The sequence below is a fragment of the Belliella alkalica genome, assembly GCF_022549785.1.
Taxonomy (GTDB): Bacteria; Bacteroidota; Bacteroidia; order Cytophagales; family Cyclobacteriaceae; genus Belliella; species Belliella alkalica.
The window spans coordinates 1-57,671 of record NZ_JAKZGO010000019.1 but is presented as its reverse complement, the minus strand read 5'-3'; the positions used below and the strand labels follow the sequence as shown (position 1 = coordinate 57,671).

At 39.3% G+C, this 57,671-nt stretch carries 57 protein-coding genes and 3 pseudogenes (1 of these 60 running past the window's edge); 45 read left to right on the top strand and 15 right to left on the bottom strand.

Annotation, left to right across the window (positions count from 1 at the left end; genetic code table 11):
• A protein-coding gene (locus MM213_RS17450) for a SusC/RagA family TonB-linked outer membrane protein (RefSeq protein ID WP_241414180.1) crosses the window boundary here: on the top strand, positions 1-494 show its 3' end. It extends 2,686 nt beyond the left edge of the window; the window shows 494 of its 3,180 coding nt (coding positions 2,687-3,180); its start codon lies off the left edge, out of view; the stop codon is at positions 492-494.
• A gap of 17 nt (positions 495-511) precedes the next feature.
• A complete protein-coding gene (locus MM213_RS17445; RefSeq protein WP_241414179.1) occupies positions 512-1,861 on the top strand; it encodes a RagB/SusD family nutrient uptake outer membrane protein in 1,350 nt (449 codons plus the stop codon).
• 34 nt (positions 1,862-1,895) lie between these two features.
• Here the strand turns inward: MM213_RS17445 and MM213_RS17440 are convergent, their stop codons facing one another.
• Entirely contained in the window at positions 1,896-2,165 is a 270-nt protein-coding gene (locus tag MM213_RS17440; RefSeq protein WP_241414178.1) for a hypothetical protein, read from the bottom strand.
• A gap of 577 nt (positions 2,166-2,742) precedes the next feature.
• Positions 2,743-3,186, bottom strand: a complete 444-nt coding sequence (locus MM213_RS17435; protein WP_241414177.1) for a MauE/DoxX family redox-associated membrane protein — start codon at positions 3,184-3,186, stop codon at positions 2,743-2,745.
• Positions 3,187-3,342: 156 nt separating this feature from the next.
• Here MM213_RS17435 and MM213_RS17430 point away from each other — a divergent pair, with 156 nt between their 5' ends.
• The 17 genes from MM213_RS17430 to MM213_RS17350 all read left to right on the top strand — a co-directional run bounded on the left by MM213_RS17430 (position 3,343) and on the right by MM213_RS17350 (position 17,705).
• On the top strand, positions 3,343-3,963 hold the full coding sequence (locus MM213_RS17430; protein WP_241414176.1) for a cyclic nucleotide-binding domain-containing protein: 621 nt from the start codon (positions 3,343-3,345) through the stop codon (positions 3,961-3,963).
• A 275-nt stretch (positions 3,964-4,238) separates the two neighbouring features.
• On the top strand, positions 4,239-4,661 hold the full coding sequence (locus MM213_RS17425) for a cyclic nucleotide-binding domain-containing protein (protein ID WP_241414175.1): 423 nt from the start codon (positions 4,239-4,241) through the stop codon (positions 4,659-4,661).
• Positions 4,652-5,827 carry a terpene synthase family protein gene (locus MM213_RS17420; protein ID WP_241414174.1) on the top strand — a complete coding sequence of 392 codons (1,176 nt, stop codon included), beginning with the start codon at positions 4,652-4,654 and terminating at the stop codon, positions 5,825-5,827. Before MM213_RS17425 ends, MM213_RS17420 begins: the two co-directional genes overlap by 10 nt.
• Before the next feature lie 83 nt (positions 5,828-5,910).
• Positions 5,911-6,750, top strand: coding sequence for an RteC domain-containing protein (locus tag MM213_RS17415; RefSeq protein WP_241414173.1), 840 nt, complete (start codon positions 5,911-5,913; stop codon positions 6,748-6,750).
• Positions 6,751-7,181: 431 nt separating this feature from the next.
• Positions 7,182-7,532, top strand: coding sequence for a hypothetical protein (locus MM213_RS17410; protein ID WP_241414172.1), 351 nt, complete (start codon positions 7,182-7,184; stop codon positions 7,530-7,532).
• Positions 7,529-7,831, top strand: coding sequence for a DUF4134 domain-containing protein (locus MM213_RS17405; RefSeq protein WP_439647568.1), 303 nt, complete (start codon positions 7,529-7,531; stop codon positions 7,829-7,831). Before MM213_RS17410 ends, MM213_RS17405 begins: the two co-directional genes overlap by 4 nt.
• 3 nt (positions 7,832-7,834) lie before the next feature.
• Complete coding sequence (locus MM213_RS17400) at positions 7,835-8,170, top strand: DUF4133 domain-containing protein (protein ID WP_241414171.1); 336 nt, start codon at positions 7,835-7,837, stop codon at positions 8,168-8,170.
• Positions 8,163-10,625 carry a TraG family conjugative transposon ATPase gene (locus MM213_RS17395; protein WP_241414170.1) on the top strand — a complete coding sequence of 821 codons (2,463 nt, stop codon included), beginning with the start codon at positions 8,163-8,165 and terminating at the stop codon, positions 10,623-10,625. The genes MM213_RS17400 and MM213_RS17395 overlap by 8 nt, the downstream gene beginning before the upstream one ends.
• A 33-nt stretch (positions 10,626-10,658) precedes the next feature.
• Complete coding sequence (locus tag MM213_RS17390) at positions 10,659-11,363, top strand: conjugal transfer protein TraI (protein ID WP_241414169.1); 705 nt, start codon at positions 10,659-10,661, stop codon at positions 11,361-11,363.
• Between the two features lie 92 nt (positions 11,364-11,455).
• Positions 11,456-12,097 (top strand): hypothetical protein, encoded by a 642-nt coding sequence (locus tag MM213_RS17385; protein WP_241414168.1) that lies wholly within the window; start codon positions 11,456-11,458, stop codon positions 12,095-12,097.
• Positions 12,094-12,729 (top strand): TerB family tellurite resistance protein, encoded by a 636-nt coding sequence (locus MM213_RS17380; protein WP_241414167.1) that lies wholly within the window; start codon positions 12,094-12,096, stop codon positions 12,727-12,729. The genes MM213_RS17385 and MM213_RS17380 overlap by 4 nt, the downstream gene beginning before the upstream one ends.
• Before the next feature lie 77 nt (positions 12,730-12,806).
• Entirely contained in the window at positions 12,807-13,835 is a 1,029-nt protein-coding gene (gene traJ / locus MM213_RS17375) for a conjugative transposon protein TraJ (RefSeq protein WP_241414166.1), read from the top strand.
• A 4-nt stretch (positions 13,836-13,839) separates the two neighbouring features.
• On the top strand, positions 13,840-14,466 hold the full coding sequence (traK, locus tag MM213_RS17370; RefSeq protein WP_241414165.1) for a conjugative transposon protein TraK: 627 nt from the start codon (positions 13,840-13,842) through the stop codon (positions 14,464-14,466).
• Positions 14,467-14,470: 4 nt separating this feature from the next.
• Positions 14,471-14,833, top strand: a complete 363-nt coding sequence (locus MM213_RS17365; protein WP_241414164.1) for a hypothetical protein — start codon at positions 14,471-14,473, stop codon at positions 14,831-14,833.
• A gap of 11 nt (positions 14,834-14,844) precedes the next feature.
• Positions 14,845-16,050 carry a conjugative transposon protein TraM gene (gene traM / locus MM213_RS17360; protein WP_241414163.1) on the top strand — a complete coding sequence of 402 codons (1,206 nt, stop codon included), beginning with the start codon at positions 14,845-14,847 and terminating at the stop codon, positions 16,048-16,050.
• Between the two features lie 5 nt (positions 16,051-16,055).
• Positions 16,056-16,892: a DUF4138 domain-containing protein gene (locus MM213_RS17355; RefSeq protein WP_241414162.1), complete on the top strand. Its 837-nt coding sequence runs from the start codon at positions 16,056-16,058 to the stop codon at positions 16,890-16,892.
• 12 nt (positions 16,893-16,904) lie between these two features.
• Positions 16,905-17,705, top strand: a complete 801-nt coding sequence (locus MM213_RS17350) for a hypothetical protein (protein ID WP_241414161.1) — start codon at positions 16,905-16,907, stop codon at positions 17,703-17,705.
• Positions 17,706-17,800: 95 nt separating this feature from the next.
• Here MM213_RS17350 and MM213_RS17345 read toward each other — a convergent pair whose 3' ends face one another.
• The 4 genes from MM213_RS17345 to MM213_RS17330 form a co-directional block, all read right to left on the bottom strand.
• Positions 17,801-19,150 carry a purple acid phosphatase family protein gene (locus MM213_RS17345; RefSeq protein WP_241414160.1) on the bottom strand — a complete coding sequence of 450 codons (1,350 nt, stop codon included), beginning with the start codon at positions 19,148-19,150 and terminating at the stop codon, positions 17,801-17,803.
• 77 nt (positions 19,151-19,227) lie between these two features.
• Positions 19,228-19,761, bottom strand: coding sequence for an RNA polymerase sigma factor (locus MM213_RS17340; RefSeq protein ID WP_241414159.1), 534 nt, complete (start codon positions 19,759-19,761; stop codon positions 19,228-19,230).
• A 456-nt stretch (positions 19,762-20,217) separates the two neighbouring features.
• Positions 20,218-22,458, bottom strand: coding sequence for a hypothetical protein (locus MM213_RS17335; protein WP_241414158.1), 2,241 nt, complete (start codon positions 22,456-22,458; stop codon positions 20,218-20,220).
• Between the two features lie 6 nt (positions 22,459-22,464).
• Complete coding sequence (locus MM213_RS17330; RefSeq protein ID WP_241414157.1) at positions 22,465-23,538, bottom strand: polysaccharide deacetylase family protein; 1,074 nt, start codon at positions 23,536-23,538, stop codon at positions 22,465-22,467.
• A 541-nt stretch (positions 23,539-24,079) separates the two neighbouring features.
• On the opposite strand from MM213_RS17330, the gene MM213_RS17325 reads away from it, so the two are divergent.
• The gene (locus tag MM213_RS17325; protein ID WP_241414156.1) at positions 24,080-25,273 is read left to right on the top strand and encodes a DNA-binding transcriptional regulator; all 1,194 of its coding nucleotides are present in this window, start codon (positions 24,080-24,082) and stop codon (positions 25,271-25,273) included.
• A 260-nt stretch (positions 25,274-25,533) separates the two neighbouring features.
• Here the strand turns inward: MM213_RS17325 and MM213_RS17320 are convergent, their stop codons facing one another.
• Complete coding sequence (locus MM213_RS17320) at positions 25,534-27,207, bottom strand: purple acid phosphatase family protein (RefSeq protein ID WP_241414155.1); 1,674 nt, start codon at positions 27,205-27,207, stop codon at positions 25,534-25,536.
• On the opposite strand from MM213_RS17320, the gene MM213_RS17315 reads away from it, so the two are divergent.
• The 4 genes from MM213_RS17315 to MM213_RS17300 all read left to right on the top strand — a co-directional run bounded on the left by MM213_RS17315 (position 27,206) and on the right by MM213_RS17300 (position 32,768).
• Complete coding sequence (locus tag MM213_RS17315) at positions 27,206-27,373, top strand: hypothetical protein (protein ID WP_241414154.1); 168 nt, start codon at positions 27,206-27,208, stop codon at positions 27,371-27,373. The two genes, MM213_RS17320 and MM213_RS17315, sit on opposite strands and share 2 nt — an antisense overlap.
• Before the next feature lie 68 nt (positions 27,374-27,441).
• On the top strand, positions 27,442-27,633 hold the full coding sequence (locus MM213_RS17310) for a hypothetical protein (protein WP_241414153.1): 192 nt from the start codon (positions 27,442-27,444) through the stop codon (positions 27,631-27,633).
• Between the two features lie 38 nt (positions 27,634-27,671).
• Positions 27,672-31,055: a SusC/RagA family TonB-linked outer membrane protein gene (locus MM213_RS17305; RefSeq protein ID WP_241414152.1), complete on the top strand. Its 3,384-nt coding sequence runs from the start codon at positions 27,672-27,674 to the stop codon at positions 31,053-31,055.
• Positions 31,056-31,076: 21 nt separating this feature from the next.
• Entirely contained in the window at positions 31,077-32,768 is a 1,692-nt protein-coding gene (locus MM213_RS17300; RefSeq protein ID WP_241414151.1) for a SusD/RagB family nutrient-binding outer membrane lipoprotein, read from the top strand.
• A 509-nt stretch (positions 32,769-33,277) separates the two neighbouring features.
• On the opposite strand, the gene MM213_RS17295 is transcribed toward MM213_RS17300, so the two are convergent.
• Positions 33,278-33,427: a hypothetical protein gene (locus MM213_RS17295; protein ID WP_241414150.1), complete on the bottom strand. Its 150-nt coding sequence runs from the start codon at positions 33,425-33,427 to the stop codon at positions 33,278-33,280.
• A 544-nt stretch (positions 33,428-33,971) separates the two neighbouring features.
• Here MM213_RS17295 and MM213_RS17290 point away from each other — a divergent pair.
• The 7 genes from MM213_RS17290 to MM213_RS17260 all read left to right on the top strand — a co-directional run bounded on the left by MM213_RS17290 (position 33,972) and on the right by MM213_RS17260 (position 37,483).
• On the top strand, positions 33,972-34,463 hold the full coding sequence (locus MM213_RS17290) for a sigma-70 family RNA polymerase sigma factor (RefSeq protein WP_241414149.1): 492 nt from the start codon (positions 33,972-33,974) through the stop codon (positions 34,461-34,463).
• 2 nt (positions 34,464-34,465) lie between these two features.
• Complete coding sequence (locus MM213_RS17285; RefSeq protein ID WP_241414148.1) at positions 34,466-35,059, top strand: hypothetical protein; 594 nt, start codon at positions 34,466-34,468, stop codon at positions 35,057-35,059.
• 124 nt (positions 35,060-35,183) lie between these two features.
• A complete protein-coding gene (locus MM213_RS17280; RefSeq protein ID WP_241414147.1) occupies positions 35,184-35,459 on the top strand; it encodes a hypothetical protein in 276 nt (91 codons plus the stop codon).
• On the top strand, positions 35,449-35,814 hold the full coding sequence (locus tag MM213_RS17275; RefSeq protein WP_241414146.1) for a cupin domain-containing protein: 366 nt from the start codon (positions 35,449-35,451) through the stop codon (positions 35,812-35,814). The genes MM213_RS17280 and MM213_RS17275 overlap by 11 nt, the downstream gene beginning before the upstream one ends.
• Before the next feature lie 241 nt (positions 35,815-36,055).
• On the top strand, positions 36,056-36,454 hold the full coding sequence (locus MM213_RS17270; RefSeq protein WP_241414145.1) for a hypothetical protein: 399 nt from the start codon (positions 36,056-36,058) through the stop codon (positions 36,452-36,454).
• Positions 36,455-36,703: 249 nt separating this feature from the next.
• A complete protein-coding gene (locus MM213_RS17265) occupies positions 36,704-36,877 on the top strand; it encodes a hypothetical protein (protein WP_175606683.1) in 174 nt (57 codons plus the stop codon).
• A gap of 69 nt (positions 36,878-36,946) precedes the next feature.
• Positions 36,947-37,483 (top strand): hypothetical protein, encoded by a 537-nt coding sequence (locus MM213_RS17260; RefSeq protein ID WP_241414144.1) that lies wholly within the window; start codon positions 36,947-36,949, stop codon positions 37,481-37,483.
• A 381-nt stretch (positions 37,484-37,864) separates the two neighbouring features.
• On the opposite strand, the gene MM213_RS17255 is transcribed toward MM213_RS17260, so the two are convergent.
• On the bottom strand, positions 37,865-38,773 hold the full coding sequence (locus MM213_RS17255; RefSeq protein WP_241414143.1) for an ArdC family protein: 909 nt from the start codon (positions 38,771-38,773) through the stop codon (positions 37,865-37,867).
• Between the two features lie 667 nt (positions 38,774-39,440).
• Between MM213_RS17255 and MM213_RS17250 the strand changes: the two genes are divergently transcribed.
• Positions 39,441-40,307, top strand: coding sequence for a type IV toxin-antitoxin system AbiEi family antitoxin domain-containing protein (locus MM213_RS17250; protein WP_241414142.1), 867 nt, complete (start codon positions 39,441-39,443; stop codon positions 40,305-40,307).
• Here MM213_RS17250 and MM213_RS17245 read toward each other — a convergent pair.
• A pseudogene (locus tag MM213_RS17245) lies at positions 40,294-41,028 on the bottom strand (nucleotidyl transferase AbiEii/AbiGii toxin family protein); the annotation flags it as partial. The gene MM213_RS17250 and the pseudogene MM213_RS17245 sit on opposite strands and share 14 nt — an antisense overlap.
• An 824-nt stretch (positions 41,029-41,852) precedes the next feature.
• Here MM213_RS17245 and MM213_RS17240 point away from each other — a divergent pair.
• Positions 41,853-42,152 carry a helix-turn-helix domain-containing protein gene (locus tag MM213_RS17240; protein ID WP_241414141.1) on the top strand — a complete coding sequence of 100 codons (300 nt, stop codon included), beginning with the start codon at positions 41,853-41,855 and terminating at the stop codon, positions 42,150-42,152.
• 93 nt (positions 42,153-42,245) lie between these two features.
• Positions 42,246-42,539: an STAS-like domain-containing protein gene (locus MM213_RS17235; RefSeq protein ID WP_241414140.1), complete on the top strand. Its 294-nt coding sequence runs from the start codon at positions 42,246-42,248 to the stop codon at positions 42,537-42,539.
• 147 nt (positions 42,540-42,686) lie between these two features.
• On the opposite strand, the pseudogene MM213_RS17230 reads toward MM213_RS17235, so the two are convergent.
• Both MM213_RS17230 and MM213_RS17225 read right to left on the bottom strand, forming a co-directional pair.
• A pseudogene (locus MM213_RS17230) lies at positions 42,687-42,869 on the bottom strand (Fic family protein); the annotation flags it as partial.
• A gap of 265 nt (positions 42,870-43,134) precedes the next feature.
• On the bottom strand, positions 43,135-44,034 hold the full coding sequence (locus tag MM213_RS17225; RefSeq protein ID WP_241414138.1) for a helix-turn-helix transcriptional regulator: 900 nt from the start codon (positions 44,032-44,034) through the stop codon (positions 43,135-43,137).
• A 111-nt stretch (positions 44,035-44,145) separates the two neighbouring features.
• Between MM213_RS17225 and MM213_RS17220 the strand changes: the two genes are divergently transcribed.
• On the top strand, positions 44,146-45,057 hold the full coding sequence (locus MM213_RS17220) for a metallophosphoesterase (protein WP_241414137.1): 912 nt from the start codon (positions 44,146-44,148) through the stop codon (positions 45,055-45,057).
• 51 nt (positions 45,058-45,108) lie between these two features.
• The gene (locus tag MM213_RS17215) at positions 45,109-46,200 is read left to right on the top strand and encodes an ADP-ribosylglycohydrolase family protein (RefSeq protein WP_241414136.1); all 1,092 of its coding nucleotides are present in this window, start codon (positions 45,109-45,111) and stop codon (positions 46,198-46,200) included.
• 17 nt (positions 46,201-46,217) lie between these two features.
• On the opposite strand, the gene MM213_RS17210 is transcribed toward MM213_RS17215, so the two are convergent.
• The 3 genes from MM213_RS17210 to MM213_RS17200 are packed head-to-tail and all read right to left on the bottom strand — an operon-like array spanning position 46,218 to position 47,692.
• Positions 46,218-47,162 carry a HipA domain-containing protein gene (locus MM213_RS17210; RefSeq protein WP_241414135.1) on the bottom strand — a complete coding sequence of 315 codons (945 nt, stop codon included), beginning with the start codon at positions 47,160-47,162 and terminating at the stop codon, positions 46,218-46,220.
• Positions 47,152-47,490 (bottom strand): HipA N-terminal domain-containing protein, encoded by a 339-nt coding sequence (locus tag MM213_RS17205; RefSeq protein ID WP_369413956.1) that lies wholly within the window; start codon positions 47,488-47,490, stop codon positions 47,152-47,154. The genes MM213_RS17210 and MM213_RS17205 overlap by 11 nt, the downstream gene beginning before the upstream one ends.
• A complete protein-coding gene (locus MM213_RS17200; protein WP_241276435.1) occupies positions 47,462-47,692 on the bottom strand; it encodes a type II toxin-antitoxin system Y4mF family antitoxin in 231 nt (76 codons plus the stop codon). Before MM213_RS17200 ends, MM213_RS17205 begins: the two co-directional genes overlap by 29 nt.
• Before the next feature lie 347 nt (positions 47,693-48,039).
• Between MM213_RS17200 and MM213_RS17195 the strand changes: the two genes are divergently transcribed.
• From MM213_RS17195 to MM213_RS17155, 9 genes and pseudogenes are all read left to right on the top strand, one after another.
• Complete coding sequence (locus tag MM213_RS17195) at positions 48,040-48,300, top strand: helix-turn-helix domain-containing protein (protein ID WP_241414134.1); 261 nt, start codon at positions 48,040-48,042, stop codon at positions 48,298-48,300.
• 6 nt (positions 48,301-48,306) lie between these two features.
• A complete protein-coding gene (locus MM213_RS17190) occupies positions 48,307-48,606 on the top strand; it encodes a hypothetical protein (protein ID WP_241414133.1) in 300 nt (99 codons plus the stop codon).
• Positions 48,607-48,853: 247 nt separating this feature from the next.
• On the top strand, positions 48,854-49,489 hold the full coding sequence (locus MM213_RS17185; protein ID WP_241414132.1) for an RNA polymerase sigma factor: 636 nt from the start codon (positions 48,854-48,856) through the stop codon (positions 49,487-49,489).
• A 185-nt stretch (positions 49,490-49,674) separates the two neighbouring features.
• Positions 49,675-50,769: a FecR family protein gene (locus tag MM213_RS17180; protein ID WP_241414131.1), complete on the top strand. Its 1,095-nt coding sequence runs from the start codon at positions 49,675-49,677 to the stop codon at positions 50,767-50,769.
• 106 nt (positions 50,770-50,875) lie between these two features.
• Positions 50,876-54,277 (top strand): TonB-dependent receptor, encoded by a 3,402-nt coding sequence (locus MM213_RS17175; protein ID WP_241414130.1) that lies wholly within the window; start codon positions 50,876-50,878, stop codon positions 54,275-54,277.
• Positions 54,278-54,290: 13 nt separating this feature from the next.
• On the top strand, positions 54,291-55,697 hold the full coding sequence (locus MM213_RS17170) for a RagB/SusD family nutrient uptake outer membrane protein (protein WP_241414129.1): 1,407 nt from the start codon (positions 54,291-54,293) through the stop codon (positions 55,695-55,697).
• A gap of 20 nt (positions 55,698-55,717) precedes the next feature.
• Positions 55,718-56,185, top strand: coding sequence for a DUF4843 domain-containing protein (locus tag MM213_RS17165; RefSeq protein ID WP_241414128.1), 468 nt, complete (start codon positions 55,718-55,720; stop codon positions 56,183-56,185).
• A gap of 51 nt (positions 56,186-56,236) precedes the next feature.
• Positions 56,237-57,298, top strand: a complete 1,062-nt coding sequence (locus tag MM213_RS17160) for a serine hydrolase domain-containing protein (protein WP_241414127.1) — start codon at positions 56,237-56,239, stop codon at positions 57,296-57,298.
• A 7-nt stretch (positions 57,299-57,305) separates the two neighbouring features.
• Positions 57,306-57,671, top strand: a pseudogene (locus tag MM213_RS17155) (hypothetical protein); the annotation flags it as partial.

The following is a 57,671-nucleotide window of genomic DNA, read 5'->3' as shown; positions in this document are numbered from 1 at the left end:
AGTCTATCATTTTCAATGGGTCGGCTCGACCTACTTCTGTGGGAACTGTTTCAAATAATTTTTCCTATAAAGGTTTTAGCCTTTCCGCTAATATCACTTACAGATTTGGCCATGTATTCAGAAGGAGTTCAATCCTTTACAACAGCCTATTCAATGGAGACCTAGGTCATGAAGATTTTGGGAACAGATGGAGAAATCCAGGGGATGAATTGAGCACCCAAGTACCTTCCATGCCCTTAGGACTTAATGCAAATCGGGATAATATGTACCGTTATTCAGAAATACTGGTGGAAAGGGGAGATCATATCAGGTTACAAGATGTAAGGGTCTCGTACCTCTTCGATGAAATAAAAGGTTTCAATAGGCTAGAGCTTTATGCCTTTGTAAACAATCTAGGACTGTTATGGAAGCATACAGATTTGCCGATTGACCCAGATTTTAGGACTATGAGGCCACTGAAAAGTTTTGCTTTTGGAGTAAGAATAGATTTATAATTTAAAATGAATTTGAAATGAAAAAGTTAACATATATAACTATAGTCGTCATATTGAGCAGTTGTGCTGATTTTCTTGATGAAAGACCGAACAAAAACATTGTGATCCCTGAAACATTGGATGAACTTCAAGCATTACTTGATGCCTCACCAAGAGGAATGAACGAATCCCCAGGAGTTCATCAAATATCCTCTGATGATTTTGTGACAACAGACAATGGATTTACCGGGTTTAGAAACATCATTGAACAAAATGCCTACATTTGGAGTGAAGAGATTTTTGAAAATTTAGGATTAGATTGGTCAACCCCATACCTTCAGATATTTTATGCAAACATAGTCTTAGAGGGATTGAACAATTACAATTCGATCAATCAAGATGAAGAAGAAAGAAAAAAGGTAATCGAAGGAAGGGCATTATTTTACAGAGCTTTTGCCTACTATAACTTAGCTATTTGTTTTACTGATCATCCTGACAATAATCTTAACAATACCACAAAACTTGGTCTTCCACTCAAACTGTCCCCTGATATAAATGAACCTATTGCTAGAGCTGAACTTAGTGAAACATTTGAGAGAATTATTGAGGATTTAGAAGGAGCAGTACTTTATTTACCAGAAAACTATGACTTCATGACACGGCCTTCAAAAAGAGCTGCTTATGCCATGCTTTCTAGAGTTCATTTATATTTAAAGAACTATCAAAGGTCTTTGGAATTTGCTGATTTGGCACTGGGTATCGATGATGAACTTTTGGATTATAACAATGTTCAAACCTCATCTTTGTTTTCCTTCAATCTTGAAAACCCTGAAATAATTTTTTTCAATCAAATGTTAGCTTACTCTTGGAACTCAAGCACACTTTCATTTGTGAATCCCGAAATCTATGAAATGTATGCTGATGGGGATTTAAGAAAGGAAGTTTTTTTCAGAAATAGAGGATTTGGAATCAATTTCTTGGGGAACTATACAGGTGGTATCTTTTTTTTTACTGGCTTGGCTAATAATGAAGTTATGCTTAATAGAGCAGAATGTTTGGTTAGATTAGGAGAAGAAATTCAAGGAATTGAACAGTTGAACACCTTATTGGCAAAAAGATATAGAGTTGGTTCATTTGATGGAATAGAAAATCAACAAGGAGAATCTTTATTACAACTTGTATTAAAAGAAAGAAGAAAGGAATTATTATTCAGAGGAATTAGATGGGCAGATTTGAAAAGATTAAATACTGAACCTGGACTAGAGCAAACACTTAGGAGAGTGGTTTTTGGAACTGAGTATGTATTGGAGCCAAATTCTCCAAGATATGTATTCCCAATTCCACCTCAAGAGATTAATCAAAGCGGCATTCAACAAAATCAAAGATAAACAAAATGGGCAGGTTTTTGACCTGCCCAAAATTTTACAAAAGCTCAAACTCTCCAAAGCTTACGGCATCAGAATTGAGATCCTCTTCTTCATACAAACAAGGTATGGTTTCTGGATTGCAGACATAGTCAACACCTATCTGAAGTGTGGATGCATCAATCCATCCAACTACTCTGGAAGGATCTTCATCGTCAAAGATAGGAGCATAGCCCATTTGAGTTGTTGGCTGCGTAAATGCAAAAGCAAATACGGCAGCAAGTGTAAATATGCCTCCACGTAGAAGGCTAGATACTGAAAGTTTCATAATTTTGTAAATTAATTGTTAGTAATTAATGCCGGTCGTTTTGGCTTGCTTCCCTGCCGGGGGAAGTAGGTTAGCCTTTTGAGAGGGGCGGCCGGTTTTTTACCCCCCCCTGCTTTTGTCTGGCAACTACCTGGTAGCTTCACAGACCGATTATCTTCTTCTTTTCTTATTTAGTTTAACAGCTTACCCATATTTGATAGCTTTGTCCTTACTGCCCATAGGGTACATGATGAAACCGAATTACCCAACCTGACTACTGAATTTATTATCATTTAACTTTGATTCAATTGTTGCTTTTGTTGTCTATTAATTTAATTTCTCAACATCCTTCCTAAATGTTGATAGCCTTGATGCTTCTGGGAATTTGGTTTATTTTTTTCCTTTTCCTCGTTTGCATGGTGCTAATTTCCAAATCTTCATTTATATGGGAAAGTCCAAATGACCCTTTCGGTTTTTCTGAAAAACATAGGGTCATTTGACCCTTGCAAATAGTTAGGTGAGTTGGTTTTATGGGGGTATGGATCGAATTTATCGAACCTCCCCTGTGATTTGGGGTTCATCAAGGGTCGGTGTTTAATCAACCACTTTGTTTTCCAATCAGGTGATGGGTATGGTAGCCCAAGAGCGCAATACCCAAGAAAAGCAGGTTGAAAAATAAGTGCTCTGTCCACCCCAATTGGTTGAGGACCCCACCACAGGAACATGGAATCCTTCCAAAAATATTGGTCAAAACCAAGCTTATATAAATTGTAAAAGCAAGCATCAATAAGATGCTGATTACCAAGCCCTGTCTTCTTGTCCTTGGAAGGATCAACAGGATTACTGTTAGGAGTTCCAAGAATGGGATGAGATAAAGGATGATTTCCGATAGCCAAATTGGGAAGACCTGATTGTACAGTGAAGCCCGGGTATGCTCCCAATCGATAAGCTTATTGATGGCTGTATAACCAAAAAGAATGATCAGAAGCCAGGAATAGCCTTCATTGATGATTTCGAGAAATTTGATTGTGGATTTTCGCATCGCCAAAAATATGCGGATGCTTCAATTGTGGAAAGTCCATTTGACCCTATATTCAATGTCCTTAATTTAAGTCCATTTGACCCTAAATGACTTCTTGGATTTGATTTTAAAAAGAATGCCACTAATTTTTGGCACGAATGAAACATAAACATTCATATGGAGAATGAATTCTTAAATGAAATCATTAAATGCTGTACAAAGATCAATAATTATTTTTCCAAGGATGGGATCATGCTTGACAACCTCAATTTCGATGGTTTGTTAAGTCACTTGACAGACCAATTTTATTTGGCTGGACAGGAGATAAAAGCACCTAGATTCGTAGAAACGAAAAGCAGACTGTTGTTACAAGGCTTGGTGGTAGCCTATCAATTGGTTGGGGAAAAAAGCTGGAAAATGTATAGGGTTTATGAACAAGGTGATATTGTCGTTGACTTGGATTCCCTCAGGTCAGGGAAACCTTCTGCCATTAGGTTTCAGGCTTATACCAAGGTGAGGTTAGCTGAACTTAATCGAAAAAACGAGAAAAAACTACTTAGGAATTTCTCTGAGTTCAACAAACTATCATCGCTCATCAATCAATTTATGTTCAGTAGGGAAGCTGCATTTGCGAGGATGCTCAGCATGGAAAACAACAAACGCTATGATACATTTTTGGACAAATACAGGGTTGCTGGAATTACACTCAAGGTCAAGGAGATTGCTGAATTGCTCAATTTCAGCGATTCAACAATCAAACGCATCAGACAACAAAAAAGATTGAAAGATGAAAAATAAACAATTGATTTGTAAGTAAGTAGTTCTTGATGTTTTTAAACATATCTTGATTAAAATTTATAAATAATTGCATTTTATCATGTTTATTAGGGGGTTGATGTCTTTTATTTGATTTTTTTAAAGAAAAAACACTAGGAATACTTGACTTTTTCAAAATTCGGAATCTAAATTTATAGTAGGCCTTTTCTTTTCTCGTCTTTTTAGGGTGGAGTGGGTTTGGTTCACTTTAAAAAGGTGGTAATGTATTGTTATCCAAAAACTTAAAGTCGAAAATTATGGAGAAAGAAAAACTAATGCTTGATTTGAAGTCAAAGCTTGATGGTTTGGCTGTCGTGCCTTTTGGTGCCTACCAAAAGTTGATGGAATTCATGGAGTTTAAAACCTTCAGGAAAGGGGATCTTATCAGAAGTTCAGGGGAGAAAGAACAATATTCCTACTATCTGTTTAGCGGGATCTTGGCCTTTGAAAAAGAAGGCATGTTGGAAAGGTTGTTTTTTGAGGATCAAGTTGCATTCGACAGCCATGCCTATCAGTCCGGGTTTCCAAGCCAATACAATTTGATAGCACTCAAAGATGGTTTGATGTCCCAGCTGTCCCACAATGACGAACTGAAGGTATTGAACAAACTCCCCGAATTCAACAGACTATCGCTTGCCCTCCAGCAAAAAGCAAAAGATACCGAAGACCTTTGGTATTGATATCCCAAAAACATTACAAAGATGCCTATGCCCTGCTCAACAGGTATTTCAATGGATTCTTTAGGATCTTAAACCCAGATCAGTTGGCACAACTTTTCAAAGTTGACAAGAGGACTATTAGCAGGCATAACAAGTATCTACACCAGATTAAAGAGTCGCCTGTTGCCAAAGTCAAAATGGGGGAAATCCTAAACTATGACTTTTTCTCCTCCCTGCACCTTGAAGCAGGTTTGATCACAAACAAGGTTGTGGCTTGGCTGAAAAGCCATCAGCTCTTGGAAAGCCCCAGACAAATCAGAAACTTTAGGGAAAACAAAATGACCTATCTGGCAGCAAGGCTATACCCCGAAGCTTCCCTTCAAAAAAGTATCTGGATTGGGAAACTCTATGCTTGGCTCTTTTTGATGGACGATTATGCCGATAGGTTGCCAAAGGGTCAAAAACTTAAGTTTTGGGCTGTCATGGAAGAGTCAGTTGGCAACATCATGGATCCATTTTACCAAGCTTACTTGGTGAATGAAAACATATTTATCCGGGGGTTTGAAATTCTATGGAAGGATTTTGCCATGCTGAAATCAGAATGGTATAGAGATACCCTCAAAAGTGAAATTGAACAATACATGGTTGCAAACCTTTGGGAAGCCAAAAACAGGGATTTTGATAAGATTCCCCCATTGGAAGAGTACCTGAACAAAAGACCCTACTTTTCAGGAGGTAGGTTGGCACTTGAACTTATACCCCTTTGTATCCATGGAAAACCAGAGGAGATCCAATACGCATGGGGTATGCTGGAAGCTCCCAGGAAACTTGCCGCAGAGTTGATATTTATCAGCAATGACATCCTTTCCTACCAAAAAGAGGCTGAAATCAGTGATTTTCATAATTGGGTAGCCTTGTTGATGGAAAATCAAAAGATGGATAAAGATGGCGCCATGCAGACTCTTTTACTCAGGCATGACAAAGTACTTCGGACCTTTGAATCCAAAATCAGACTTTATACAGCCAATTACAAGCCTGAAGATTCCCTAAACCTCTCTATGATCAAAAACTTGAAATTTCAGGTAAGTGGTGCGGTCACCTGGTCTGTGGAGGATACCAAAAGATACCTACCAAAGGAAAAGCTCGCCAATACCATTGCGCGAATTGAGAAATCCTTTAAGTATTGAGAACTTCCAGGAGCCCATTTTATCATGGGATTAATTTGAATTTTTGACGAAACCGAAAAACTAATTAACTTAAATCTACAGCTATGTTAAGGGATTATACAGAAGACCTGATCAAGAATCTTGAAAAGGAATTGAACATGCTTTCTCTTGAGGACGGCAACAAACTCCAACAACTCGAACAAGCCTTCCACCATACAGAGGAGGCTGTGCTGAAACTCAGAAACTACCTCGACAAATATACCTTTGAAAGCGAACAGGAGGAGATTGCCTTTTTTAAACATACCAACCCCAAACTGCTCAAAGAGGCTTTTTTCTATGCAGAATACTTCAACATAGAATCCAAAAAGCCCGTGGGAAGAAAAAAAATAATCAAAAGCCACTACAACAAAGCCATCCAACGCCTGTCCTTGGCGCTGGAACAAAAGAAGGATATATACCACTATGCACTGCTCAATGAGGAAAGCATGGATAGGCTCTATTTTCTGCGCAACACCGACAATACCATGTTTCGACCCGATAGGGATATCCTGCTAGTCAACCCCAAATATGATACCCTCCACAGTTACCTGCTGGCAAAAGCCTATTCATGGGTTCAGCTGATAGACTTGCTCAAGGACGAAATCAAACAACTTGAAAACAAAGAGGTACTCAGTGGGGAAGCAAGAAGAAAGCTCCGCTGGACTGCCCCAAAAGTTCAACTGATAGAGTTGATCTATGCACTCAAGGCTGCTGGGGTATTCAACAACGGTACTGCCGATATCAAAGAGATAGCCAATACCATGGGGTTGCTGTTTGACAAAAAACTGACAGACTATTACCGCACCTTCCAGGAAATCAGGGTTCGCAAAAAAAGCAGGACAGTATTCCTTGATACCATGCAGGAAAGACTCCTGCAATGGATGGAAGAAAGTGAAGGGCTTTGATCCTTATTAGATTTATTGCCACAGGATTTTAGATGGTATTTCCTATTTTTTTACTCCTTTCCAACAATCCCAACCAAAAAGGTTGGGATTGTTTTTGTGTTTGGTTTTGCTTTGATGGAATCCCATGCATTGGTGAAATTGTTTCAGTTTTTGGGTTAATCAATTTCTTTTTCTTTAAGTTTTAGCGTGTAGATTAGATTGTTTTTATTCATTTTATAGATGTGGTTGATTGTTTTGCTAGTGGGTATTTTGTACTGAAGCCTATCTTCCTATTTTCTTAAGTACCCCATTTTGAGCAAGGTTTTTTTGTCTCTCCCTTCTCGTTTCTCGCTTCTTTTTTTTTCACCTCCCTTGGGTCAAAGTGGTGAATAGCAGATCGTTATCCTTCCAATCTTTGATTCAATGATATTCAAAAGAAAATAATGATTGCCATGGATGATTTCCTACCATTCTATAACCCATACCTGCTGCTGATCCTGATCACGGTGATCTACTACCTGATCCTGATACCGGTATGCTTCAAAACTGAATTTCTGGGGTTGTTTTCTTTCAAAGCTTCACCTGTACAGATGGAAGCTGTGTTCCGGGAATACAGGGAATGGCTGGAATTGGTCGATAAGCTTAGGCCTGACCAAAAAGCAAAGGCAGTCTATGCCATCGACAATTCCAAATGGCTTAAAAAACTACCCTATAGAGAAGCAATGGACTTAGACCGGGTATGGAAGGATAAGATCCATAGGGAACAACTTTCAAACATCAAAAACCAAACTAAAATATCATGAAGACAAAAAACAAGATTGGCTATTTGGCCATGGGATGCCTGCTGATTTCATTTTCTGTTTTGGCACAGGATGGCAATTCAGGAATCAATGCAGCGACACAACAGGTGAGGAGCTATTTCCAGTCAGGGGTCAACCTGATGTATGCCATTGGTGCAATCGTTGGACTGATCGGCGCTGTCAAAGTATTCAACAAATGGAATTCTGGGGAACCTGATACAGGCAAGGTGGCGGCAGCATGGTTTGGCAGCTGCGTGTTTCTGGTGATCGTGGCAACGGTATTGACCAGCTTCTTCGGCTAAACCATGGACAAGTCATTTCAAATCAACAAGGGCGTCAACAAACCAATGGAATTCAAGGGCTTCCAAGCACAGTATATTGTATATCTGGGCATTGGAATGCTCTTGGACCTGGCCCTTTTTACCTGCCTTTACTTTGTCGGAATTCCCATACTGATCAATGCAGGGAGTTGTCTGATGATTTTTTTTGGGCTCTACCAAAAAGTATTCAACCTCAACAAAACCTACGGCCAACATGGAATGATGAAAAAACTTGCATCAAAACAAATCCCAAGGGCCATCAAGATACGGGACAGAAACTACATCAAATCCCTGAAAAGTAAATCCATAAGCAATGATTAGCCAAAAACAAGACCGGGAAATGGAAAACCTATTTCCACTCTTGGCAGTGGAAAATGACCTAATCATCTCCAAACAGGCAGATGTTACCGCATGCTTTGAACTTGGCTTGCCGGAAGTATTCACTTGCTCCAAAAGCCAACTGGAAGCATTGCACGAGGCTTTTGTCAAAGCCATCAAAATACTGCCTGATGGATACATCTTCCACAAACAGGATTGGTTTATCAAATGGGACTACCATGCCGACCTAGAAAAGCCAAACAACTTTCTGGATAGATCCAGTGAACTGTTTTTCCATGAAAGACCCGGACTCAAACACAGAAGCCTGTTGATGCTCACCAAAAGAAACCCTGAAACCAAACTGCTCGATTCCTCCCTTTCCAACCTGCTTAGAAACAACCTGGTGCCAAAGCAGATTCTCCAGCCTAATTTCATATCAGATATGGAGACAGCCTTGGGACAGTTTACACAGCTGCTGAGGGATGCAGGGATTGAAGTCAGACGGATCTGTGGGGATCAACTCGTAGGGGAGCAAAACCCCATAGAATTGCAACTTAACCTTGGTCAAGAGAAAGAAGCTGCCTTGATCTCTGATATTCAGTTTTATCCGGAATGGAATATTGCAGGTAAACATCCGCTCATGTTTTCAATTGCAGACACTCAGGAACTGCCAAATCAGATCAGCAGCAGCGCTCCATTTGAAGCATATAGCAGTGACAAAAGCCAGTTTATGGTCGGCTATACAGCCCCAATCGGTTGCCTATTGCCCTATGACCATTGTTATAACCAATACATCTTTGTCCAAGACAGGATGGAAATGATGAAGACACTCGAAGCAAAAAGGTTGCGTTTGTTTTCCCTTTCCGCCTACAGCAGGGAAAATGCCCTTGCTGCCGACGGTATCCAAGAGTACCTAAACCAGGCAATCAGGGAAGGAAGCACACCTGTTTCGGCACATTTCAACCTGCTCTGTTGGACAGCTGACAAAAATAAGCTTGCCAATATGAGAAACTTTGCTTCAGCAGCACTTTCAAAGATGGATGTTTTGCCAAAACTGGAGACTATAGGTGCACCACAGCTTTATTGGGCAGGGATTCCAGGCAACGAAGCGGCATTTCCCATGAATGAATCCTTTGTTTCATTTGCGGAACCGGCAAGCTGCCTGCTTATTTCAGAAACCCAATACAAATCCCCGGTTGGCAGGTTTGGAGTCAGGCTGGGAGACAGGATCAGTGGCTATCCCATACAGGTGGACCTATCGGACGAGCCCATCAAAAAGGGTTGGATAACCAACAGAAACAAGTTTGTGCTCGGACCCTCTGGATCTGGAAAAAGCTTTTTTACCAACCATATGGTCAGAAGCTATTATGAACAGGGAACGCATGTAGTGCTCGTAGATGTAGGGCATTCCTACAAAGGGCTCTGTGATTTGGTAGGTGGATATTACTTTACCTATCAGGAAGATAAACCCATCAAATTCAATCCTTTTTTCCTTTCGGGACAAAGGCTTGATACAGAGAAAAAGGAAAGCCTGAAAACACTTTTGCTGGCACTCTGGAAAAAAGACGACGAAAAATTTACCCGTAGTGAATATGTAGCCATCTCCAACGCCCTGAAATCCTACTATGATTTTCTGGATGGTAATTCTGAGGTGTTTCCGTGTTTTGATACCTTCTACCGCTTTCTGGAGACAGACTTTGCCCTGCAACTGGAAGTCGAAAAGGTAAATCCCAAGGATTTTGACCTTGCCAATTTCCTGTATGTTCTCAGGCCCTACCATAAAGGTGGCGAGTTTGATTACCTGCTCAATGCCAAGGAAAACCTCGATCTGCTGTCACAACGCTTCATCGTCTTTGAACTCGATAACATCAAAGACCATCCCATCCTGTTTCCCGTAGTGACGCTCATTATCATGGAAATTTTCATTTCCAAAATGAGAAAGCTCAAGGGCATCCGAAAAATGATCCTGATCGAAGAAGCTTGGAAGGCCATTGCCAAGGAAGGGATGGCCGAATACATCAAATACCTCTTTAAGACCGTGCGGAAGTTCTTTGGTGAAGCCATCGTAGTCACGCAGGAAGTCGATGACATCATCAGCTCACCTGTTGTCAAAGATGCCATCATCAACAACTCGGACTGTAAAATCCTGCTGGATCAGGCCAAGTACCAAAACAAGTTCCACCAGATCCAAGAGCTGCTCGGGCTGACAGAAAAGGAAAAGATGCAGATCCTCTCCATCAACAAGGCAAACGAACCGGGAAGGAAATACAAGGAGGTGTTTATCGGTCTTGGCCCCGTGGGCAAGGTTTACAGAACCGAGGTGAGCCTGGAGGAATACCTGACCTATAGTACAGAGGAAAGCGAAAAGTTTAGGCTCGATACCCTTGCGGCAAAACTTGGAGATCGGAAAAAAGCCATCAGACAGATGGCCGAAGAGATAAGGTCTGAAGGAAAATAGATAGAAAAAGCGCATAACCCCAAAGTTTAAATCATGAAAAAGCATCGCAGTAAAGTAAGGTTTGTCATTTCAAAAGCCTTGTGCCTGATGTTGATGGGCATGATGGTGTGCTCAGAACCCAAAGAGGCGGAAGCTGTAGCCATCCCTGTGGCTGAGATCATCAAACAGGGAGTTACACGGGTAATCGTGGCGGTTGACCTCAGGATCCAACGCCTCCAGAACGAAAGCATTTGGCTGCAGAATGCCCAAAAAACCATCGAAAATGCACTTTCCAAACTGCGGCTCTCTGAAATCTCTGACTGGACTTCAAGGCAGAAAGAACTCTACCAAGACTACTACCAAGGCCTTTGGAAGGTGAAATCAATGATCTCGCAATACCAAAGGCTCAAAGATATTGCGCTCATACAGAAATCCCTGATTGAGGAGTACCAAAAGACCTGGTCCCTATTGCAGCGCAGCGGAAACTTCTCACCAGCGGAACTCCAACGCAAACAGAATATCTATGCGGGGATCCTTTCCCACTCAATAAAACATCTCGACCAGTTTGCATTCCTGATGAGAGACCAGCTGACAAATATGGGCGATGCAGCAAGGCTGGATGCCATCCATGATCTGGGAATGCAGATCCAAACCAACTATGATGAACTCAGAAGGTACAACCGGCACAACATGCTGATTTCCCAATACAGGAACAACCTCAAAAATGAAAACAACACCCTTAAGTCCATACAGCAATAAACCGTAGCACTCCGAAGGTTTGGGCTCCAGTTTGGATTGGAGTAAAGTGGGGATATGGTGGAGGGTAAATCCAAATACAAATGAATATACAAATGAAAACAGTCTTGATTATGATTGCCTTGGGCTTGGGTATTTCAATAGTTCCCGTGCAAGCACAGAACTTGGATGAATGGTTCAGGCAAAAAAGGACACAGAGAAGGTATCTGGCTACACAGATTGCAGCCCTTCAAATCTATGGAAATGCCCTACAGGATGGATACAGGGTATTTCAGGCGGGCAGTGGACTGATCAGGGACATCAAGTCGGGAGAATTCGAACTGCATAACCAGCACCTGCAAACAATGATGGGCTTAAGCCCACGCCTACAACCACTATCCAATACAATCGCTTTTGGAAATCATTTTATGGGGCTTTCCAACGAAATCAGAAAGTCAAGGCAAAGACTCAATGGCATGGAGTTGAAAACAGAAGAGCGGCTGATGCTCGGAAAGGTATATGCAGGAATGCTTCAAAAAGCAATCTATGCAGCTTCGCAAATGGAAATGCTGCTCAGGAATGGGGAGCTCCAGCTAACCGAAGCAGAAAGGATTCAGCTTGCCTCACAGATCGATGCAGAATTGGGGACAATCAAAGAGGATTTGATTGCACTCAACAGCATGCTTGATTTTTATACAGCATATGGCACCTCCATCCAAAAAGACAATCGGGTAATCCAAAACATCCTTCAACCATGAAAAAGAAAACCATTATTCTCTATTGTTTCTGCTTTCTTGGCCTTTTCGGAATGACTGAAAAAGTACAGGCACAGGATGCGGAAGTGGTGCAGCTCCTGCTCAATGTGGAGAAATTAGAACAGTTAAGGGGCATCTACAGCAACATGCTCAATGGATACCAAATCCTTACCCAAGGCTATAACAGCATCAGGGACCTGAGTCAGGGAAACTTTACACTTCATAAGGTATTTATGGATGGATTGGCCCAAGTCAACCCAAATGTAAGAAACTACAACAGGGTAGGGGAAATCGTCAGGTTACAGGGTCTGATCATGCAAAACTATAGAAGGACTTTCAGGCAGTTTACCGAATCTGGGGTTTATAGCATGCAGGAGCTCGACTACCTGTCTGCTGTGTACCAAAACCTTTTTAAGCTATCGCTGCGAAACCTCGATGAAGTGATCCTATTGATCACCTCGGGAAGCCTTACCATGTCGGATAAGGAAAGGATCCAATCTATTGACCGCATACATTCGGAAACCGATTCCATGTTTCGCTTTCTGCTCACCTTCAACAAGGACGTTAAACTTCTTGGGCACAGAAGGGTGAAGCAAAAGGCAGAGGTTGCAACCTTAAACCAGATCAACCGATGAGTATTTTCAATAGACAGGTGTTCGTCTTTTGGGGATATGGGTCAAATAAACATTGCTTTATAATCCTTGCCCTTTCAATGATCTCGCTCTTGCTCCTTCCTTTGCAGGCTTCTGCACAGGGTAGTGGAGCAGAAATGGGAGGATTTCATCAGGTTTTGGACAACCTCTACCTTGAGATGATCCCCCTAAGCAGCCAACTCATCGGGGTGGCTAGGGGCATAGCGGGTTTTGCGGCTATCTTTTACATAGGATCAAGGGTGTGGAAACACATTGCGCAGGCAGAGCCTGTGGATTTTTACCCCCTGTTAAGACCTTTTGCCATGGGCATGTTGATCCTGATGTTCCCTGCTGTGCTCGCGCTTATAAATGGGCTCCTGAACCCAATTGTCAGGGTAACCGAAAACATGGTAAGTGGCACAAACATCACTGTGGCATCACTGCTTGAAGAGAAAAAAAGGATACAGGATGAAGCCTTTTATGGTGAGCTCTACGGTACATCCAACCAAATCGATGAAACTGAACTTTGGTATAAATATGCCAATCCTGAGGAGGAGACGGGAAGTGAGGGTTTTTGGGACTCCATCAGTTCAGGCTTTAGGATGAGCATGGAAAGGGCAGCCTATGAATTCCAGTCATCGATCAAACGGTGGATGAGTGAAGTCCTGCAGGTACTCTTTATGGCAGCAGCCCTTGCCATCAACACCATCAGGACTTTTTACTTGATCGTCCTTTCCATACTTGGCCCACTGGTTTTTGGACTTTCCGTGTTTGATGGCTTTCAGCAGACCCTCAACAATTGGATAGCAAGGTACATCAATGTGTTTATGTGGCTTCCCGTGGCAAATATATTCGGAGCCATCATCGCCAAGATACAGGAAAACATGCTTAGGATCGACCTGTCCCAAATAGGCAATGAAGGCAAAACCTTCTTCTCTCAGGCAGATACGGCATACCTGATCTTTCTGGTCATTGCCATCATAGGATATTTTACGGTACCATCGGTGGCAAACTATATCATCAATCCAGGGGGAAGGGATTCGCTCTTGCATAAGTCCACTGCAATGGTAGTGGGAGCGCCAATCTTGGCAAGTAAACTAATCAAATAAAACCATGGACAGACCCATCAAACAACTCAGCAATATCAATACAGCCTTTAAGATGGTAAGGGGTTTTGCCTTGCTCGTTTGCATAGCAGCATTTCTGATGGTTGCCATCATCTTTGCCTACCACAGATATGAAATCAGGGAAAACAACGAGCAGATCTACCTGCTTGCCCACGACCAGGTCCTGCAGGCGGTTTCCAGCAACAGGCAGTCACAACTGTCGGTAGAGGCAAAAAACCATGTAAGGATGTTCCACCATTACTTTTTCAGCCTTGCACCCGATGAGGAACTGATCAACAGACAGATCCAACAGGCCCTCTACCTGGCAGACCAATCGGCCAAAAAAGCCTATGACAACCTTCATGAAAAAGGTTTTTACAACCAACTGCTCGCAGGCAATGTCTCCCAGGATATAGAGATGGATTCTCTGAGCCTAAACATGGCAAGCCACCCCTATAGCTTTACCTACTATGGTAAACAAAAAATAGTCAGGACTACCTCTGAGGTGATCCGGGTACTGGTCACGCGTGGAAGGCTTCGGGAAGTCAGGCGCTCAGAACACAATCCCCATGGATTTCTAATTGAACAATGGGAAACCATTCAGAACAATGATATCAAAGTCACCAAAAGATAAAGCCATGGAAAAAACCGACAAAGAAGTACTCCAAACAAAAGTTTCCCTATCCGAAGTATTTGGCTTTTATCAAACACAGATGTCAGACAGGCTAGTGCACTGCCTGAAAAACATGGAGAGCAGGTTGACCGAAATGGAACGTAAAATAGTCTGCGTCCTCATTTTCGCAGGCTTTGCCACCTTGTTAGCTGTCTCTGTTTTTGAACAAAATAGGAGCGGGGAAGCAATTCCGGCAAGAAAGGAGGGAAGAGTTCAGACGCTTGCCGTACCTCCCCAAGGCAACCTTCCCAGTCCAGTGGTGGACTCACTTCAGCTAAAAATTTATTCACAACCAAAAACAAAACAATCATGGAAAAACAAAAAGTAAACCCACAGAAAATGATGCTCCTATTCATGCCCGTAGTGGTCATTCCCCTATTGCTTTTGGGGATGACTTTCTTCAAGGGACAGCAATTGGAGGCTGAACAGGAATACCTTGGAATCAACAGCAACCTGCCAGATGTGATGCTTGATCAAACAGCACTCAACAAATGGAAAACCTACGAGCTTGAACAGCTCAAAGAGCGAAAGGAGAGGGAGGCAAAAAGGCTTGACCCATATACCAAAGCCATCACCTCGGAGGAAAATTTACCTGTAACCCTGATGCTAGATGGGGAAAATGAGCTTAAAGCCCAAGAGGAGCAGTTGCAGGAAAAATTGCAAAACATCATGGAATTGACACAAAGACAACCTTCCGTTGCTTTGCCACCTGAAAATGATAGGCAAATAATTCAGGCAGTACAAAACCCCGACCCTTATCTGCGAAGCGAGCAAAGCTATGGATTGGAAAGAGCTTCCGTCAATGAAGAAATAGACAGGCTCGAATACCTGATGCAACGCATGCAGGAAAGGCATGGACAACCCGATCCAGAACTGATGCAGTTGGAAGGTTTGATGGATAAAGTCCTGGCACTACAATATCCGGATCGATACATACCCAACCTTGAAAAAACCAGAGAGGAAGTGCGTTCCGCCTTTTCAGTAAAGCAAAATTCGGAAGATTTCAACAATGGTCAATTTAATGGGGCGGAAGAGGAAAGAAATGGTTTTTATGGCCTTTCCAGCGCAGTAGGGATGGAAGTGCCCATTCCTGAATCCTTTCCTGCTGTCGTGGGGGAAGACAAACAGGTGGTTTCGGGAAACAGCCTGATGCTCAAACTAACCAAGCCAATTGAAATCAACGGTATCCAATTCGGCCAAGGGGCAGAAATCCATGGCGTCTGCCAATTGGATGGGGAAAGGCTCAGGATCCAAATTGCACATATCAGGCATGACAACCACCTGCTGCCTGTAAAGATGGAAGTCTATGGGATGGATGCCTTGCCAGGTATAGCCATCCCAGGGGCAATCGGACGGGACGCCTCCAAAGAAGGCATGGCCCAGGGACTTCAGGGGTACAATCCCGTACAAGCAGGTTTTACGCTTCAGGCCCAGCTTGCCGCAACAGGCGTGGAAACGGCAAGGGGATTTCTTGGTAAGAAAACCAGACTCAAAAAGGTGAATGTCAAACACGGCCATCCCATCCTTTTGGTAGATAAAGCCTGATAGTTATGAAAAGAAGAAAATATCTATCCGGTTTATTCACCTTCGTTTGTCTTCTTTTGGCAAACATGGTTTGTGCACAAGGTACGGAAATCCATGGCCCATATCAGCTTGAGGTGACCTGGGATAAAACTACGGTACTGGTGTTTCCCGGAAACGTGCTCTCTATTGACAGGGGACACAAGGCACTGCTCGCACAAAAAGACGATGTGGCAGGAAACATCTTGAAAATTAAGGGGGGTGAAAGGCATTTTCCAGCCACAAACCTTCATGTGGTAACCGACAGGGGGGTATTGTACCAATTTGAGGTGCGCTATTCCGACTACCCATATAAGACTACCCACTATATCGAATCTGCCGATCAGCATACGCTGCAATTTGATTTTCCGCACAGCAAGGCAGATTTTATCAATTGTGTGAACCAGATTATGGGAAGGAAGGCCAAATCAAAAAAGACGGCCAACAAATACAAGATGGGCTTATCCCTCTTGGGGATATTCCAGAAAGATGGGGTGCTCTATTTTCAGTTGGGCGTCGAAAACCATTCCCAGATCCCCTTTGAAATAAAAGAACTTAAGGCAGTGGTGAAAGACAGCAAACAGGTGAAAAGGACAAGCAGCAGGGAGGAAGCAATGGAGTACCGTTTCAGCTATTTTGAAAATGGTACCGACTTAAATTTTGGATCCCCCAAAGTGATTGTACTCGCTTTCCCCCAATTCACCATTGCCGACAAGAAACATTTGCACCTGTTATTGTCTGAAAAACAGGGTGACAGGGTCATATCAATTAAATTAAAGGGCAAGCATCTGCTCAAAGCGGATAGCTTGTCCCATGTTCAATTATAAACAATAAGGAAAATGGATCAGGAAAATTTGGATTATCTAAAAGAGCGTTTGAAGTACTCAGGATTTGAGGACAAACTCAACGCAGATTTGGAAAAGCAGATCAAGGCAGGCAACGAAGGCTTCCAGTTGCCAATCAAGTTGAATTTTGAGGAAAAGAACATGGATTTCAACCTGCATTTCAAAAAGTCAAACCAGAATGAAAGGTATTTCTTCAACAAAATGGAGGTCATGCTCCACAACATCAACCCCGCCATTCCAATGAAAGAACATACATTCTACCAAAACCAAGGGGTTACGGCAAAGGAAGCATATAATCTGTTGGAAGGTAGGTCTGTGGAGAAAAGTCTCTTGAATTCAGAAAATGAACCTTACAAGGCTTGGCTACAGCTCGATCTTTCCCAGAAAGAGGAAAACGGGAATTTCAAACTCAACCAATACCATGAAAACTATGGCTTTGACCTAAAAAAGGAATTGGGAAACCTGCCCATCAAAGAATTGCAGGATGAGAACAAAGCCGAATGGTTGGTAAAGGCAGTCTCCAAGGGAAATACCTATCCGGTGACGATGCAGAAAGACGGAAAGGAAGAGATCATGTTTATAGAGGCCAATCCCAAATTCAAGTCGGTAAACGTCTATGATGCACAGATGAGGACTGTAAAGACCAATGACCTTAAGCTTAACAAGGAGGGGAACGGGATGGATGAGTCAAAAAAAAAAGACCTGAACTATAAGGAAAAACTAGAGAGCAAGGTCGCTGTCAACCTTCCAAACAGTCCCAAAGCTCCCAAGGCAAGAAAGGGGAAGAGGGTGTAGATTGGAAGTTGGGTTTAATCCATCCCCTTTCCCAATGGATTGGGGATGGTTTAATTTGAATATGATTTTTTAGGGCAATGGAATAGATAACCCTGTTAATAATTGGTGTTGTATATCCTATTGTATGTAGCGATTTCTTCTGGGCTTAATTTTTCCAACCTGCCTTTTGGCAGTCGTGTGCTTTCAGGATCCAAGTTCTCATGTTCTTTAAATTTGTTTCCATTTGTATTCTTTATCAAATCAAAACCATCATACTTTTTGCCATCTGCTGTGAAACTCTCGTATTGCAACTGATTTTTGTTGATGCTGATGATCTGATATAGTTGAATATTGGCACCAGCCCTTTCCATCCAACGATCCAATGAAGGGGTATACATTTTTGGGCCTGCTACAGAAACCACATACATAGGGCCTTTGGATGCTCCTTCGGGGATATCTGGTTTAAAGCCCCTTCCATAGGTATGGTCGTGTCCCTGGAATACGATGTCGACTTTGTATTTTTCAAACAAGGGTTGAAACAGCTCCCTTAATATTGGGTTGTCCCTTTTATCACTCACTGAATATACAGGGTGATGCATCAGCACTACTTTCCATTGGTTTTGAGTGTTTTTCAAAATTTCCTCCAACCAGTCTCTTTGGACATGTCTGGAAACAGAGTCCAGCATAATCAACTGGGAGTCCAGACAGATGATCTGCATATTGCCAAAGTCTTGGTAATAGACAGAGGATTGGTGGGGGATGGGGCCATTCTTCGGGAAACAGAACTGCTTGTCCCAATGATTGTCCAATTGAAGATTCCTTTGCTCGTCCCGTGTGTATTCATGGTTTCCTGGGGTTGCCAATATAGGGATCTGTGCATGCGCCCAGCCTCCCGTCCCATACCATTCACCCCATTCATGGTCGTTGTGGGTCCTGTTGATCAAATCACCTGCATAGAGCATAAACGAGGCTGTAGGCTGATGCATCAAGCTTTTTCTTACCACTCTTGAAGCCAGGGATTTAATTCCGTTTTGGATATCCCCCAGGTAGATAAAGGAAAACGCTTCCATGTTTTTGGATGCTGTGCTCACCTGAATCCATTCACTCCATGCATCTTCACTCCCTACCCGGTAGACATATAGTTTCCCAGGATCCAGTCCTGTGACATTTACCGAGAAGTAATGTGCCTCAACCCCATCTGAATCCAACATTTTTCTGTCAGCTTTCTTTTTGAGGATTTGTTCATCAAATTCGGGACTGTTGTTTTCCGGACTGATTTCGATAAAAGCCTCTTCGACTTCGATGGAAGTTCTAAAACCAACCGAAAAAGCAGTTTCAGGATCCTCCCCCAAATGGAGGGTGATCCTGTCAGGTGTAGAGGTTGGTAAAATACTCTGGGCAATTACCCCCTGTATTTTAAAGAATGAAATGATGGAAAGTAGAATTAATAGTTGATGATATTTCATTTTTCTTGTCAATTTTTATTTAATTGTTGGATATTCATCCGCGTTAAGATTATAAGGTAATTATGTGTTTGCATTTGTCATAAAACATGACTCTTTAAAATCGATCTTGCCTTTACCAATTGGTTTTTGACGGTATTCTTTGAAATATCCAGTCTTTCTGAAATTTCATAGTAGGAAAGGTTTTCAAAATAGCTTAGCTCCAAGATTTTTCTTTTTTTTGCTGACAAGCACTTAACGGCACTTTCCAATTTCACATAAAGATCTTCCTGAGAGCCTTCTTCAAAGGTAGATTCCTCTTGTCCATAATGGGCCAACCAATAGGCTTCTTTTTTCTTTGAATCTGATTTTAGCTTTTTGAAATAATCGAATACCTCATTTTTGGTAATGGTAAACAAATACGATTGAAATCCAGCTTCCAAGGATAAGGCATCCTTCTTGTCGAATATTTTAAGAAATACTTCATGGAATATGTTCTCTGCCGCTTCCCTGTCTTTTATGAAGGATTGTACAAAACGCATAACAGGAACCTTATAGATTTTGTAAACCTTTTCAATGGCTTGCTTATTTCCGGATTTAAATTGCTCGAAAGTTTCATTATCAAGGGGTGTCATAGCTGTAGGATTGAATTTGATAGATGAAATTTTGATATAAAACCCCTGAATTTTAACGCATTTCACGTATAATTATCCTCATATTGCGAAAATATTAGAGGTAACAATTAAATAATTCCCAGAGAATGATTCCTTAAAATTGAAAGGGTTTTTGGAGGATGGGTTAACTGAAAAATAATATGTTTTCCTTGATGGTTTGGGGGATTTAAATAACATAAAGACCTCCGCAATTTCACCAGCAGTTGAATTTCCCGATAAAATCATGCGATGATCTTTTTTTACACCATACCTGTTCGTGCTGGGGCATACAAGGGTTATTGGTTGATTGGTTCAAGGTGCATCAAGTGGCTTAAAAATTTCAATTCGTTTGGCTACCGTTAAGAAAAGGGGAATACATGAAATAGAAAAAGGCAGCCTATTTTCATAGACTGCCAATTTGTGGTTTTGGGTAAAAAGTCATTCTCCTATAAGTCCCAGGTATCTGCCCATCCAATAGGGGAGCAACCAAATATCTCCAGCACTATACTCAGACATTCCATCATTTCCACCATCCAGCCTGAACCGGTTGGAATTGTGTTTTGCAACAACTGTTTCCGAAGGTGGTAAAACAACCTCTGTACTTTGCTTTCTGAAATTGTCTTGGACACGGATGATGTCCTTTCTATGGCTGTTGCCCACATTCCAACTGATAAGATCCATAGGGTGTTTTTTTAAGAACCAAATTGATTCCTGCAAATCAAAGTTTTTAGGCTGCACCATTGCGGTAAAAATATTCCACAATGCATCTTTTTCGGGTCTTTCAGCCTCCCAGTGGTCGAGGATTGCTTTTTTGTATTGTATTTTTAGGGTGTCATTGAAAGCATATCTGTAAAGACCCCAATAACCCAAAAAATACATTTCATCATCAGAATGGTTCCAAGCCTGAGATAGGAGGTCAGCCCACTGGTCATCCCCGTTTTCAGCACGTCCAATTTGATCCATAGGCCTTAAGAGATTTTCCAAATACCCATGTCTTTCCATCAGTTCAAAAGCCTTTTCCCTGTATACCTCTTTTTGAGTAAAATAATATGCAGTCTGTAGCATGGCGATGATATTTGAGGAATTGAGCTTTCTGTCCCCAACCTGTTCAGGGAAACCGTTGACATATTCGGGATTCCACTTACCCCACAAAGTAGGTTTCTGGTCATAATCAATCAAGTAGAAGTCATTTTCCACGATATGTGTCATCAAGGTGTCAATCAGCGCTATGGATTTGGATTTAACCCAAGAATCATCCACTATTTCGGCCAAAACACCAAACGCAAAGATGTGCCCAATTGCCTCGTCGCTGCTGGTGGTTGCCTTCCAATCCCATCCCGGGATTTCGGAATGTTGCCACCTTTCAGGATCAGACATTTGACTGATGTAGCCACTCCTTTCATAAGAACGTGAGGGGAAACCAGGCACTTGGTTGATGGAATACAGCCTTTCCATAGCCAAAAGGGATTCTTTGCAATTCTGTAATGCCTCAGGATCTTTGGAAGCCGCATATCTGAAAGCCTGTCCCCCCAAATACATGGCTGTCCATAAACCATCGTTGTCCGAATCCTTCAGACGCGCATTATGGATGTTTCCTTTTTCATAAAGCAATAAATCCGAATTGAATCCATATCGAATATGCCTTTCTTGTACCTGCTTTTCGTAGAACTGTGCTTTTTGGGCTAAAGTCATCTCCTCGAAAGTGATTTTGGATAGTCCTGCCTCTGTAAGGATTAGAATTTCATGCTCTTTTTCGGTATTGATAGCAACTACGCTATCACCCAAAATCCACCTTTCTCCGAAATAGTATGAGATTTCCGACTTCGTTCCTTCTTTGTTGTTGGACACACTGAATACACCCTTGGTCGTTCCCAACCATAATTTTTCTGCGGAAAAGGACACTGTGGTAATTTCCGTCCATGGGATTTTGCGTTGCCATATTATTTCCTTTTCCGATGAATTTAGAGGTATTTCGCAATATCCATTTTCTGAACCTATCAATACCCGGTCTCCATTTGAATCCAAGTCGAAAGAGGTGAAGCCATCTGCCATGGCAAAGCTTACAGCTTTTTGAGCTTCAAAGTCTAGCCTGTAGAGATTTTTTATGCTTAATGCCCAAAAACTGTTGGTACCGGGATGGTATTTCAATTGCAGGACTTTTTGGCCATCGGGAAGGATTAGCTCCCAGCTTTCTATACCTTCAGTGATCAATCTGACCCTATTTTCCTCAGCGACGCAAAAGTTGAAATACTTCCCTACGACAAAGGCGGTGGGGTTTTTCATTTGGTGGTTTATATACACACTGCCAGCATAGCCATTTGAGAAAATAGCCTGCGAATCAAGATAGAAGACTTGGGAATCATAAGAGGAAATTGCTATGATCTGATTGGCTGACATGGGCAGGTAATAATTGTTGGCAACCAGTTTTCCGGGAGCCAAAAACTCTCCGTTCACAGCACTGAGAATTTTTGTTTCCGCCAGCACCTGAATATTCCCGTTTCTTTCCCGTGCTAGCGCTTTGGGATTTTCTTTTCCATCATAATGATACTTGATGGCATAATCCTGAAGGAAAATTTCATCTTCATAAAAGGTCTGGGATTTACCCTCCAATTCGTTGCCGCTTAGTTGAATACAGGAGTGTAAGCCACACAGGAAGACTATACAGATTAAATTTTTCATCAAGGATTATTTTTTGGATTTCTTTCGTCTCTCCATAACTTCCCTCCATGTGGTAAGGATGACATTGTTTTCCTCAAGGTGCTTTTTCAAATCAGGATCAATCATGGAAAGCATGTCTGCGTACCTGGAATCACCGGAACCGGAAATCCTGTCAAAAAATTCTGAATACTCATTGCAATGGACAATGACCATCAACAAACCTGGTTCCATGGTTTCAATCACCCTTTTTATCTCTAAAACCTTGTGCTTGCCCAATTCTTCGAGGGTATAATTTTCCTTTTCTGGTTTCCACTTTCCGCTAATGGTATGAAGATCGTCCAAAACTGGCAATCCCAAAGACCATATCTTTTGTCCTACAGGAGTGGTGTTCTTCAATAAACTTTGTTTGGGAAGCTGCATTCCATCCCTGTACTTTCCTTCTGCTTTCAATTTTTGAACGATGGGATAATTTAGGCTTTCTTCCAGAAGCTTGTTGTTCCCTCCGGGAAACATCACTGGAATACCATATTCAGCACCTACCTGAATGTACTTTTCCAGAAAAGGTTCATGGGCGAAAAGTGTACCCATATGTGAATCCAAATGGGTAGGTTTTAGCCCCAAATTGATGGCCCTGTCTATTTGGGACTTCATTTCAATGTAAACTTCCTCTGGGCTGGCATTGTTGACTACAAGCTCAACCGATTTCCACATGGCCCCTTCCTGATCGTGCAGTGAGGGTGTCAAGGCCTTGCCGGACAATGGTTCCCAACGGTAGTCTTTCCATTCGGAAGTTAGTGTAAGATGAACGCCTACATCCATATGGGGGTTTTCTAAAGCGTAATTCACAAAACTGCCAGACCAGGCACAAGGCATCATGACACTGCAGGAGGTAGCCACTCCCTCTTCCATGGATTTAATCGTCCCCAGGTTGGATTCATAAGACATGCCGGAATCATCAACATGGAAAATAACTACTTTTTGACCCTTTTCCCAGCCTAGTTTTTCGGAATATGTCACTTGTGCAGATAAATGTGTGGTCACTCCTCCAAATAACAGGAAAAAGCAAATACTCAGGGAGGTTAATCTTTGTTTGTAGTTCATAACTAATGGATTTATTTGTGCTTTTTGTTGCTACGGTAACAGCAAACTTTTTTTTGAATTATCCTGAACATAACCTATCGGATTTTAACCAATATTACTGTAGTGGATGGATTCTAACCTTTTAGGAAACATCGATACGGTTGGCATGATTCTAAATATGTTTAGCATAATGGTTCATTAATATATATACTTCACGATTACCATAAAGGGCCATTGGTGGGAAACATTTTTTTCAAATCAGAAAGATTGCCCATTTTATGGAGAAACATTAATTTGTTCCTGATTCCAGCTCTTAAAAAAATCCAAATATTATCTTTTTGTTAATTAGCGTGTTAGATGGCTGACTGATGGGTATGCAACTATAATTGAATTGCTTTATTTAATAGCTTTACCATTGAAAACAGACAAACAAGAGAGTTATTTTCATCAACCAGATTGGCTAAACTTAAAGGGTAGGGGATTCCGTCCTTTTCACTTTGATAGCCATAGAAGTTTCTTTGGCTAGCCTTTAACACCCCTGAATTAGCAGTCCTCTAAAACAATGTATAAAGTAATTTTGCTTTTGGATTTTGCAGAAGAATACAGTAAAAGTCTCCTGAAGGGGATTTCAAGATATTCTTCCGAGTTTGGGCCTTGGTCTTATTGTAGGATGCCTTTGTTTTATAGGGAAACGATGGGGACGAAAGGGATCATTGATTGGGCAAATGACTGGGGAGCCCATGGCATCATTGGCCAGCTGTACAATGAAATGGAATCGGAGTTTTTGGATTCAGGGATTCCTGTTATCGTACAGGATTTCAAGGAGCGGTTTAGGAAAATACCCAACATTACAGGGAGTTACCGGGAGACCGGGAAACTTGGTGCAGATTACTTTTTGAAAAAGGGATACTATCATTTTGCGTTTTACGGATTCAACAATATCGTCTGGTCAAGGGAAAGGGCTGAAGGCTATGAAAAAGCCATAAACGAAGCCGGCTATCAAGTCCATTACTTTGAACATGTAAAAGCAAGGTCTACAGATGTATGGTTTTATAAAAGCAATTCATTGAGCAATTGGCTTCTAAATTTGCCCAAACCAATTGCCTTGATGGCTTGTGACGACAATCAGGGTGGGCATATCACAGAGGCCTGCAAACAGATTGGGATTAGGATCCCCCAGGATATTGCCGTGTTGGGAGTAGATAATGATGTGATGCTTTGTGAATTGTCAGACCCCCCTTTATCAAGTATCTCTTTGGATATTGAGTATGGAGGATACCAAACGGCCCAGATTTTGGCAGAGATGATCAAAAATAAAAGCCAGTTCAATAGGGATATTATCGTTCCTCCACTTAAAGTGGTGACCAGATCTTCAACAGATATTTATGCCTCTGCCAATGGTTACGTTGCCAAAACATTGGATTTTATCCACAAAAACATCGATAAATCCCTCCAGGTAGATGAGGTTGTCAAAGAAGTGCCGATGTCTAGAAGGTCATTGGAAAAGCTATTCTTGGAAATTACAGGAAAACCTATTTATAAATATATCTCCGATTTGAGAATAGAAAAGGTAGCAGAAAAACTGGCAGAGACAGACTTGACTATATTTGAAATTGCTTTGGATATGGGATTGCCGGACAGCAAAAATATCTCCCGGCAATTTAAACAGGTAATGGGCTGTACACCTGTGGAATATAGAAGGCAAGAGATGCAGAAAAACCGGCTTGAAGTATTTTCTGAAGCATCTGATTTTTAGTATGCTGCTGTTTTGCCTTTTGTCAAGTAAGCAGGAATTTTATTTTTTACAGATAGACAAACACCTTCGCAGGGAAATTGCTTTTAACAATTACAAAGTGAGAAACCTTCGAGGGGTATCCAATTTGGTGGATTGGTCTGTGGGGGTACAGTCCAATGGTGATAAAGTTCAAACCCTCGAAGTTTTTTGGATATAAGCGAATTCCCTGAACTCCCTTGTTCCTTTTTTTGTCAATGTCTCTTTAAGTTGCATGGTCAGGATTACTTTTTTATCTGAAATGAATCCAAGAGCTTGCCATTGAAATCAAATGCCTGGAATTTTAGGGAGTTTGAAGAAATATCGATTTTTTGGTACATATAGTCATTTGGCAATTCTATTGCAGCAAAATTACCCCTGTTTTCTTCACCCTCATACCCCTTTCCCTTGGTGGAAGCGCTATGAACAAACACTGTTTGATGCTTGCTATCATAAAATTCATGCAATGGTTTGGATCTCATATAGTAGTGGAAATGCTCACTAAAGACCAAATCTATTCCATATTTTTCAAGTGTTGGCAACCACTCCCTTTGGATATCCTCATAAGGCTCCTTTGAATTGAAGAGAGGGAAATGGACCGTCAGTATTTTCCATGTTGCAGGATGGTTCTTCAAGGTTTGTTCCAGCCAGGATTTTTGTTCTTTTATCGGCAAAGTTCCATCCATCATGAGGAAGAGGGTATTTGAATAGAAAAAATGGTAGGTAAATTCCTCAAAGGTCTTGTTTGGTCCATTTTTGGGGTAGTCGAACATTTCCCTAAACATCCACGCCCCCAGACCATCTTGGCTGTCGTGGTTACCGGGCACCGCCATAAATGGCTTTTTTGCAGGCGCATTACCCAATGAACCGAAAAGCTGATCCCAGTCATTTCTGTATAAACCCGTTCCAACAAGATCCCCTGAATTCAAGACGAAAGCACTCTCTGGAAAATTATCCATGGCTTTTTGATACATTTCCCCTGTTTTCATGTCATTGTGCATATCCCCAAACCATAAAAAAGAAAAATCTTCTGTAATACAAGGGGCAGTTTTGAATGAAAAAATATCAGAAGAACCTCCGTTCTCAGTCATAATCCTATATTCATATTCGGTGTTTGGCAGTAGAGAATTTAACCTGAATGTATTTCTGTTGATAAACCGGTCATTGACCAACAACCTGTCTTCCATCAGAAATTGCTCTGCCTGGGTAATATGCTTTGGGGCTTTACCTTTCTGCCAATATTCCAAGCTTACATTGCCCGCCTTGGGGTTGGTTCTGCATTGTATGCTGATACTGTTTTGGGTTGAATCTTGCCATGACAGCATAATCTGATCTGCATGATTGCCTGAAGGGAAATCAGTATGCCTGAAAGCATCCAGCAAATGGGCTTCCCTAGCCCTTCCCCGAATGGTGGTAAACAGGATTTCTCCCTTTATCGATGTGGGAACTTTTGAGATTTTTAGCCCATCCCAGTCATGGTAGGTAAAAGCACCTTCCTCCAATATTTGGAATTGTTGGCTTTCAGGAAATATAGGCTCTATTTTTAAAGGATTGTTTTTTTCAATAGGGACTAGACTGATAAAATAGACAGGACGGTGCTTGTCAAATCCATTGATGCCAAGTCTTACCATTCCTTTATCAAAATGCTTTTGCCAAACCTCGTAGGTTGAATGTTCATTTTTCACTACCATTTCGGTAAGCGTAAATTCCGATTCGGAAAGCCAAAAAGGGGGTTCTTTCTGTGACTGGTCCCTCATAAGTGATACCCGAACTGGTTGGTTTACCTCAAACACCCAATAATTCAGTGCCAAGGCATTTTTTTCATCATCCCTTAAAAAATCCAATATCTCCTCTTGATTTAACTCGGAAAGGGTCTGTATGTCCTTTTCCAAATAGAGCCTTGAAACAATACTATCCATGGCAGTATCAACAGAAATCAATTCTACGGTGGGGGATTGGCATCCAACAAAGCAGGATGATAGCAGGAAATGGGAAAGCAGCAGGGTAAGGGAGAATTTGTTTTTCATAACAATAGGAGGTGGACTACGGAATGAATACCCAAAAAACCAGAAAACAGGCTATTGAAAAAAATAAAAAATAAATGAGTAGCCTTTTCAGAAAGGTTGTAGGTAATACAACTGAAAGACCTGAAAATGGAAAAACATAGCCCGACAGTGATGATTTGCAAGCTAGTCAATGGAGAATTGACAAGGGAAGAATTTGAAGCAGTTTTGGATGCTTTTGAGGATCCCAACTGCATGGCGGAATATCAAAATATCCTTGAGGAATATTTTGACAGTCTATGCAAAGTCGAAATCACAAACAGAATAAATAATCAAGTTTAAGAAAACCTAATTACTCACAACTCAAACCAAATAAGCTTATGAAACACGTTGTTTACTTATTGAAATCTTCATTGAGGTACTTCTCTTGTATGTCCTCCGTGATGACTTGTTTTTTGGTGCTTGGGCTGGCTTTCTTTGGCCAGTCTAAAGCCTATTCCATTGGGAAGTTGGAAAAATACCAGTCTGAGCAACAAGTGACAGGGAAAGTGATCTCTGCACAGGACGGGTTGCCTTTGCCCGGCGTAACTGTGATGGAAAAAAACACCGGAAATGGAACTGTGACCGACATCAATGGTGAATTTTCACTTTCGTTGAGAAACCCAAACCCTATTTTAATATTTTCTTACATAGGTTTTGAGACACAGGAGTTTCCATTGGCAAACCAAAGTAGGATCGAGATCGAGCTGGGTGAATCCACGCAGGCGATGAGCGAAGTTGTAGTTACAGCCCTTGGCATCGAAAGGGAAAAAAGATCCTTGGGGTATGCTGTGGGAGAGGTCAAGGGAGATGCACTCAGGACTGTTGTACAGGAAAACCCTATGAATGCCTTGGCTGGAAGGGTTGCCGGAGTGACTGTCAACCAAGTGAGTGGAGTGGGATCATCCACCAACATTGTAATTAGAGGTGCCACTTCTTTGACAAGTGACAACCAGCCACTGTTTGTCATTGATGGAGTGCCTGTTTCCAACTCAATGAACAACATAAGAAACATGGGCGATAGAAACGAAGTCGATTATGGTAGTCCTATTTCAGACTTAAGCCCTGAGGATATAGAGGAAATAACAGTGTTGAAAGGTCCGAGTGCAGCTGCTCTTTATGGTTCTAGAGCGGGAAATGGGGTGATCTTGGTAACTACAAAAAAAGGAAAGGCAGGAGAACCAATAAAGGTAAACTTTACCACCAGCAATGTTTTTGAAAAACCATACAGGTATTTGGACTTTCACTACATGCATGGGTCAGGTGTCCGTCCCACACTTTTGGACGAAAGGTCAGCGGCTTGGGTAGGTCCAAGACTGGATGCCGGGATCACAGCGGTGCAGTGGAACAGCCCTTTGGGGGCAGATGGGAATAGAATTCCCACAGAGCTTCGTTCGTATCCCGACAATATGAAAAACTTCCTTGAGACAGGTTTAACCTCTACCAATTCGGTATCGGTAGCAGGTTCCAGCCAAAAGGCAACATACAGGTTTGGTTTTACCAACATGATCCATAATGGAATGATCCCCAATACGGATCTTTTCAGGAATAACCTGTCTTTGTCCAACTCCTTCAAAATCACAGATAGGTTGACTTTCAATACCGATATCAACCTGACAAGATCCAATTCCAACAACAGGGCTGCTACAGGCAACAGGGGAGCAAATCCTTTGCAGGCAGTATACAATTGGCCACATGTTGATATTCGTGAGTTAAGGGATATATGGGTGCCTGGACAGGAACATATCCAGCAATTGTCAGTCTCTCCAAATGATGATAACCCTTATTTCATTGCTTATGGGATTAACAATTCTTTTGTCAGGGATAGAATATTCGGGAATGTAAAACTTGATTACAAATTTAACGAACAACTATTCTCCCATTTGCGCTTGACCATGGATACCTATACAGAAAATAGGGAGACCAAGATCCCTTGGTCGTACACAAGGGAGCGGAAAGGCGCTTTCCATTTACAGGATATCGGCAGGACCGAAACCAATATCGAATTCCTGACAACTTACAGCAAACAAATCAATGATTTCAACCTGTCCATTTCCGGTGGAGGAAATATAATGCGACAGATGTATAGCGAAAACTACATGGGAAGTGCCCGTAATGCAGGGCTCATAGTGCCAGGATTGTATAGAGTTAACAACATTCCAAATGCAGGACTTCAATATAACAACTTCTCCTCTGAAAAATCAATCTATTCAGTTTTTGGAATAGCTTCCATGGGTTTTAAAGACCAACTTTATTTGGATTTGACAGCTAGAAATGATTGGTCCAGTACACTGCCTGCCCAAAACAGATCTTATTTTTACCCCTCTGCATCCCTAAGCTGGTTGGCAAATTATACTTTTGATCTGCCTTCAAATATATCTATGTTGAAATTTAGGGCTGGTGTGGCACAAGCAGGGAATGATACAAACCCCTACGCACTTGAGCCGGTCCTGGGAACATCCAATTGGGGGGATTTGATAACCACCAACTACCCGGGGACTTTACTCAATCCCAACTTAAAGCCAGAGATCAATACCTCACAAGAATATGGTGTAGACCTGAATTTGTTCAACAACCTGATCCGTCTGGAGGCGACCTACTTTTACCAGAAAAACGAAAACCAGATATTGAATATCCCAACACCACAATCTACCGGATTTAACCAAAGACAAATAAATGCAGGGTTGATATCTAGCAGAGGTTGGGAAATTCATTTGGGCGCAACACCCATCCGTAACCAAAATGGCCTGACGTTGGACATTGGAGCCAATTTCACCCGTATGAGAACCAAACTGGAAAAACTGACTGATGGCATGGACTTTTTGGTTCTGTGGGAAGACAATGAAGGGGGGGCATCTACTTTCGTAGGAGGTCAGATCGGAGATTTATGGAGTCGTGGCTATGCTTATGTGGAAGATCCCAACTCACCTTACTATAAGTGGCCCATATTGGACAACAACGGATCATGGACCCTACTCAACGGAAGGGAAACAAGGAGGAAAGTCGGAAATTTCAATCCAGATGCCATCATTGGCCTCCAGACCTCATTGAAATATAAGAGATGGACACTAGATGCCAATTTTGACCTGAGGCTTGGTGGGGATTTCATGTCATTTACCTATAGATATGGAGAATCTGACTGGAAGTCAAAAAGGCAGATGGACTTGTTGATACCAGGTGGGTTATACTCACAGGAAGAATTGATTGCTTTACTCAAATCCGATCCAGATAGGTTTATCATCCCATCCAACGGCAACTTTCCAAGGGTAGGAGGATATGACAGTTATGCTGGTGGGCTTCCTGTGAATATGGGGCCAGAAGGCAATGATGGGGTTTTTGTTCCCGGGGTAATCAGAAATGCAGAAGGGGAATATGTCGAGCATCTTGGTGGTCCAGGAACAAGAATTCATCCAATCGCCTCGGCTTACCCATGGAGATTTAACCAACAGGTTACCTTTGATGCATCATTTCTGAAATTGAGGGAATTGTCGGTAGGCTATCAATTGCCGAAAGTATCAGGCTTCCAAAATATCCATGTATCGGTATTTACCCGAAATCTAATGCTTTGGACAAAATCCAAGATCGGAATTGATCCGGAAAGGGCTTTTCAAGCCTCAGGTTCCAAGCAAGGTGATTCCGCTAATTTATTCAGGCAGGGTATAGAACTTCAAAATGTTATGCCATGGACTATGCCATTCGGTTTTAAAATAAATGCCAACTTTTAAAAGGTAAAAAACAGTCAGACAATGAAAAAAATATTGAAACTTATCGGAAAATCAACCTTGGCAATATCATTATTGTTTTACTCCTGCCAAAGTTTGGATGAAATCAACGAGAACCCCAATGGGGTGGCTCCAACATCAGCAAACCCAAATATGCTGATGCCTACAATCTTGGTTGGGGTAGGCCAAAATTTGCTTAACCTGGGATATCAAGATATCGCAGGAGTTATGCAACATACACAAAAAGATGGATGGTATGGTGGACATAACCATTACGAGTGGAGCCTTCAAGATTGGGGACATTGGTATGCACTGCTTCGAAATAACCAATTTATGATCCAAAGGGCTGAAGAAACAGGATCCGATTTTCATAAAGCAGTTGGACTTACCATGAAATCGTTGATATTCGGAATGGTTACAGATTTGTGGGGAGATGCCCCATATTCAAAGGCACTTCAGGGAAATAATGATGATTTGCAGTACCAGTTCCCTGAGTTTGACAGCCAAGAGATGATTTATAGAGGGATTTTGGAAGATCTGAAAACAGCTTCAGAGCTTTTTGGTCAAAACCCAACTACTGGGGTAATACCAGAATATGATCTTTATTTTGCTGGAAATGTAGGGCGCTGGTTGAAGTTTACAAATTCACTTAGGTTAAGGTACTACATGCGTTTATCAGAAAAGTTGCCGGATTTTGCCAAATCAGGAATTGAGGAAGTTTATTCAAAAGGAAACCTTATCACTTCAGCAGCAGATGATGTTATGATGGATTTTATTGGTGCTTCATCGGCTGATTCTTGGCCTTCGGCAACTTCCTTTGACGCAGGATCAAATTTTAGACGACTTAAACCATGCAATACCTTGTTGGATCCTATGCTTGAAACTCAGGATCCCAGGGTTTCGGTATGGTTTAGACCAGTACATTGCCCTTGGGTAGAAGATCGAACACTCAATGTTGCCATGGATCCATATATCAGAAAAAATGGAGTACTTCAATCTGGGATCTTGTCCTTGGATGATGCTGTTTATGTGCAGGAGATTGCAGCAGGGAATGTCTTTACCCGACATTATAATCCAGAACTATTGGGTCAAAATTTGGATAACAGGAATTTTGTAGGTCTTCCTCCAGGCCATCTGCAACCATCAGCACACAACGAAAACCCTACACCTGGTCAACTTCTGGAAAATCAGCACGTATCACAGTTGGCCGATGTTTACAGGCTTTCTAAACACAGCCTTCTCAAAGCCCGTATCATTTCCGCGGCAGAGGTGAATTTTATACTTGCTGAAGCAGCATTGAAGGGATGGGCAGTTGGAGAGGCTTCTGGTCATTACAATGAAGGAATTAGAGCTTCATTGAATACGTGGGGTGTTGGAGCAAGTTTTGATGACTTTATTAAACATCCATCAATTGCCTACAATGGTACCCAAAAACAGATTATCGAACAAAAGTGGATAGCATCTTGGACAAATGCCTCCGAAGCTTGGTTTGATTTTAAGCGTACAGGATATCCTGCCTTGACCCCTGGGCCAGCATCGCCTGAACCTGTGTTGCCGGTAAGGTTTAATTATGGCAACAATGAGGTGAATTTCAATAATGCACAAGTAGAAAAGGCTATTCAAAGATTGGAAATTACCCCTTATGAAAAAGGGCGTGGGGCCAATAATCAATGGTCAAAACCTTGGCTGTTGCAAGGTACTGGAAAGCCATGGTAATTATATGGGTTGATTTTCAAGGTATTGTTTAAAATGAATCATTCCCATGGATTTTTCCATGGGAATGATTTTTTTAGGCATGGATTGCCAAATTTCTTGAAAAGTACATGAACAGTAATTTTCATTTTTTCTGATAAATAGCTTATATCTGAAGGGTGAAGGGTTTGCTAGGTAAAATAGTTGGCTGATTTGTGGATTTTAGAAGTGGATGTTTTAGGTTTTGATTGGTAGTTGGGGATTTTTCTTTATGGTTTGTCTGTAAAAGTCATCTTATTCCTACGATATCAAATGCCGCGTTAAGATAGTTTTGGTTAATACTTTTACCATAAGTAAATCCAATACCATATAGAAATTGGTCAGTAGCATTTATAGTTTAGGATTTCCAATTAATATTACTTTGATTTTTTTTAAATGGGATTTTTGAAAAAGGAACCAAGAACCTAAAATGAACTTTTAAGTTCTTGGAATTTTTCAGGTTAAACATTTCTTTAAATTCAAACTGATAATTATCAGCCATTTCCTGGAGGTGGTTTTTCCTCTGGATCTTCACTCATATCTCTAGCAAAGCCATCCATGGTTTCTTTTGAATCCAAAAGATCACAAGAGGTTGCAAAAAGAAAACTTAGTGTTAGTAAAGCAAGAATACATTTTCTATACATTGTATCAAATTTTGTTTTTTTTACTTGCCTAAATATTAAAAACAGTTGGATGTCGGAAGGATAGATGCTTGCTATCTCATTCATTAAATCTAGACTCCTTTTTCGTTTTTTAATGCTTTGGTATTCTAAGAAAATTATTTGTAAATGTCTGACATCAAGAATTTTCAATTATCTACACTACTAGTAAATAAAATCACAAAATTATTTTACAATAAAGGAAGTCTTTGGCCTAAATAAATAATAATGGAAAAGAATGTTATGTGAATTCCAATTATACAGCATGCTCTTTTTATGTTGTAGGTATATAGCCCATCAAGCTAGACTAATTTGTACCCCAAGCCCCAATGATAGAATAGGTTTAGAAAGAGATAGTAACTTGCTCAAGTCATTTCACTGCTTTGACCTTGTGTCCTTTGAAGTGCTTGTACCTGTTCAAAATCATCCTGATCAATCGATGCTATCCATAATAATTAAAAAAATAAATTCTCCCCAACTGTGATTTTTTCGGAACTTCTTACACTAATTGTTTGAAGTTTGATTTTCGATGGATAAAAAAAGCCGATTCATACAAGTAATAAAACAAAATGAAGGACTGATCTTTAAAGTTGCGATACTTTATACCAACAGTCTTCATGACAGGGAAGACCTGTATCAGGAAATTGTCTTCCAGCTTTGGAAGTCCTTTGACTCTTTTGGCGAAAAGTCCAAGTTAAGCACTTGGATGTATCGGGTGGCTATGAACACTGCCATTTACAACCTGAAAAGTAGCAAGAGGCAAGTAAATACCATCCCCATAGATATGGAGACAGATCTTTTTGCCGAAGAAGTCGATAAGTCGGAAGAGGCAAGGATAAAACAGTTATATGATAACATCCAAACGCTAAACTTACTTGAAAGAGGTATCATCCTGCTCTATTTGGAGGGAAAAAGTCATCAAGAAATTGCAGAGATCATTGGCATTACTAGCAGTAACGTTGGTACAAAGGTTTTGCGAATCAAAGAGAAACTGAAATCACGGATCATTAAAAAACAGTAATTATGGAACTTGAAGAAATGAAAAACACCTGGCAATCATTAAGTAAAAGAGTGGAAAAACAGGAACTCCAGACAAATCAAATCCTGGAAAAGCTTAAACAGGAAAAATATCAATCTAAACTCAATAAAATCGGTTATTCAGAATATGTGGGAACTATTGTCTGCTATATCGGAGCAGCTTATTTAACAATGAATTTTACAAAGGTAGACAGTCTGACAATGCAGATTTTCGCAATTATTGCTATTGTATTGCTTTTTGTTCTTCCTGTGATTTCACTGAAGTCTTTGCAAGCTGTCAGAAATGTCAACATCCCTTCCATGGCTTACATTGATGCAATTGAGGATTTTGCGCATAGAAAAATAAAGTTTCAAAGACTTCAGAAACTGAATGTTTCTCTTGGCTTATTTCTTATGCTTGTTGCTGTACCAGTACTTTCGTCCATACAGGGAAAAGCAATTGCACAAGTACCCCATTTTTGGACATTGATTTTCCCTGTTTCCATAATTTTCTTTTTGGTGTTCGCTATGTGGGTGTTAAAATCATACAATAAAATACTGAAAGAAACGGAAAAAATCCTTTCTGACATCCATAGCTAATACGCTCAAACACTTTGGTATTTTCAAATCGGCTGAAACTATCAGTAAAGGATAGCTATACCCAAAAAACAACCTGTAAAAAATATCACTATGACAATCACTTGACTTCCGCAGCATCCCTTTTGTGGGTAAGAAAGCTTATAAAGTCTATACAAAGGAAGCCATTGAGATAGCTCCATCTGATAGGGAAATCCCTATTGTAAAGAGGAAATTGACAGCGAGTAAATCTAAAAAGAACGAAATTGTTTTGTTGGAAGGATTAAATCACTTATTTCAGGAAAGCAAAACAGGACTCGTTTCTGAATATCCCCAAATTGAACAAACATTTGCCCCTAAAGCTTTGGAAGTAATCAGCAATTGGATCTTAAAACAAACTAAAAGATTGTACCATGAAAATTGACTTGGAAGAAAAGTTTGCCAAAATACAGCATCACTGGCATCCCTACATTGTGGGAGAGTTGAATGAGAACTTTGTTAAACTAGCCAAGTTAGAAGGAGACTTGGTTTGGCATAGCCATCAGGAAGAAGACGAGATGTTTGTGGTGGTCAGCGGCACATTGATGATGGATTTCAGAGATGGGAAAACCATATCCACCAAGCCTGGAGAAGTTTTGATTGTGCCAAAGGGCGTAGAACACAGGCCTTGGACTGCAAAAGGTGAAGAAGTGAAAGTTATGCTGATAGAGCCTAAAACCACTAAACACACCGGAGACCTTAAAGTGCAGCAAACTGTAGAAAAGCTGGAGTGGATTTAAAAATGCTTAAAACAGGCAGCTAATTATATAGCGTTCAAATGAAAAACCTGATAACAATCACTATCTGTAGTCCCTGAAGGATTTAAAAATTTATCATACATGCTCAAGAATAAAAGGAGAGTAATAGCCGTGGGTACAGGAACTGGTTCACTGACGTCCACAGGTTGGAGTTTGAATTTAACAAGGTCTTTTTCAATGACCTGTCACGCATTTTGAGACCCTGCCTTTACACCCAATACAAATGAAGATTAAGAAACGAGTTTTAAGTGCCTTTTTATTATCACCCTTTTTGGTTTTGGGCGTTGCCGTTATCTTTTTATCCATTAGATATTCCCCCACCTATGTCTACCGATTAATCACAATGAATATTGCGGATGTCTATGACTATAAACATTTTGAAAATCACAAGATTCGGGGAGCAGAAAGTGCAAATAGATTTATTTCTCAACCCAAAGAGGAATATATTGAATCACTATTTGATGATTTGGTAACCAAAACGGGGTTTAATGGCTTTGAAGAATGGGCTATTGAGTCTCAAACAACAGCGCTTATTGTTATTCAGAGAGACACGATCATTTATGAAAAATATTTCAATGGTTTTGGCAATTCTTCCTTTTTAGCTTTCTTTGAGAGGTATTGACTTACGTCTTTTACAGATATTAAGAATATTTCGAATCTTTAGGATTTTCAAAATTGCTAGGTATGTTGAAGCTCTCTCTTTCATCAACATTGTATTCAAGAAAAAAATAGAAGAACTTGCCATCTCACTCATATTCACGATTTATTTCGGTAAAGAGTCCACTAAGAGTAAAAAATCATAATGTCAACCCATTTACTTATACCACTCTAATAATAAAATCGTATATTTGTATTTAATTGTTTTAGAGACATGAAAAACAAACAAACATCTTTGCTTCTTGCTTTAGCCAAAAAGCTCAAAAAAGAGACTTCAACCAAAGAATTAGCAATTAAATCTTTGAGCTCTGCTGGTATTGTCACAAAGAATGGAAAGTTAACAAAGTCTTTCCCAAATCTAAATCGTGTTTTTTCGGTATCTGAATAGATGTATAGCAATAGATCAAACCTCTTAATTGGATTTCATGGTTGTGATGAATCTGTTGCTTTCGAACTTTTGAACAAACCCAAAAAAGTAAAAATAAGTGAAAAACCATTTGATTGGCTGGGGCATGGTTTTTATGTGTGGGAGAACAACTATGCTAGGGCATTGGAATGGGCTAGGGATAAGCAAAAACGCGGTAAAATTAAGAAAGCATCTGTTATAGGTGTCGTTTTTACACTTGATCATTGCCTTGATTTAATTGACAATGAATTCATTGGTATACTCTCAAAGTATTACGATCTAATGAAGATTGATTTCCAAAGTTTAGGTAAAGAATTACCAAAAAATAAGGATGTCAAAGAAGATGAGCATAAGGATTTGTTGATAAGAGAGTTAGATTGCGCTGTTATTGAATACCTTCATCAAAAGATAAAAGAAGCTATAGAAAGTGGTGAAGAACCTAGTTTAAGAGAGTTTGATTCAGCAAGAGGTGTTTTTATTGAAGGAGGCCCAGCCTTCCCTGGAGCCGGGGTACAGAAAAAAAGCCATATACAAATCTGCATAAGAAATATGGAATGCATAAAGGGATTTTTTATCCCAAGAATATGATCATTTGCAAGGTCTGATTTTAAGATGGAAAGAAAACCAAAAGTATTTTCAAGATGTAGGGTAAGATCCCAGATTTTATTTCGCTAAAGTTAAGCTTAATGTTTTGACAAAATTTTCATTGTCCATTTTTTTGACAATTTATATATTGCTAAAACATCAACTCTTTGATTTTTCAAAATATCACTATATCCCTTCACTTTAATTGATCAAATGTCATTAAATTTTATACCAAGTATGCTCAGAAAGTCTAAAGACCTATTTCACTTCTCCAAAACCTCCTAAATCCATTATTTGTAATATTTCAAACAAACTTATTTTTTTCAAGGTCAACAATTCATAACTCCATGACCAAAAAAGGGGAGGTGTATCCCCTTTCAATCCTCAAAAAGGACAAGTTGTCAAAATATACTCCACGGCCTTTTGGGCTTTTGAAGCTGCTTCCAGCAAGAGCCTTTTATCCGACCTTAATCTGTCTAGCCACACTTTGATATAGGCTGCTGAATTGTCCAACAATTTCTCTTCCATGATCCCTGTATGATTGCATAGGTAACTTGCACCCATTTCCGCCGTCAATTCCTCCCTACTATATCCTTCTGATCCAAACTCGTTGTATTCAACAATCTCTTTTCTATTGAGCCTATCCTGATGTCCAGTCGCATGCGTCAATTCATGGAATAAAACTGAAAAGTAATACTCCTGAGATTCAAACAGCCTTTTCTCAGGCATATTGATCAAATCCGAAACTGGCGAGTAATATGCTTCAGGAATACCATGTACAATCCTTGGAGGGTTGACCATTTCCCTGATGATCTGCTCACACCTTTCAATCGGTTCAGTATTTTCCAAAACCACAGTTTCCGGAATCTCAAAATCAACCCCATCAACATCTTCTATGTTGAAAACAGTATAATACTTGAGAAACCCCACTTTCCTAATTTTCGAAGGATGCATTCTTTTTGCTTCTTCCTCCATCAGTTTCCTTCCACTCTTTTTGTCAAAGTAGCTGAAACCCCAATAACATACAGGTAATCCCTTTGATCCTTTTCTTATCGAACCGCCTAAGCTTTGCGCTTGCTTAAAAGTCAAAAAATACGGTTGGCTAAATTGTCCGGATAACAGGATCCACATATTGATTCCCCTATAACATTTCTTGGTCACATAGTTTGCAGGAATCTCACCTCCCTGCCAAACCTGTCTCCAAGGGACAATCCCATTTTCAAGCTTTTCAATGATCAGATCGGACACCATCTGATAAACATCCTTTCTTTGTTTTTTTGCAATAGTCTTCATGATTTCTTCTTTTAGTTTAAAGATTTAATTATGAAGCATCACCAGGATTCAGCGTCCACTGAATGCAAGAGGAAACGGAATAAAAAGTAAGCGGAGCGCAACGGCTTTATGCCGTAGTCTCTTGCCATGTGTGGAGGATGATATCCTAAATTGCTGAGGAATTGAATAGAAAATAAAACTGACGACTTCAAGCAATCAAAGATTTAAAAATCCATCTTAAAAGTATTTTAAAACACATCACCCTATTGTCTTGACTTTGTTGAGTTTTTTTATTAAATTTGTAATAAAGTATTTATACTTTATTACATTGTTTTAATTGCATAATAAATACTTTCTTTAATCCATATGAATGACAATTCATTTCATCATCTTGACTTTTTAATGATTTTATTTTAACTTTACATAAAGTATTTATACTTTATGTTTTTATATATTAGTGCAAATTGTTAGTAATACCACCTTAATTCAATTTGTATGCTATTTTTTAAAATACTAGACTCTCAACTTTATTCAAGCCAAAAAATATCACTCAACTTTTTTTTTACAAAAACTTGATTTTTAGCAAAATAAATATTAAATTTACACATAAAGTATAAATACTTTATGTTTTTAAAATTAATCATATTAATCACAATCAATAAAATGATATTTATTTGAATCCTTTTCTATGGCACGAAGATCAAGGTTTATCATTTCAGAGTCTAGTATTAAGAAGTTTTTTCTAAACGAGAAGAAAGTGTTTTCAGAAGCGCAACTAAATAGTGTTTTAGACGAAAACCGATTGATATGGAATCTCCCTATTTCAATGAATGGAAAGAAATTCATCAACAAGCTTACGGAAAGTGGTATTCTTAGCATGCATGAAGTTGTTTTTTCAGGATATTTCCCCAATAAAACAAGGTACCTCACCAATACAGCAACAGTGTTTGACTTAGCTATATCACTAGCCTCAAAGGCTTACCTTTCCCACTATACAGCGGCCTTTCTTCTTGGACTTACGACACAGGTATCAAAGAGTGTTTACTTGACTTCTGAACAATCTCCCAAAAATAAAGACCGAAGTGTGATACTTCACCAAGAAGACATTGACAAAGCTTTCAATAAGCCCCAGAGAACCTCAAATGTCCACGGGGTATTTGGGGAATACACCATCATCTATCATAATGGAATGTACACTAATAAGGCAGGGGTTTTTTCAAAAGATGGATTAACATTCACCAATGTAGAAAGAACCTTGATTGATTTAGCTGTAAGACCTGTTTATGGAGGAGGGGTATTCAGAGTTTTGGAAATTTTCGAAAATTCAATCGATAAACTATCTGTAAATAAACTAAAGGCAATACTTGATAAATTAAGTTTCGTTTACCCATATCACCAAGCAATTGGTTTTTATTTAGAAAAGGCAGGACTGGATCAAAAGCGACTGTCTGTATTTTTGGAATATGATAGACCCAATAAATTTTACCTAACATATGATATGAAGGAAATTGATTATAACGAAAAATGGAATATCTTCTATCCTAAGGGAATGTGAGTTTTTCAAACTTTGATAAAACGTATTCAAAATAATAATCAAAGTCTTTTATGGTTTGTAAAGAGGAAACGGTAGTTTTTACATCGGTCCAGTTTTCTTTATGCAACTCTACACTTGTCCGTAGGATTGAGATAAACTTTAAAGGTACTTTTTTAGCTAAAAAAATATCCGAAAGCATTTTTACATTTTCAGGTTTTTCGGGGGCAATTTCAAATTCTTCCATTAAAAAATGAATATCGTAAAAATCTCTTGCCCTCGCCCTAGGTGAAAAGCCCGGCACTATCTTACTATAATCCGGCAGCTGTTGGCACAATGCCCTTAACTTTTCAAACACAATCATTTCCGGTGTATAAATGCGGATTTTAAACCCTTCATATTCAAAGTCTTTATTCCCTTCCACATGTTCATGTTTGCTAAACTCCAATTCAAAGATCGGAGAATTGTTGGTATGGATCTGAATTGCGTTTCTCCTTGCTGATTCTATGTTTCTATTAAACTTATCAAATTCACCTTTCCCTATCAGTTTGAACTCTACTTTATAGCCACCCCAGAAGTCTCTTAATTCTTCATTTGCCTTTTTGGGTTTTATTAAAAATTTGTAATCCAATACTACATAATCATATTCTGAAAATGTTTGCTTTAAGGTACTCTCTATTCGAGAGCTGATGCTTTCAATATCCTCCTTAAAATCACCTTCTGATATTGAGTAATCAAGATCATAAGAAGTTCTGGAAACATTCTCTGATGCATCTAAATAGGCTTAATAAATCGCATTTCCACCTTTCAAAACCAACTGTTCAACTAAGGTGTCATCTGATACCAATGCGATTATGGTTATTCGCTTTATTCTATTTACAATTGAAATATCCATGGTTAAAATTAATTTTATTTACTGGAATATGAAATTCGATTTAAATAGTGAAATCGAAATTTTCTTTATCTGTCTAGTTTCTAGTAGCTTTCTTTTAGAGAAATGACATCCTAAATTGCTGAGGAATTGGATACAAAGTAAAACTGGCGACTTCAAGAAATTATCAGTTTCTGACAAATGGAAAAAACATCTCAAAATAGCTACTTTTAACCGTTAAAAACAGTGCTGTTTTCTACTTAAAAACCAAAGAAAAAAAAGACTTACGAGTTCCGAGTAAAAGACAAAAAGGTGACTTCGGAACCAGTTTCAAGAGCGGAATGTCGTAGACAATCCTACATCTTGCTGACTGCAAAAAGCAGCAGTCTGACGCCTTTCGGCCTCCGTTTTCACCATTTTCAAGATTGCTACTTTTAACGGTTAAAAGTTGGGGGTTTTTCATTGGAAAAATCGACTCTTGAAACAATAGGGTTATACAGGGAAAAGGGCAGTTTGAAAATGACTATATTCAAAGAGACAAATCTGTTATTTCTTGGCATATGAAAAATATTTATCATGAAGGAGAATTAGATAAACAAGCAACTGTTGCAAAAAATGCAACAGTTCAAAAAAATGGATACTGTGAAGAAATTGGTTATTAGCGTATTAAACAAAGACCTCAAGATCAAGTCGCAAATATGAAATGGGATAAAATCATCACCACGGAGCAGGAATATGAAAATGCTTTAAAGAGACTTTCTTCAATATTTGATACCAATCCAGATAGTCCTGAAGGAATGGAAGCAGAGCTATTGGTTACACTGATAGACAAATTTGAAAAAGAAAACTATCCTATCGCTTTACCAGAGCCTATCACCGCTATCAAAGAAGCTATGGTAATGAAAGGGCTAAAAGATAAAGACTTGATTCATGCTATTGGCAGTAAGACTACTGTAAGCCTTGTACTCAACCTTAAGCGTGCTTTGACCATTGCATGATCAGAACCTTCACGAGCTTTTAGGATTGCCAGTAGAGGTTTTGATACAACCTTTTAAACTCAATAACAGTCAGGAAATGGTGAATTAATTTATATGTTGATTCGAGTTGCACATATCGTCAAGGAGACCTTTACTAATCAAGCTGGAAATGTTTTTTATCTCCATCTTAAAGAGGTATTGAAAAAGGGTGAAAGCATTGAAGTTTCTTTTAAAGACACATCTGCGCCTTCTTCTTCATTTTTGAACTCTTCTTTTGGTGCTCTAATTGAAGAAATAGGCTTACAAGAATTCCTTAGTTTGGTCAAGCCTAGAGAGCTTACACCAACGCAAGCGCAAATGCTAAGGCATTATATACAAGGATTTAAATCAGATAGTAGGGAACATTAAACTTAAGAGGCTTCGGCCTCTTTTTTGCTGAAATTATATTTTTTACTCCCATTGATATGGTTTTAATTCTATAAACTTCAAAATTTTCTTAATTTGAGTTTTTTAAATCAGTCCTAAAAAAATATGACACGCATGTTAGCCATAGGATTAATTATTTCTGGAGTTGTTGATATAATTGGGTTTGCTTACTTTTTTGATCAAGACACCATCTTTGGCTAATTGATTGAGATATCCCGCAGCGGTAGGACGGCTGATGCGAAGGGCCTCTTGTAAATATTCTATTTTGGTGTGAGGATGATGGAAAAGGTGGTTGAGCAAATCCTGAATGTAAAAATTTTTTGATTTTCTTTATCATGTGAAAGACTATTGTAAAGAAAATTGAAATTCTTTTACATTGTATTCGCTAAATATTAAGAGTTTCTTGTTCTTTTTATTTTTGCTACCATTAATTGCCTGAACTAAATGATATTTTGAGATGATTAAATCTTTTAATCGGCTCAGAGTGGATTTATTCCATATCGGAATATGGAATAATTTCTTCATGGTATATTGAAATGAATGTTCACTCTAAATCTTAAAATAAAGAATTAAGGGCTTACCTAATCTTCCCTTCAACAATATTCCTCGCTTTTTCCCTAATAATCTCCTTCAACCTCTCTGGAGCATCAACTCTGACCTCGTCACCATGTGATAGAATTTCAGCGATCAATTCATATTCGATTTTCACTCGGAGACGGATGGTTAAGATTTTGTCATCATCTGCCAAAATCTCCTGACTTGCATGCAAAGGAAGAGATTTGATATAGCGACCTTTGAATTCTGGGAATGTCAGAATTACTTCTTCAACAGGATTGTCAGTTTTATTGATAACGCCAAATAGATCACGGAAATAGGCTTCAAAATCAATCTTCCGATTGACTTTAAACCTTTCTTTGGTTAAGTTTATCTCGTGAACCCGGTCTAGCGCAAATACTTTGAATTGATTATTTTCGTCGTAAGCCAGCAAGTACCAACGATGTTTGAATTCTTTCAGCGCTAGTGGTTTTAGGACTCTTTCTTCTGTTTCCCATTTCCAATATTTACCATAAGTTATTTGAATCTTTTTGCTGTGCTCTATGGCATTGATGATGGTAGAAAAGTACTCTGTCCCTTTAGCTACTTTCTGCTCCATAAAAACATAACTAGGCACTTTCCCTCTTTTCCCAAAGAGTTGAAGGGTATCAAAAACTTCTAAGAGCTGTATGTTTTGTTCGCTGCTTCCTTCGGTATCGATGGCATATTGGCCGGATTTGAAATCATATTTGATGGAGATGCCAAAAAATTCATTGATCTCGGCCAAATCCCTATTGAATGTACGCTTGGAAATGATCAGTTCCCTTTCGAGATCTTCTTCTTTCCTTGCCAAGTGATTTTCAAGGGTTTCCCAGTCAAAAGCCTTTCTTCTGGCTAATTTGATGATTTCAGCCTGTCTAATTAAAGAATCTAACTTGCTCATGATCGAAAGATAAGCATAAGTATCACCAAAATATGTCAGTGTTATTTTTTTGTTAAGACATATTTTGTCTGAGGCTGTGTCTATCTTAGCTGTATAGAAAAACTCAAAAACATGATAGATTTTATTGGTGACATACACGGACATGCAGACAAGCTCGAAGCTTTACTTTTAAAATTGGGCTATTCCAAAAGTAACGGGATCTATTCGCACCCTGAGAGAAAAGCTTTGTTTGTAGGTGATTATATAGATCGCGGACCGAAAATCACAGAAACACTTGAAATCGTCAAGAATATGGTAGAAAGTGAAAACGCCATTGCTTTGATGGGAAACCATGAATACAATGCTATCTGTTTTAATCTTAAGGCAGCGGGTGGAGGGCATTTAAGAGAGCATTCTGCTAAAAACATCAATCAGCACCAAGCAACCTTAAACCAATTCCAGAATAAACAGCATGAATATGAAATGTATTTGGAATGGTTTAAGACACTTCCCCTTTTTTACGAGACTGAAGAGTTCCGAGCAGTTCATGCTTGCTGGGATAAGGAAAGCATCGAATATTTGAAAGAAAATTTGGTTGAAGGTAAGTTGACTGATGAGTTGATATATCAATCAGTCAAAAAAGGATCTCCACTCTATGAAGCTTTTGAGCAAACTTTGAAAGGTAAGGAATTGAAATTACCAGATGGACTTTTTTTTACAGACAAGGACGGTGCAAGGAGAACTGAAATCAGAATAAAATGGTGGGAAGACCCTAATCAAATGACGTATAAAGAGATCAGTGTTGAGCCCATCGATAATTTACCTGATCGGCAGGTAGATGTCTCAGGAATAGGCTCAATAGATTATTACCCTGAAAGTGACAAAAAAGTGTTTTTTGGGCATTATTGGCTTAAAGGAGAACCAGCTCTATATAAAGACAATATTTGTTGCCTAGACTACAGTGTAGCTAAGGATGGTAAACTTGTGGCTTACAGAATGCATGATGAACTTCATTTACAAAGGGAAAATCTTCTTTATGTTTAATTTTCGCAATCTTGAAATCAGAATTTATCCAGAACTTAAGAATTTTGAACAATGAATAACCTTGATAAGAAAGACAAGTACCTAGGCTGCATTTTGGGCGGAGCTATTGGAGATGCTTTGGGGGCTCCAATCGAATTTTTAAATTATGAATCTATCATCAGCAAATACGGAGCTTCAGGTGTTCAATCTTATGTAGAGCATCCAAATGGCAAGGGTGAATTTACAGATGATACGCAGATGTTGCTTTTTACAGCTGAAGGACTATTGAGGGCTAGGCACAGGGCTGAGCTAAAGGGCATTGGCGGAGCACAAACCCAAATCACCTACCAATCTTATCTGAGGTGGCTGCATACACAAGGAGTAAATGTAATTGGCTCAGTCAAATCACATGGGTTTATGGAAGGTTGGCTAATCAAAAAGACTGAATTGTACAAAAGAAGAGACCCTGGAGGTACTTGCATTAATGCACTGAAATCTGAAAAGATGGGTACTGTTGGAGCGCCAATCAATGATAGTAAAGGCTGTGGTGCAGTGATGAGAATAGCTCCTGTTGGTTTGATATTCAACCATAATCGAAAAATCGCATTTGAGGAAGGAGTGAGGGTTTCAGCCATAACGCATGGTCACCCATCTGGATTTTTGAGTGGGGGATTATTGTCTTCTATAATCGCAGATTTGTCAATTGGTCTGGATTTGAAGACTTCAATTTCCAACGGACTTAGGATTTTGAAAAAATGGGAAAATCACGAGGAAGTTTATCAGAAGGTCAGCCAAGCTAGAGCTCTTCACAAGAAATATATAAACAAAGAAATTAGCCAAGATACCATAAATGAAATAGGCGAAGGTTGGGTAGCAGAAGAAGCATTAGCTATTTCCTTGCTATGTGCACTTCATTATTCACATGATTTCAAAAAAGCAGTAACCACCTCCATCAATCACAATGGAGATTCTGATAGTACTGGCGCCATTACAGGGAACATCGTAGGCCTTATAGTTGGGCAGCATCTTATCCCAACCGAATGGAAAGAAAATCTGATGTTTAAAGAAATCGGAGAAGAAATAGGGAATGATTTAGCCATTGGTTCTAAAAGCACCTATTTCGATTATGACGAAGATTGGCATTTGAAATATCCTGGGTATTAAAAGAGTTTTAAATAAGACTATTCTAAGATCCTACTATATCTCTCCTCCAACAATTCTAAGTATGCTTCCTGCATCCCATCAGTAAGAAAAGAATTTAGGATCCATTGTATGCCTTTCTTTTTGAACTTTAAGAAACGCTTAAAAACACCTTCAATCTGCTTATCTGTTAATCCAAGATTCTGGCCATAGGAGACAAAATCTGTCCTTTTGAGCCTGCTCTTTTTTCCGCCCATAGAAAGTGCCAGTTCTTCTTTGTCTTCAGGGTTGGCTATGGATACATTAAGCAAGTCATAAGCAGGTGCCAACGTCCAGCCTGATGAAGCTTCGATCAAGGAAAAATTCTTTAAGTGCATGTCATTATTTCCTGTAAGAAATGAAAACACGGTGATTTCGAATAAAATCAATTTATCCAAGACGGTATTAGAAGCGAACGATCCGACAGCTTTCCCCACTTTCTCCATGGAGCTTTTGTATTTGTCAAAGGCTTCTGTGATCTGGAACATATCGATCATGTGAATCTTTTCCAAATTCTCTGTACGGTCTATTCGTTTGGTGATGTAGGAAAGCTCTCCGGATTGCAATTGGATCAAAGACGATGGAACTACAGGAATACCAAAATCTTCAGCCATTCGCATTGTTAGATGTTCATTGGCTGGTAATTCAGGAAATGCAACAGTAGGAGGTTTGAAGATGTAATTGCCTCCCAAAGCGCCTACAATAGTCAATCTTTGATCACTTTGTCCCTGTACTTCTTTGATTAATGACATAGACAACTTGGGTTGTACACCAGGAACTGAAATGGAACGGTCAATCACATGCTTGGCAAGTGTTGTCATATCATCAATGGAATAAGGCATAAGGGGTGATGTCTGCGTCCCGAAAAATTCAATAGCACACTTGGCATGAAAATCCTTTTCTTGTTCTTCCAAAGGTTTGTAACAGTAAAGACACTTATCCTTCATGATCATGGGTAATAGGTTTAACATGCACAGCTCCAATACAGTTTTGACAACAAGCCAACAACAATCCCATTCGATCATTAGGGTTTAGCTTCCAATTTTTTGAGGCGATGTCCAAAAGCCAGCCTTCAGGGATCAGTCCTTCAAAAAAAGGAAACAGTCTGTTACTTACATAAGGTTTGTCAATCACCGGCATGCTGAAGGTGATGTACTGATAGGGAAATGATTGAATATATTGCTCAGTATATTCAAAGGTGTACTCCCCATCATCCGTTTCAGTAAGCATTCCCGCCAGAATATCTTTATAATAAATCTCCGCCTGTCGCATCATTAATAATTTTACTGTTTACCGGAGCCAATTCATGTCCGAACATTTGGAGCACCAAATTTACTTTATCGAGATTCAGGTTGGTCTTACCCTGTTCTATCTTTCTAATTACAGTTAAGGCTACACCACAGCGATCTGCGAATTCCTCTTGGGTCATTCCTGTTTCTTTTCTTCGTTCCTTAACAAAGGCTGAAAGTCTTTTCATTATATGTATTTAAATATAATACAGTTCAAAGATATTATTTTATATGTAAAAAAGTATAATAATGAAGAAAATATTTATTCTATATGTATTTAAATATAAAACAATTTAAAAGAAATATAGACGGCTTTATTAACATTTAACAGATAATCAACTCTACCAAATATCAAGTCCATATATTCATCCACATATTTTTTTCAAAAACCTAAAGACTAATTAAGTATCTAACCTTCTCTTATACAACAAAATAAAAAATAATTTTCACAAAAAAATAATCACAGTTTGTGGTCAAAGTGTGAACATTTCCAGTCTATACATACCAAATTACCTATCCATCAAAGCCCCTACACATGACCAAGATAGAACTGATCACCAAAGAAGATCTCGAAGAATTGAGATTACAACTCTTGGAAGATCTCCAAGAACTGCTCAAGCTCAAGCCCAAGGAGAAAGATCAAAGGGACTGGGTGAAAAGTGATGAAGTGCGAAGGATGCTCAAAATTTCTCCAGGATCATTACAGAACCTAAGGATAAGAGGGCTTCTGAATCCCAAGAAAATTGGAGGATCATATTATTATCAGTCAAAAGAGATCGAGAACCTATTCAAATAATTGATTATGGCCAATTATAATCTCAAATCAACCCAAGACAAGATCTTGGGGATCTACAGCAAGCTTCAAAAAGATGAATCAATTCAACTTTCCCATATGGCAATCTGCATGGCCCTTATTGGAGAATTCCTAAAGAATCAGGGAAGGAGCCGTTTTCGGATCACCCGAAAAATGATCATGAAAAACTCACAGGTCAAATCTCTGAGTACTTACCACAGATGTATGAAAGATTTGGTGAGGAAAAAAATCATCACCTACAGCCCTTCCTACCACCCAAAGCTAGGAAGTGTGGTTCATTTTGTTTGAAAATAGGGTAAGCGGTAGTATATGGAAAAACAGCCGAAATGTTTATCAATGACGTGAAATATTCCTCATTCAATGTAAATAAGATGCTTGGAGAAAACTCAAAAGGATAAATAAGAGACTATGCATGGTTAGTTTATTAGAGGGTTAAATTATAACTTTTATACCTCAAAAATTTGAAGTGAAAAATGTTAATCATATATTTAACAATCTTTTAAAATCAATTTAATGCAAAATACATAATATTAGTTTGGAAAAAGATTACCATATAGAGTCAAAGGTTTGGATGGGGTTTTTAAAAGGAAACCAAGATTCCTTCAAACAATTATATCTGAAATATATTGATGACCTTATTGTATATGGTTCTTTTTTTTGCAGGGATAGGTCAAGAGTAGAAGACTCAATCCACGATGTCTTTGTAGAATTGTTTAACAGGAGAGAAAACTTATCTCAGAATATAAATGTCAAATTTTATCTTTTTGCATGTTTAAGAAGGCAGTTGAAAAGGACTTTGAAAAATTTCCCAATTTTAGAATTCAAAGAAGGGAATGATCGAGATTTGGAAATTATCGATCTAAACTTCGATCCAATAATTCATAATGAGGAACAAAAACTGATAGTTTTTAAACTAGTAAAAGCGATAAATCAAATCAGTAAAAAGAAGAAAGAAATTATTTATCTTTATTATGTACAGCAATTGACTTATGCTGATATTAGTTTGCTTTTGGGAATTTCACTTTCTTCATGCAGAACCTTGATGTACCGAGCTATCAAAGATCTCAAGGCAAATTTTGAAATAGACACGATGATTCCTGAAAATATTGATTTGAGCTTATTGAAAAATGCGATTCAGTTGTCCGTAGCCTGTGGGTTTTTGATAGTGTAATTTTTTTCAGCGTTTTTACATCTCAAAAACTTATCAATCCGATTTATTCCCTGTTTTTAAGTAGCTGACAATCAGGTATAATTTAGCTTTTTGTTAATTTTATTTTATTTTTTGTCTATGCAGATGCCTCTTTTTGCTCTTTTATATTGTGATGACACATTACTGCCATCTTTTTATAAAGGTCAATGGAAAATAACAACGAAAAAGATAGTGTCGAAAAATTTTTCGGACAGTTTGGTAAATTTCTGAATAGTGCATTTAGGAGTTCGTCCCATAAGGCTATTTCTTTGAAAGAGAAAGAACTGCTGTTTGAGAGGATAGTAAATACTACAAATGAAATAAAGAATAAACCTTGCCACAGTAATTTGCAATGGTATAAATATGCTGCAGTGTTTATTGGGTTTATTGTATTGGTGGGATCAGTTTATTTCACGGCAATTTTCAGTCAGGAAAAAGTGGACTTTGAAAGTATGCTCAGCCAGTTGGATGTTGAAAATCTAGACCAAGCACAATTGATCATCAGCGACCAAGAAACTATAATATTAGAAGGAGAATCATCATTCATCGATTACCAAAGTACAAAGAGTGTAGTAGTAAATGAAACCCAAGCACCAAATTCTTCAATGGGTGAGTTTAACACATTGATAATTCCTTATGGCAAACGTTCACAAGTATTGCTCCCAGATGGAAGTAAGGTATATCTGAACTCAGGCTCCAAGATGGTGTATCCATCTGATTTTTCTAAAAACAGAAATATCTATCTTGAAGGCGAAGCATTTTTCGATGTTATTAAAGATGAATCAAGCCCATTTATAGTGACTACTAAAGAGTTGAGCTATAAAGTTCTAGGTACTTCTTTCAATGTGAATTCTTATAGTACAAGTGAAGGCAGCAGCGCTGTTTTGGTCTCCGGAAGTATAGAAGTTAAGCCAGAAAATGAATCGTTTTTTCGTTCAGAAAAACATATCCTAAAACCAAATCAGAAAGTCCAATTGATAAAAGAATCAAAAACAATCAACATCCAAAATGTTGATGTGGAGCAATATGTAAGCTGGAAGGATGGCTATTTGATCTTCGATCAGCATTCGATCAAGCAAATTAGCGAGAGATTGGAAGTGTTGTATAATGTAGAGATAGAAGTGTCTAAAAAGGCTCTAGCAAGTGAGACATTCACAGGTAGGCTAGATCTAAAGACAGATATCGAAAAAGTGTTGAAAACAATTGCCTCAACCTCAGGGGCCACCATTACAAAACAAGAAAGGAGGTATGAATTCAATTGAAAATTATGAAAATAAAAATCGGAAAGTGCTGTAACACTTCCCGATAGTAACACTACCCCTGCCAGGGTAGGATTTAATTAATGTAAAACATCAATATTACAAAGTTATGAAAAAAAAGTTTTCAATCGGTATCCCTATGCCAAATGGGTCGTACCGTCTTAAATTGATTTTGTGTATGAAGCTCATTGCTGGATTATTGTTTTTGGGAATGATGAATGTTTCTGCCAATACATTCTCTCAGAGCAACCTAGTCACTTTGGAATTGAACCAAGCAAGTTTGAAAGATTTCTTTGACCAAGTTCAAGACCAAACGGACTACTTATTCTTTTATCAAGACAAATTGATAAAAGCTAATCAAGGCAATAAAATCACATTGAATATAAAGGATAAACCTTTAGATCAGGTTTTAGTCAGCATCCTGGAATCAAGAAACTTGACTTATGAGATTTCGGGAAGACAGATAGCAGTAATTCCATCTAAAAAAGCTCCTGTCTTAACTAATCCATCCACCAAAAAGATTGATTTGCAAGATAGGGTTGTTAGTGGATTGGTTAGAGATGAAAATGGAGAACCACTTCCAGGGGTTTCTATTTTGATCAGAGGGACTTCTAAAGGAACAACTACTGATTTGGATGGGAAATTCAGTATTGAAGTGCCAGAAAATGCTACTTTGATTTTTCAATATTTGGGATTCAAAAAGGAGGAAATCCAGGTTGGTAACCGTTCTGAAATCACTGTTTCGCTCAAAGCCGATGTTTCAGACCTAAGTGAATTTGTCGTTACAGGCTATGGTGTACAAGAGAAGAGAGCTGTCACGGGCTCTATGTCATCTGTCAGTGGGGCAGATATCGAAAATCTACCTGTTGGATCATTTGACAAAGCATTGCAGGGTAGGGCAGCAGGAGTCTTGGTGCAATCATCTTCAGGTGTACCCGGAGGACAAGTTAATATCAATATAAGGGGGCAAGGTTCCATCACTGCGGGCAATCAACCACTTTACATAGTAGATGGAGTACAGCTAAATAGTGAAAGTGTAAATACCAATAGGACAGAAAACAATCCTTTGGCATTTTTGAATCCAAATGACATAGAGTCAATGGAGATACTAAAAGATGCGGCCGCGGCATCTATTTATGGGGCGCAAGCAGCCAATGGCGTAGTTCTAATTACCACCAAAAAAGGAAAAGCGGGGAAAACAAGATTCAACCTCAACTATTACAAAGGTATCACCGAACCTATGCCAAAGGTTCAAATGATGAATTCCCAGCAGTTTATAAATGCGAGAATTGAAGCCATGTCAAATAGGTTTCCGGCAAGAACACCTGAAACAATTCGTACTGGTGTGCTAAATGATTTGAGACTGCCTACAGATCTGACTGATGAGCAAATAGCAGGTCTCCCGACTTATGATTGGCAGGATATTGCTTTTAGAACAGGTGTAGTTGACAATCTAGATCTTACTGCATCAGGTGGAAATGACAAGACAACTTTCATCATGTCAGGTTCATACAACAATCATGTAGGAAATGTCGTGGCTATAGATTTCCAAAGGGCAACTGCTAGATTGGGGGTGACACACAAGGCCAATGAAAGACTTACTTTTGAAATGAATACCAACCTGAGTTCTATTGTACAGAATGGAAATGATGGAGTTGGTACTACAGGTTTATTTGCCGCCCCTCAATTTGCCTCGCCAATGATTGTTCCTACTGAGCCATTTAGGTTAGAGGATGGTTCATGGAACGCTCCCTTAGGTGGATTGCCTGGTACGATGCGCTACAATCCTGTCCAAACAGCCGAATATAATACAGCAAAGTCTAGGCAAAGATCCGTAATTGGTAATTTCTCTTTGAGGTATAAAATCTTGGACAACTTAGAGTTCAAATCTTTCTATGGACTCGATTATCGTATTATTTCCTCAGAGTTCTACATAGACCCCAGAACTGAAGGTGGGTTTGGAAGACAAGGGTTTTTACAGATCGAAACCATGCAGAATACAAACTTTATCACGAACCAAACTTTAAATTATAATACTCAAATAAATGATAAAAATCGACTAAACATATTGCTTGGAGCTGAATACAGGAGTGATATGAGGGAACGTGAAGGCGCTACAGCAGAAGGTTTCCCTACACATCAATTCAGAAGAATGTCATCAGCATCCACACCGCTTACGACTTTTGGTACATGGACAGGTTTCAAGAGGTTTGGGGTATTTGGACAAGCAAATTTCGAGCACGACAAGAAGCTGTTTGCAAGCGCTATTCTTCGTTATGATGGGTCAAGTAGATTTGGTGCCGACAATAAATTTGGATTCTTCCCGGCCTTTTCTGTTGGATGGGATTTTTCGCAAGAAAGTTTCTTGTATGATTCCAAAAGTGTGGATCAGTTGAAACTGAGATTTGGTTATGGACAGACGGGAAATGACCAAGTGGGGAATTTTGCTTCCAGAGGACTCTATGGTGGAGCAGGAAATTATGCAGGCAATCCCGGTATTCAACCAGGAGGAATAGCTAATGTAGATCTAGGATGGGAAAGGAATATTACTTACAATTTAGGTCTTGACTACTCCTTCTTCGAAAGAAGGTTGTACGGTGCGATTGAGGTATTTCACAGAACCAGCAAAGACCTTTTGCTCAATCAACCTTTGCCTTGGATTTCTGGATATGGGAATATCTCAAATAATATAGGTGAGGTCGTCAACAAAGGTGTTGAAATTGAAATATCCTCTGATATTATTAGAAAGAAGGATTTTTTATGGAAGAGTAGTTTTAATATCACCTTTTTGGACAATGAAGTCACAAGGCTATTTGATGATCTTGAAGTGCTTCCAGGTAACCAGTCTGTTAGGGTAGGGTATCCTTTGAGAACTAACTTTGAAGCATCTTATGCCGGTGTAAATTCGGCTACAGGGAGACCAATGTGGTATGATGCAAACGGTGATATTACTTACAACCCTCTGAATCCTGGAGATTATCAGATTTTCGGAAGTGAACTTTCAAAATATTTTGGAGGATGGGCCAATACATTCACATACAAAAGTTTGTCCCTAGATGTGTTCTTTACTTATGATATGGGCAGGGAGTATTACAATAATGCAAATGTTGGTTGGTATAGAAATGGTTTTGGGATTAGAAATGCCCTAGAAAGTGTGTACCTAGAGAGATGGACTGAGCCAGGGCAAATCACACCACACCCAAGGCCATTTGAAGGCGGTGCCGAAACGAATGGTGCTTCATATATAAGAAGTTCGAGCAGATTTTTGGAGGATGCATCATTCATTAGGTTGAAGCAAGTCACACTTGGTTATGATATCAATCCCAAGCTTTTGAATAGACTGAAGCTGACCAACGCGAGGATTTATGCGCAAGCTGTCAATTTGCTTACATGGACAGCTTGGACAGGATACGATCCTGAATTCTACCTTGGTGCAGATGGTTTTACCAGCAATCAAGGGATCGTCCCACAAACGAGAAATTATACAGTAGGAATACAACTTGGATTCTAAAAAAACAGACATCATGAAAACTTTAAATAAATACTTGATTTTGTTTCTGATGATTTCTTTCACAGCATGTGAAAGTTTGGTAGAGACAAATCCACAGCAAAGTATAGATGCAGATGAAGCATTGACAAGTCCCGAGGCAGTTAGAGCAGCTACAAACTCGGTTTTTAGCAGGCTAAGGGCGATCAGTCAATATGGTAGGGATCTCATTGCTATTCCGGAGGTGCTGACAGACAACTCAATGCAAGCTGGAACAGGGATAAGGCTTACCGGTGAAGCCAATAATCAGCCAGGTGCGCATATAAATAATTGGCAATCATCTTATTATGCTATAAATGAAGCGAATTTGATTTTAAGGGCGTTGGAAGAAAATTCTTTTAATGTTGATTTTAAAAATGAAATTGAAGGGCAAATCAGGTTTCTGTTAGGGCTATACTATCATAATCTGGTTCGGACGTATGCTTATGATCCTACCGCTGTTATTGAGGAAAACAACAGAGGTGGAGTTCCGATTTTGAAATTTGGAATTCGGAATACCAATGAAATAGTCCTTGAGGCTAGAGCACCAATCAATGAAGTTTATGAATACATCTATGAAAATCTGGAAAAGTCATATTCACTTCTTGAAAATGTGAATACTCAAACTCCCCATTATGCCTCACACGGCGCAGCAGCTGCACTATTGTCTAGAGTCGCGTTGTACAATGGTGACTATCAGAAAGTAGTTCTGGAAGTCGAAAAGGCTTTAGATTCAGGTATTGGGACTTTCCAAAGTAACCAAAACTATTTTTCTTCTTGGAGACAGGAAATCCATCCGGAATCCATATTTGAAGTTGTCTTTATGACGAATGAAAATGTGGGTCAGAATGAATCCCTAAGGGCTACTTTCACAACCAGATTCAATGATCAAACAACTACGGCAACCTCACATGGACTTGCGGTATTTAGTGAAGACCTTTTGACTTTATTCGCTGAAGAAGATGTAAGAAGAAGTTTGATTTACAGAGGACTAGGAATGAATAGTGGAGTTTTTGAAACAACAAAGTTCTTTAGCAGAAGTGGGATCAATAACTTGGATAATGTACCTGTAATCAGAGTGTCAGAATTATATCTCAATAGAGCAGAGGCTTATGCAAGATTAGGTAATATTGATTTGGCAAATGAGGACCTCAACGTAATCAGACAAAGAGCAGGTCTTGAAGCTGTAGAGCTTCAGGGAGAAGCGCTCATTGAGGAAATACTTACACAAAGGAGGATTGAATTGGCTTTCGAAGGGCATAGGTCTTTTGATTTGAAAAGGTTGGGTCGTGATATTGTAAAAGAGTTTGGAATTATTCCATTTGATGACTTTAGGACTTTGGCAAGAATTCCAATTAGGGAAGTGGATATAAATAACAACCTCCTTCAAAACCCAGGTTATTAATTTCAAAAACTGATAAAATTATGAAAACCATAAAATATTTAATCGTCCTGATGACCCTCTGCGCCTTGACTACAAGCTGCTTTGAAGTTTATGAAGATAGATACCTCTTTACAGACTCGCTAGTTGAGTTCCAAAATGCAGTGGTCTCAAACAATGCTACGGGAAGATCATATCCTTTAATCAATCAAAGAAGTGTAGGTGTTGTAAACTATCAAGTAAATTTGATTGGTGGGCATTTGCCTGAAAGTCAAACTATCAATTACCGAATTGTAGAATCTGAAAGCAATGCTATAGAGGGTGTTCATTACAATATTGATAACGAGGGTACGTTTATCATTCCTTCTGATAGTAGTTTTGGGTTTTTAGAGGTACAAAGGCTGGCATTCGAAAGGCAGGGCAGCACCAACTATATTCTGGTAATAGAACTTTTAGGCAACAACCAGGTAGCGCCCAGCAACAATCACAAAACCATTGGTTTATCATTTTAATAAAAAGGTGTGGTTGTATGACCACACCTTACCTACTTAAAATTTAAGAAGATGAAATTATTATTAAAATTAGCTGTTCTCATAATTTCCCTAGCTAATTTAAGTCAAGTTTATGCTCAAGAACTTCCTTTGCAGTCTGATTTAAATAAAATGGAAATGTTGGGCTGGTCCCAGCAAGATAAGATTGCAATAGATAGCATGGCTAATTCGATGGAGAGGATCAACAGCCTGCTTATAGTAAAGAACGATACTTTAATCTATGAAAATTATTTTAATGGTTTTGATAAGGATGGATATAGCAACATAAAATCTGGTTCTAAAAGTGTTTTGAATATCCTTATTGGATTAGCTATACAGGAAGGATATATAAACTCTATTGACCAAAAAATACCTGAGTTTTTGCCTGAATACTTTTCAGATACCACTGATTTGAGGAAAAGAGAGATATCCATCAAAGACTTGATGACAATGCAATCAGGATTGAAACCTACAAGTTTGGAGCATTATGCAAGCTGGGTAGCAAGTGAGGATTGGATTGCTTACGCATTGAACCTTCCCTTAGATGCTGATCCAGGGACATACTATGGGTATAGCACAGGAGATACACACCTTCTAGGTGTCATTCTATCAAAAGCAGTTGGAATGTCCGCTTTGGAATTTGCCCAAAAACACCTGTTTGAACCAATGGGAATACATGTGACCCAGTGGACTGCTGATCCTTTGGGCTTTCATGAAGGGGGAAATAATATTTTTATCAAGCCTATTGATTATGCAAAAATAGGTATGATGGTGAAAAATGGTGGACGATACAATGGAAAGCAAATTATCAACTCTGCCTGGTTAGAAGAGAGTTTATCATTCAAGGTCACTCCTCAAGGGATATCTAGACCATTCCCAATAGATGGATATGGCTACTTGTGGTGGTTGATTGACGCGTCGGGATACAAAACATACTGTGGTATTGGATTTGGTGGGCAATATATGATGACCATTCCAGATCTGGACATGATTATCGTTTTGACATCTAAGTACAAAGGGAGTGCACCTTCCCAACACTTTTCAGATATCGCAATTTTGATCAATGATTATATTTTAAAACCAATTAAAAATTGAAACTAAGGTGGGGAAATTTAACAAACACAAAAAAAACCTAGTGGGATTGTTTTTGGCCATAGTACTTTTTGCTTGTCAAAATACTAATCAAGATTCCGAGAAAAATACACTCTTGGCTATCGAAAAAGCCATCATTGGGCAGAAAGATAGTTTTTTTTATATCAACTCTGAAGAATATCAAATCAGCTCAGACCTTCCAATAGGGTTCTTTGATTCGGGAACAGGTGGACTTACGATCCTAAACTCCGTGTTGGAGTTTGATGAATTCAACAATGCAAAAAGGTCTTTCGGGAGTGATGGTATTCCAGATTTTGCCAATGAAAAATTCATTTATCTCGCAGATCAAGCAAATATGCCTTATGGTAATTATTAT

What these genes read in the sequence shown, in the direction of transcription:
- MM213_RS17445 (WP_241414179.1), top strand. Translation starts at nt 512, where the DNA reads ATGAAAAAGTTAACATATATAACTATAGTCGTCATATTGAGCAGTTGT.
- MM213_RS17440 (WP_241414178.1), bottom strand. Translation starts at nt 2,165, where the DNA reads ATGAAACTTTCAGTATCTAGCCTTCTACGTGGAGGCATATTTACACTT.
- MM213_RS17435 (WP_241414177.1), bottom strand. Translation starts at nt 3,186, where the DNA reads ATGCGAAAATCCACAATCAAATTTCTCGAAATCATCAATGAAGGCTAT.
- MM213_RS17430 (WP_241414176.1), top strand. Translation starts at nt 3,343, where the DNA reads ATGGAGAATGAATTCTTAAATGAAATCATTAAATGCTGTACAAAGATC.
- MM213_RS17425 (WP_241414175.1), top strand. Translation starts at nt 4,239, where the DNA reads ATGGAGAAAGAAAAACTAATGCTTGATTTGAAGTCAAAGCTTGATGGT.
- MM213_RS17415 (WP_241414173.1), top strand. Translation starts at nt 5,911, where the DNA reads ATGTTAAGGGATTATACAGAAGACCTGATCAAGAATCTTGAAAAGGAA.
- MM213_RS17410 (WP_241414172.1), top strand. Translation starts at nt 7,182, where the DNA reads ATGGATGATTTCCTACCATTCTATAACCCATACCTGCTGCTGATCCTG.
- MM213_RS17405 (WP_439647568.1), top strand. Translation starts at nt 7,529, where the DNA reads ATGAAGACAAAAAACAAGATTGGCTATTTGGCCATGGGATGCCTGCTG.
- MM213_RS17400 (WP_241414171.1), top strand. Translation starts at nt 7,835, where the DNA reads ATGGACAAGTCATTTCAAATCAACAAGGGCGTCAACAAACCAATGGAA.
- MM213_RS17395 (WP_241414170.1), top strand. Translation starts at nt 8,163, where the DNA reads ATGATTAGCCAAAAACAAGACCGGGAAATGGAAAACCTATTTCCACTC.
- MM213_RS17390 (WP_241414169.1), top strand. Translation starts at nt 10,659, where the DNA reads ATGAAAAAGCATCGCAGTAAAGTAAGGTTTGTCATTTCAAAAGCCTTG.
- MM213_RS17385 (WP_241414168.1), top strand. Translation starts at nt 11,456, where the DNA reads ATGAAAACAGTCTTGATTATGATTGCCTTGGGCTTGGGTATTTCAATA.
- MM213_RS17380 (WP_241414167.1), top strand. Translation starts at nt 12,094, where the DNA reads ATGAAAAAGAAAACCATTATTCTCTATTGTTTCTGCTTTCTTGGCCTT.
- traJ (WP_241414166.1), top strand. Translation starts at nt 12,807, where the DNA reads ATGATCTCGCTCTTGCTCCTTCCTTTGCAGGCTTCTGCACAGGGTAGT.
- traK (WP_241414165.1), top strand. Translation starts at nt 13,840, where the DNA reads ATGGACAGACCCATCAAACAACTCAGCAATATCAATACAGCCTTTAAG.
- MM213_RS17365 (WP_241414164.1), top strand. Translation starts at nt 14,471, where the DNA reads ATGGAAAAAACCGACAAAGAAGTACTCCAAACAAAAGTTTCCCTATCC.
- traM (WP_241414163.1), top strand. Translation starts at nt 14,845, where the DNA reads ATGATGCTCCTATTCATGCCCGTAGTGGTCATTCCCCTATTGCTTTTG.
- MM213_RS17355 (WP_241414162.1), top strand. Translation starts at nt 16,056, where the DNA reads ATGAAAAGAAGAAAATATCTATCCGGTTTATTCACCTTCGTTTGTCTT.
- MM213_RS17350 (WP_241414161.1), top strand. Translation starts at nt 16,905, where the DNA reads ATGGATCAGGAAAATTTGGATTATCTAAAAGAGCGTTTGAAGTACTCA.
- MM213_RS17345 (WP_241414160.1), bottom strand. Translation starts at nt 19,150, where the DNA reads ATGAAATATCATCAACTATTAATTCTACTTTCCATCATTTCATTCTTT.
- MM213_RS17340 (WP_241414159.1), bottom strand. Translation starts at nt 19,761, where the DNA reads ATGACACCCCTTGATAATGAAACTTTCGAGCAATTTAAATCCGGAAAT.
- MM213_RS17335 (WP_241414158.1), bottom strand. Translation starts at nt 22,458, where the DNA reads ATGAAAAATTTAATCTGTATAGTCTTCCTGTGTGGCTTACACTCCTGT.
- MM213_RS17330 (WP_241414157.1), bottom strand. Translation starts at nt 23,538, where the DNA reads ATGAACTACAAACAAAGATTAACCTCCCTGAGTATTTGCTTTTTCCTG.
- MM213_RS17325 (WP_241414156.1), top strand. Translation starts at nt 24,080, where the DNA reads ATGTATAAAGTAATTTTGCTTTTGGATTTTGCAGAAGAATACAGTAAA.
- MM213_RS17315 (WP_241414154.1), top strand. Translation starts at nt 27,206, where the DNA reads ATGGCAGTATCAACAGAAATCAATTCTACGGTGGGGGATTGGCATCCA.
- MM213_RS17320 (WP_241414155.1), bottom strand. Translation starts at nt 27,207, where the DNA reads ATGGATAGTATTGTTTCAAGGCTCTATTTGGAAAAGGACATACAGACC.
- MM213_RS17310 (WP_241414153.1), top strand. Translation starts at nt 27,442, where the DNA reads ATGGAAAAACATAGCCCGACAGTGATGATTTGCAAGCTAGTCAATGGA.
- MM213_RS17305 (WP_241414152.1), top strand. Translation starts at nt 27,672, where the DNA reads ATGAAACACGTTGTTTACTTATTGAAATCTTCATTGAGGTACTTCTCT.
- MM213_RS17300 (WP_241414151.1), top strand. Translation starts at nt 31,077, where the DNA reads ATGAAAAAAATATTGAAACTTATCGGAAAATCAACCTTGGCAATATCA.
- MM213_RS17295 (WP_241414150.1), bottom strand. Translation starts at nt 33,427, where the DNA reads ATGTATAGAAAATGTATTCTTGCTTTACTAACACTAAGTTTTCTTTTT.
- MM213_RS17290 (WP_241414149.1), top strand. Translation starts at nt 33,972, where the DNA reads ATGGATAAAAAAAGCCGATTCATACAAGTAATAAAACAAAATGAAGGA.
- MM213_RS17285 (WP_241414148.1), top strand. Translation starts at nt 34,466, where the DNA reads ATGGAACTTGAAGAAATGAAAAACACCTGGCAATCATTAAGTAAAAGA.
- MM213_RS17275 (WP_241414146.1), top strand. Translation starts at nt 35,449, where the DNA reads ATGAAAATTGACTTGGAAGAAAAGTTTGCCAAAATACAGCATCACTGG.
- MM213_RS17270 (WP_241414145.1), top strand. Translation starts at nt 36,056, where the DNA reads ATGAAGATTAAGAAACGAGTTTTAAGTGCCTTTTTATTATCACCCTTT.
- MM213_RS17265 (WP_175606683.1), top strand. Translation starts at nt 36,704, where the DNA reads ATGAAAAACAAACAAACATCTTTGCTTCTTGCTTTAGCCAAAAAGCTC.
- MM213_RS17255 (WP_241414143.1), bottom strand. Translation starts at nt 38,773, where the DNA reads ATGAAGACTATTGCAAAAAAACAAAGAAAGGATGTTTATCAGATGGTG.
- MM213_RS17250 (WP_241414142.1), top strand. Translation starts at nt 39,441, where the DNA reads ATGGCACGAAGATCAAGGTTTATCATTTCAGAGTCTAGTATTAAGAAG.
- MM213_RS17240 (WP_241414141.1), top strand. Translation starts at nt 41,853, where the DNA reads ATGAAATGGGATAAAATCATCACCACGGAGCAGGAATATGAAAATGCT.
- MM213_RS17235 (WP_241414140.1), top strand. Translation starts at nt 42,246, where the DNA reads ATGTTGATTCGAGTTGCACATATCGTCAAGGAGACCTTTACTAATCAA.
- MM213_RS17225 (WP_241414138.1), bottom strand. Translation starts at nt 44,034, where the DNA reads ATGAGCAAGTTAGATTCTTTAATTAGACAGGCTGAAATCATCAAATTA.
- MM213_RS17220 (WP_241414137.1), top strand. Translation starts at nt 44,146, where the DNA reads ATGATAGATTTTATTGGTGACATACACGGACATGCAGACAAGCTCGAA.
- MM213_RS17215 (WP_241414136.1), top strand. Translation starts at nt 45,109, where the DNA reads ATGAATAACCTTGATAAGAAAGACAAGTACCTAGGCTGCATTTTGGGC.
- MM213_RS17210 (WP_241414135.1), bottom strand. Translation starts at nt 47,162, where the DNA reads ATGAAGGATAAGTGTCTTTACTGTTACAAACCTTTGGAAGAACAAGAA.
- MM213_RS17205 (WP_369413956.1), bottom strand. Translation starts at nt 47,490, where the DNA reads ATGATGCGACAGGCGGAGATTTATTATAAAGATATTCTGGCGGGAATG.
- MM213_RS17200 (WP_241276435.1), bottom strand. Translation starts at nt 47,692, where the DNA reads ATGAAAAGACTTTCAGCCTTTGTTAAGGAACGAAGAAAAGAAACAGGA.
- MM213_RS17195 (WP_241414134.1), top strand. Translation starts at nt 48,040, where the DNA reads ATGACCAAGATAGAACTGATCACCAAAGAAGATCTCGAAGAATTGAGA.
- MM213_RS17190 (WP_241414133.1), top strand. Translation starts at nt 48,307, where the DNA reads ATGGCCAATTATAATCTCAAATCAACCCAAGACAAGATCTTGGGGATC.
- MM213_RS17180 (WP_241414131.1), top strand. Translation starts at nt 49,675, where the DNA reads ATGGAAAATAACAACGAAAAAGATAGTGTCGAAAAATTTTTCGGACAG.
- MM213_RS17175 (WP_241414130.1), top strand. Translation starts at nt 50,876, where the DNA reads ATGAAAAAAAAGTTTTCAATCGGTATCCCTATGCCAAATGGGTCGTAC.
- MM213_RS17170 (WP_241414129.1), top strand. Translation starts at nt 54,291, where the DNA reads ATGAAAACTTTAAATAAATACTTGATTTTGTTTCTGATGATTTCTTTC.
- MM213_RS17165 (WP_241414128.1), top strand. Translation starts at nt 55,718, where the DNA reads ATGAAAACCATAAAATATTTAATCGTCCTGATGACCCTCTGCGCCTTG.
- MM213_RS17160 (WP_241414127.1), top strand. Translation starts at nt 56,237, where the DNA reads ATGAAATTATTATTAAAATTAGCTGTTCTCATAATTTCCCTAGCTAAT.